We start from the raw sequence: 55765 nt of genomic DNA on the forward strand, positions 1-55765 counted from the left end.
GATGCGCTGCAGCGGGTCACCAAAGAGATCGTGGCGCCGAACCTGCCGGCCTTCAAGGCCGAGCGCACGTACAGCTACGCCCTGTGCGCCACCGATAACGATCAAGCGTCCCAGACCCTGGTCAATGCCCGCGGCATCAGCACCGTGACCCAGCTGGACGGGCTGGCGCGCGGCATACTGGAAACCCGCGACCATATCGATGAGCGCAGCCCCAAGCAGCCCTACACGTTGCAAACCCTGGACTACACCGCCGAGGGCCAGATTGCCAAGCGCGAGCAGTGCGATTATCTCCCTCACGCCAGCACAGGCGCACCTGAACCTTACTCGCTGATCAGTACCTTCGCCTTTGACGATTGGGGCCAGTTGAGCTGCACTACCCGGCCAGACCAGGTGGAAGAACACAGCGTCTTCGACCCGATTGGAGACAGCCTGCACAGGGGCGTCAAATTGAAAACCTGGCGCCAGGCGCAAGGCACCGGCGCAAGCAAGAGCAGGCAACGGGAAACCTGGCTAGACGTCTTCGAACGTACCGTCCGAGTACACAGGCTCGACGCCACAGGGATAATCGAAGGCCAACAGCGTCGCGTCCAGGACGGGTTGGGCAACTGCACCCAATACACCAATGAACGACAAGGCAATACGACCTATGCGTACGATGCCTGGATGCGCCTGAGCAACACCACGCTCCCCAACAACAACGAGATCATACGCTGTTTTGCCCCCCACAGCCGTGACGAACTGGTTGCCGAGGTCAAGATGATCGACACGCCTGGCGCTCCCCCATGGAGCCTCGGCACACAGGACTACGACCATCTGGGCAGGCTCACCAAGGTAAACGTTGCAGGCCGGGTACAAACGCACGTCTACAACGAGGGGCAACGCTTCCCCAGCGAGACGCACACTGCCGCCGGCAAGGCCCTGACCTACGACTATGACCTGGCCCTGTCGGATGCGCCCAAAGGTGTAACCAGCGAAGACCCTCTCGACAGTGCCACGTTCGAGTTCAACCCCAGCAGCGCACGGCTGACCAAAGCCGTCAATCGCCATGGGACTCGAGAGTACGACTACGCCCCTGACAACCAACTCATCCGCGCAACCTGGAGGGATGCCAATGGCAGCGTTGTCGAAACCTCCCAGAAGCACTCGCCAATGGGGCGCCTGATTACCCGCACCCACACCAGCACGCCTGCTGCGGGTACGCCCAAGCAGACCCTGAGCAGCCAATTCTCCTATAACAGTCGCGGACAACTGGTAAAGATTGAACAAGGCAACCTCACCTCGAACTTCACCTATGACACCCACGGCCGCCTCAGGACCCTGACCAGCTTCGATGGCAGCGCAAAGCAGGCAACGGTGATGATCGATTACGACGACCACGACCGGGAGACAATGCGCACGCTGGAGAGCACGGGCCAGTCCAAGCTGACCTTGAGCCAGGATTGGGGCCTGGACGGCCTTCTCATGCAACGGCTATTGAAAAAAGGCACGAGCACAGCGCTGCAGGAAGACTTCACCTATGACGTGAACGGGCGACTCCACACCATTCGCTACAGCGGCAACCAACTGCCGCGCGACGAGCAGAAACGTGCGATCACGAAACAGACGTTCGCATTCGACGAACTGGACAACATGAAGAGTTGCGAATGCGAGTTTTCCGCAGCCGCCAAGGAAACGGCGACGTTCCACTACAACCCGGCCGACCGCTGCCAACTGCTCAATATCAGCTACGAGCCCAAGCGTCAGCTGCAAGCCGCCGATATCCAGTACGACGGCAACGGCTGCCAAGCCACCGACCTGACGGGGCGATTGTACCGCTATGACACCCTAGGCCGGTTGCTGTCGATCACCGACCCCGCCAACACGACCACGACCTATCGCTACGATGCCAACGGCCACCTTGTGGCACGCGCGCACGACCATGATGACGAGACCCTCTTCAGCCATGAAGGCAACCGCCTGAGCCTTGCGGTAAAAGGGGCGGTGATGACCGCTTTGGTCTACCACGGCACGCAGCCGATTGCCCAGCAATCGACCGATTCGAGCCTGCCAGTGCTGCTGCACACCAACGCCAGCCATAGCGTGATCGCCGAATACCGGGGCGGCCAACAACACGAGATCGTCTATGACGCCTATGGTGAGCATGACCGCGATGAGCTGCGCATGAGCCTGCTGGGTTACAACGGCGAATACCTTGACCCGGAGCGTGCCTGTTACCCACTGGGCCGCGGCTTGCGCTTCTATTTCCCCGGTGACCGGCGCTTCCGTCAGGCCGACCCCGTCGGCCTGGCCAATGCCGCCGAATTCGGCCGCTACGGTTATTGCAAGGGCAACCCGGTGATGCTCCTGGACCCTAGCGGGCGAACGGCCACCCCCGTCTATGGCAGCCTCGAACAGGGTCGCATGGCCTATCAGAGCCTGGAGATGACCCCCTACGAGGAAGAAGTGTGGCAGATGGAAATCGAACAGCGCAGGCTTGAGCGAGAACAGAAGAAAAAGATCTCCGGCAGCATGTGGGCGGCCATCGGGATCGGCGCGTTGTTCACCGTGCTGGCCGTCGTTTCTGCCGGGGCGGCGATAGTTGGCGCTGTCGGCGCTGCCGCCGCGGCTGCAGCGGGCACTGGGGCGGCGGCAGCCGCGACTCAGGCGATGATTGTGGCAGGTGTATCAGTGGTGGTCGCAGCAGCATCCGCTGTTTCTTTCGCAGCGGATGTCACCGCGATTGTCACCCAAGAACCATGGGCTATGAAGTTTTCGGAAATCGCAGGCTACGTCAGCGCCGGCGTTTCGCTATTGGATGGGATGGCCGTCAAGTATCTGACCGCCAGGGCGCTGCAGCAGTCCATGCAGCAGTCCTTGCGTCGAGGAGTATTGGCGCTTGTGGACAGCTCCGCCAAGGTCGGCAAAACTGTGGTTTTGAACTACTCGATGCAAGACCCGGAAGTCACGCGGCTCTAAGGAGAAATCCTTGAATTTGCGTAAGACGCACAATGAAACGCCCGGGTCTAACTCCGGGCGTTTCATTGTTAACCTTCGCTACTTGCCTGCGTTGGCAAGGCACTTCGAGCACGCCAGCCACTTGCGATGTTGCAGCTCCAGCTGAGTCTTGTTGACGTCGGCAAATGCGTCATAGGGCAGCAGCAAGAGCAGATGCCCGTACAACATCTGTTCGCCAAACGCCGCCTCAGCCCTGATCAGCACAAATGAACCGGGTGCAGCAGGGTCGATGTGATACAGGCCCGTTTCCCGCTCGATACGGCCAGGCCCCCTCAGCGGCAGCCACCAGGTTACCGGTTCGAAGGGCTCATCCCAGCCTGGGGGCTTGCCGCGCAACTGGAGCTGAGTGTCATCGGCGCTGGCTTCATCCACATAGACGAAAAGCGTCTGATCCTGAAAAAGACTGAGCATCACGCCACTGGCTTCAGCCTTCCCTGAAGGCAACGTGGCGACCAATCTGTCGAGCGAGCAATAAGCGTCAGTGCTGGCTGTGGTGGGGGTATAGATGGCTTTGTTACCCGCCGTGTTGATCGTGCCAGCCAAGCCTCCCTCGACATTCTGCAGCGCCCAGGTCACGTTGCCGGCATCCATCTTAAACGATTCGTACTCGAACGTTCTCTTGTCGGTCGGAAAACGAATGAAAATCTCGGGTGAAACCGCTACCCGCGTGTTCACCACTGTGACCAGCGCGGCATAGCTACGCCCAGCCTGCCGATCGGTAGCGACGATCCTGACCCGGTGAGTGACGCCGTCGTAGCCTTGCATGGCTGGTGCAGTATAGAGCCCATCCTGGTCGATCGTGCCGGGCTCCCAGGGGTGCTCTGGCAGCGCCTCGCATGTCCAGGCAATGCTCGAGCGTGCCTGGCTCAGGGAAAATCGCTGCTGCTCGCCAGCAGCGAGCCTGATGTTTTGTTCTTTGATCCAGGGGGTGGTTTCGCCGACCTGATAGGCGCCGACCATTGCCAGATTACCCTGGATGCTCGCGCTCACATCAGGCCGCAGCGTGGTCTGGTGGTCCAACCTCAAACTGGCCAGCAAAGGCCCCGACAGGCGGGCGTCAAGGTGCTTGAACAGCGCATTGATGAACCCTCGGCGCAGCGTGTAGGCCGCCAGAGGTGCATGCTCCGCCGCCAAGTCGGGCGAAAGGCTGGAGGCCACGTCCCTCCATGCACAGGAGGTGACCTCGAGCGTGCCGGCTTCACTGCTGGCCGGATCAATCGTGTACTGAAACTCCAGGTGTGGCTTGAAGCGGATACTGGCTGCCGTCCACTCTCCCTTGCGATCGGTGCGATAGCGGTAGTCAAGGGTAACCACCGGCGTCCAGGTCTGCGTGACCTGGGCGTCCAGGAACGTGATGCGAAGTGGCTCGGTACTCGGTTGAACCGGCACTTCGCACGCGACGCTTTCGAACTCAAGCGTGCCGTGGGAAATCCGCCCAGCAGGTATTCGCAAGGTACCGGCCTTGGCGACCATGGCGCTCAGTGGCTTGCCCTCTGCGCGCTCATAGCTGAATTCGCCCCCCTCGAGCACCCCCACTATCCCCAGGCCATAGGCCGTGCGCTGCAGCAACTGGCGTGACAAGACCACCGTACTGGAAAAACCATCGCGCGCATCAGGCGCCAGCATCGGCGGCAACGCCTTTTCACCGTTATCATCCGGATCAAAGCCACGCGCACCGTGCCTGTGGGTCATGAACAACAGCAACGCCTGTTGCCCGTCGAGCGCCTGACTGCGGGGAACAATCTCTTCGAGCATGCGCAATTCACTGGACGAACTGGGGACTACTTGCGCCAGGTCGAGCGTAGCCTTCGAGGGCTCTGCAGTCTTCAGCATCATACTGATCAGCTGAGCGCCTTGGCGGCCTAGAAAACCGCTGCCCAGTTCCAGTTCATATTTCCTGGCGCTGGCACTGTCCATGCACAACTTGCCGTCTTTGTAGAGGATGTCCAGTTGCAGCTCCGGATGAAGCATGTTCACCGCGCTGTTGGTCCTGATCGAGGCGAGTTCACCGCCCATGGCATAATCCAACCGTGTCCCCTCTTCCATTGCCATGGTCAGCTTGAATGTGGCCCGTTGATAGGAAGCGTCCAGCAAGGTCAGGGTGGGCGATGAAACGCGGTAGTTGGCCAGCACGTAGGTGATCTGGGTATCTTCATCCGTCACGCTGGCTTTCAGGCCCTTGAGCGACTGGCCGTTGGCCAGGCGCCGAAGGTGGTCCTGATCGACCAGATGCTGCACGAACTCCATGGGCCATGCGACCATGATGTCCCAACCCAGCATGTCAGGTACTCGCCCCAGCCAGGCTGGAAGCTCTTTTGGAATCGTGGCATCTTTCATGGGATCACCTTTTTTCAGTCAGGCAACATCAGTTTCGAATAGATCGTCGGGTATTCGTACAACGGCAACGGCAGCACGATGAATCCCACCCCGGTGGGGGCAGCGTCCGGCGTGGCGACGCTTACCTGGACTACCGCAACGCGCTCGGTGGTAGCCTGACCGACGCGGAACAGCGCCTTGGCCTGATCCTCGTCGAGCGCGCTGACAGTGCCCCCGCCAAACTCAATCTTCCATGTCACGCGCTTGCCGGGCTGCACAGGGATCGTCATGCGCAAACTGACTTCGCCCTTGCCCGCGTCCACCTCATCGATCCGCACTTTCAAAGTGTTCAGCGCCGGCTGCTGCGCCAGGGTGATCACACAGGCTTCCCGCGCCACAGTGCCAACCGAAACTTGCACGCGGGTGAAGGTCGGGTAGCCGCGGTCAGGCTCTGCGGCGGTGAACTGGATTTGCGCAGCCGTCGGGTTGCCTTGCACCGGTTGGCCATCGATCGTCCATTGGAAGGTGGGGGATGCATCGCTGCTTCCCGCGTCCAGCAGCATGCTCCCTCTGGGGCTGAGCACCTGTACAAGCGGCGCGATGCTCAGGGCGTCGTGGGCGATGGTGACCATCGTATAGCCGGGCACTTCACCTTGGGTCGCGCAAACGCGCTCGCGAACGAACCCCGACAACCGTGCATCGGCCGGGACCGTATAACGGCCCGTGGCGTCGATGCTTCCTACTGGCATCTGACCGGCATCCAGCGCTTCGACATGCCAACTGATCGGGCCGCTGGCATTGGCGACCTTGAATTGCGCCTGCCCGCCCACGGGAACATTGGGCCAACGGGGCTGGACATCAGGGATACCGTCAATCTTGCCCAGTGTGTTGAAGGTAATGATTTCATGACGGGAATGGCCCTCACCGCCGATGAGGGTATTACCAAAACGTAACTGTACGATATTGCGTAACAGCCCTCCCCCCCCTTCCAGCACCAGTTTGTTTAAACTATCAGTCATGGAGGCCAGCATAATATCCAACACACCTCGCCATGCGATATCAACAAACTTGGCAATGATCAGCATTATTAGTTCGATCAAGCCTCCCTGCAACCCTGCCGTAATCGGGTCGTATTGGGCATCCGAGCTGACCAGCTTAAACTCCAACTTGTCCTTTTCGAAGACCATGCGATAACGATTGTTCAGCACAAACCCCTGCTTCATAGAAATAGGGTCCGCCGGGATCTCAAAGATGCATTCCCAATCCATTTCTATCTCTGCATCATCCGGCAGATATGTAAGCGTTAAACCTTTGCCTTTGGAAATGAATTCAGCGACTTTGTCATCCTTGAGCACACCTGCTGCGGCTCGCAACTTTTCATACAAATCGCGTACGTCATGGTTTTGTATATCCCCACGCTCGATAGTCATGTGGGCATTCGGGATCGTCCAGGTGCAGCCGTCAACAATCGGTAAATCATACGAATCGAGTAAACTCAATACACTCTGGAAGAATATTGGAAAAGCCACATAGTTGGGCTGGAACAAGACGCTGGCCGAGCACGCTGGCAGATCATTTGGGATCAAGAAGCGGAAATCATGGTTCTCGCCCGGCGGTTTGCCCCCGAAGTTCTTGTCCGTGCTCATAAAGACAAGCACCGCCCCTTCACCCGCCCGGCCTGGGTCGTGGTTGGCTTGTGTTCTCAACCAGAACAGGTGCAGCGGGGTAAAGTACGGATCATTGTTTACAAACTTGCCAAGATTAAATACCTTGTCACTGTCAGGCATTTTTTTGAACAACGCCTCGAATACCTCGCCCCCTAGACGCTGAAGATTGGGTTCGCCGCGGAAGTCGAGTATGAAATTATTGGCATTCTTCAAGTCTAGATTCAGCGAACCGTCGACCTCAATACTGCCCGGCGTGTCATGCAGCGCCACCACCATCCTCAATACAGGCCCCTGCATAGGCTGGATCCACTCCAGGCGGGACACTTCCCACTGCACCCCATGTTGCAACACGATATCGCTACCGCCGACGACGGCCATGCTCAAGTTGGCCCTGGAGTCATTCAGCCCCGTGTCATCAAAGCTCAGACGAGGCGGGCCGAGGATGAAATCCTGCAGGTAACGTTCCGTTAGCTCATAGTCAAGCCTTGCCGTGAACGGCTGACCAAAACTGGTTGCATTGAATTGCTCGATGAAAACCTGTTCAATCAGCCGGTTCAGATCATCGCGAGCCAGCGCAACGATGATGTCCCACTCCCTCATTCGAGGTTCAGCCCCAAACCACTCAAGCAGTGCGTTCTTGGTAGGCATCTCTCGCATCCTCGTTGCCATGGCATGAACCGTGGTTATACCGAGCCGAGAACGGAGCGAAAACTGGCAAAAATATCAGGTAGGCAGTTGAACAGAGGCGCTATCAGCCCCCGCGAACGCAAAAAAAAACGCCACTTCAAACGAAGTGGCGTTTCTGATTTGGAGCGGGAAACGAGACTCGAACTCGCGACCCCGACCTTGGCAAGGTCGTGCTCTACCAACTGAGCTATTCCCGCAATGTGAAGCTTTAACGCTAATCGGCGTGAAGCGCCTTGACGACCTTCACCACCACTGCACCGTGCGAACGCCACAGTATTTAAACTGGAGCGGGAAACGAGACTCGAACTCGCGACCCCGACCTTGGCAAGGTCGTGCTCTACCAACTGAGCTATTCCCGCAAATGGCGTCCCCTAGGGGACTCGAACCCCTGTTACCGCCGTGAAAGGGCGGTGTCCTAGGCCACTAGACGAAGGGGACACACAACACTTTTCAGTGCGCCAGATATTGAACCTCACGATTCAACCTGGACTTTCTTTTCCTGCCCCGCCGTTAAGCAGTGCCGGAGAAACTGGAGCGGGAAACGAGACTCGAACTCGCGACCCCGACCTTGGCAAGGTCGTGCTCTACCAACTGAGCTATTCCCGCAATGTGGCGTCCCCTAGGGGACTCGAACCCCTGTTACCGCCGTGAAAGGGCGGTGTCCTAGGCCACTAGACGAAGGGGACACGCTGCTGGCATTACTGCCTGCTTTCACTCCCTGCCGCGTTTCGCTGTGTGCTTTACGCTGCAAGTGGCGCGCATTCTATGGATGCCTTGCAGGGTCGTCAACCCCTTTGTAGAAATTTATTTAAATCAATGACTTCGGTCCATCTTGCGGGCCTACCCGATGGGCGTCCGAGGATTGGCGTTGATTTTCTGACAGCACCTCGGCAAGCTCGGCTACTGATGTGCCAGCATGCAGCCGTACTGTAGTTATAGAGCAGGTTGCCGATATAAAAAGAGATTTGCCTGCAAGGGCCACTCGCAGGCAAGCCCGCTCCTACACTGATACAGAACCTATTCAATGAGGCGTTAACGGTGACACCACTTCTGATCACACTGCTCATCGTGGCGGGTATCGCGTTGCTGATCGTGATCGGCTACCTCAACAACGTGGTCGAGAACAGCAAGCTGGAACGCGCACGGCTTAAAGTCGAGCTGGCCGACCGCGTGCGCCGCTGCGGGGAAATCACCGAAACCTTCCCCGGCCAGTTCATGACCCCGGCCCTCAAGCTGTTGCTGACGCGCCTGGAGCTCAACCTCAACCAGCGCCGACTGGCACTGGACAAGAACAACGCCGAACTCAAGGCGCGCATCGCCGAGCTCGAAGGGCTGATCGCCCTGGGCGAAAAAATCCCGGTGAATAATCCGCCCAGCCCGATCCAGACCGAAGTCAAGGCCAAGGATGTGCGCTTCCTGCTGGAGGCGCTGCATACCCAGATCGTCAAGGCCACCCAGGAAAACGTCCTGCAGACCACCGAAGGCAAACACTGGGTCAAGGAGATCCGCCACCTGCTGGTGCTGCTGCACATCGAGTTCTTCAACAACCTTGGCCAGCAGGCGTTGCAGCAGGAACAACCGGGGCAGGCCCGCCTGGCCTTCGAGCGCGGTGTGCAGTACCTGCGCAAGCAGCCTGAGCCAAAAGTGTATGAAGAGCAGCTGACGTATCTTGAGAAACTGCTGGCACGGGCCAATGCCCAGGTGCTGGACCAGATGGAGCCGGCCGAGAACGATGAGAACGCACTGACCCAGGGGCTCAAGACCGATGAGGACGAGACCTGGAAAAAACGCGTGATCTACGACTGATCCGCAAAAAGAAAGGGGCCAATCATTGGCCCCTTTCTTTATTCAGCAGTCAGTCAATTCGAGGAAGACCGCCGCCAGGCGCTCAAGCCCACGCTGGTCCGCCTCACTGAAGCGCGCCAGCTTCGGGCTGTCCAGATCGAGCACACCGATCAGCCTGCCCTCCTTCACCAGCGGAATCACCAGTTCGCTGTTGGACGCGCTGTCACAGGCGATGTGCCCTGGGAACGCATGCACGTCCTCGACCCGCTGTGTCTGCCGGGTGGCCGCCGCCGCGCCGCACACCCCGCGGCTGAACGGAATGCGCACACAGGCCACCTGTCCCTGGAACGGGCCCAGCACCAACGCTTCGTTACGGTTGAGGTAGAACCCCGCCCAGTTCAGGTCGTCCACCTGGTTGTACAGGAACGCCGAGAACTGCGCGGCATTGGCGATGAAGTCACGCTCGTCGGCAAACAGCGCCTGCACTTGCGCAGCCAGCAGGTCATAGCCGTCGAGGCCGGCGCCACTGGCATTGAGGTCGATCATTTATTTCTGCTCCAGCAATTGCAGCCCGACCCAGTAGCGGGCGAACTGATAGGCACAACGGCCATTACGGTTACCGCGGCCGGTGGCCCAGCGCACGGCGAGGATGTCCAGCGCTTCATCACGCTGCCAGGCCAGCCCGGCAGGCTGCGCCAGCTGGCCGATCCAGTGTTCGACCACGCTGAGGAAGTGCTCCTGGGTGAAGGGGTAGAACGACAGCCACAGGCCAAAACGGTCAGACAAGGCGATCTTGTCTTCCACCGCTTCGCTGGGGTGCAGCTCGCCATCGACCCGCTTCCAGTTCTCGTTGTCGCTCTCCTTCTCCGGCACCAGGTGGCGGCGGTTGGAGGTGGCGTACAGCAGCACATTGTCCGGCGCCTGCTCCAACGAACCGTCGAGTACGCTCTTGAGCACGCGGTAGTCGCCCTCCCCCGCTTCGAACGACAAGTCGTCGCAGAACAGGATGAAGCGCTGCGGCAACTTTTGCAGTTGCTCGACGACACGTGGCAGGTCGGCCAGGTGATCGCGCTCGATTTCGATCAGGCGCAGCCCGGCATCTGCGTGCTCGGCCAGCAAGGCGCGCACCAGTGACGACTTGCCGGTGCCGCGCGAGCCCCACAGCAAGGCGTGGTTGGCCGGCAGGCCCTTGATGAACTGGTCGGTGTTGCGGCCCAGCTGCTCACGCTGTTTGTCGACCCCGATCAGGTCGGTCAGGCGGATGTCCAGGCTGACCTGCAGTGGCATCAGGTAACCGGTGCGGCCATCGCGCTGCCAGCGCGCGGCCAGGGTAGTGCCCCAGTCGATGTCCGGGCGTGGCGCCGGCAACAACGGTTCGAGACGCGCCAGCACAGACTCGGCGCGTTCCAGGAAAGTATTCAAGCGAGCGTCCATGACGACTCCTAGCAAGACAGGTGAGATTTACTGCTGAATGTGTGACAGGCTGCCAGCAGCCGGGGCTGATCGGCTATGCTTGCGCAGCGCAAGGGACGTGAAACCGGCTCGGGACTCATGGATATCAAGTTCACCAATCGCCTGTCATACAAGCAAGCCCGGTTGACAGTCCTGGTCGGCTTCATCCTGGGAACATTGCTCAGTCTCATCCAGATCGGCATCGATTATGCCAGCGAAGACGCATCCATCAACCGCGAAGTGCAGGCATTGCTGCAAATCAGCCACAATCCGGCCTCGCGCATTGCCTACAACATCGACTCGGAGTTGGCGCTGGAACTCACCCGCGGCCTGCTGCAGTCGCCGGCGATCATCCGCGCGCGGCTGATCGACAACAATGAAACCGTGCTGGCCGACGTCGAGCGCGCCCGCCTGGAAGACCGCTACCGGCCACTGAGCGACTTCCTGTTCGGCGAACAGCGCCAGTTCAAGGAGCGGCTGTTCCTCACCCACATGCCCGAGGAGTACCTAGGCACCCTGTACCTGGACGTCGATACGTACGCCTTCGGCAGCCGCTTCCTCGACCGCGCCGGGGTCACCCTGCTCAACGGCTTTGCCCGCAGCCTGGTGCTGACCGGCATTCTCCTGGCGCTGTTCTATATGATGCTGACCAAGCCGCTGGTCAATGTGATCGGCGCGCTCAGCGGCCGCGACCCGCGCCAGCCGGGGCAAACCCGCCTGGATTGCCCCCACGGCCACGAACTGGACGAGATCGGCGTGCTTGTCAAGGTCGCCAACCAGCAGTTCGTCAGCATGGCCACCGAGATCCAGCAGCGGCGCACCGCCGAGAACCGCTTGACGCAATACCTCAACGAGCTGGAAGACATCGTTTCGGCCCGCACCGAAGAGCTCAAGGCCAGCAACAGCCGCCTCAGCCAGTCCAACCAGGAGCTGGTCGAAGCGCGCCAGCGCGCCTTGGACATGGCCCAGGCGCGAGCGGCCTTCCTGGCCAACATGAGCCACGAGATCCGCACACCGCTCAACGGCATGCTTGGCATGATCGCCCTGGCCCTGGACAGCCCGCTGGCCAGCGAACAACGCCAGCAACTTTCGATCGCCCACGACTCGGGCAAGGTGCTGGTGGAGTTGCTCAACGATATCCTCGACCTGTCCAAGTTCGACGCCGGCCAGCTCGAACTGGAACGCATCCCCTTCGACATGGGTGCGATGGTCGAGGACACCGCCAACCTGCTGTCACAGAACGCCGCGCAAAGCGTCGAACTGACCTGCCTGATCGCCAGCGACTTCCCAAGCTCGGTGCTGGGCGACCCGACCCGGGTGCGCCAGGTGGTCAGCAACCTGCTGTCCAATGCGCTGAAATTCACCCGCTTCGGCCGCGTCGATATACGCCTGGTGCGCATCGTCGGCGGCGTGCGCCTGGAAGTGCGCGACACCGGCATCGGCATCCCCGAGGAAGCCCAGGCGCGGATCTTCCAGCCGTTCACCCAGGCCGGCGCCGGCATCACCCGCCAGTATGGCGGCACCGGCCTGGGCCTGGCCCTGACCCGCAACCTGTGCAAGGCGATGCAAGGGCACCTGCACATTCGGTCCGAACCCGGGTTTGGCAGCTGCTTCAGCGCCGAATTGCCGCTGACCACCCACACCGAGGCCATTCCACCCGCACCTTTGCAAGGGCGAATCGTGGCGCTGAGCAACGCAGGCAGCGGCCTGTGCGAGCTGCTGCAAAGTGTGCTGCCAGGCTGGGGGTTGGCGTACCAGCGGCATGACAATGCCGCGGCGCTGGGCAACGCGATCGACCTGCTGATCACCGACGACCTGGAGCACCTGTTCCAGCTGCGCCCCGCCCTGAAGGTGCCGATCCTGCTGGTGACGGCCTACGGCAACTTCCTGCCGGCCGAACAGTCGGCGCAACTGGCACCGCTGCACCAACTGGCCCGCCCATTGGCACGCAACGCCCTGTACCAGACCCTGCGCCGCACCTTGCAGGGCCAAGCCCCCGAGCACCCGCTGGCCACCCCGGCGCTGTCCGCCGCCAGCGGCCGCGCGCGTATTCTACTGGTGGAGGACAACCCGGTGAACCAATTGGTGGCCAAGGGCATGCTGGCCAAGCTCGGCTGCCAGGTGCAGTTGGCCACCCAGGGCGTCGAGGCACTGGAGTGCCTGGAGCAAGAGGATTTCGACCTGGTGCTGATGGACTGCAACATGCCGGTGATGGACGGCTACGAAGCCAGCCGGCGCATCCGCCAGAGCGGCCGCTGGCCCGAGCTGCCGATCGTCGCACTGACCGCCAATGCCATGCCCGAGGAGCGCGAGCGCTGCCGCGCGGCGGGCATGAACGACTACCTGGCCAAGCCGTTCCGCCGCGAAGAGCTGTTGGCGCTGATCGACCATTGGGTGCCGCTCAGCGGCTGAGCAGGCGCTCGATATCGGCTTCCAGCGCCTGGGGCTTGGTGGTCGGCGCATAGCGCACTACCTTGCCGCTGGCCGGGTCGACGAGAAACTTGGTGAAGTTCCACTTGATCTTCTGCGACCCCAGCAGGCCCGGCGCGCGCTGCTTAAGCTCGACGAACAGCGGGTGGGCACCGGGGCCGTTGACCTCGACCTTGCGAAACAGCGGGAAGCTCACGCCGAAATTGCGTTCGCAGAACTGCGCGATCTCGCGCGCCTCACCCGGCTCCTGCTTGCCGAACTGGTTGCAAGGGAAGCCCAGCACCACCAGGCCACGCTCGCGGTACAGCTGCCACAGTTGCTCCAGGCCCTTGTACTGCGGGGTGAAGCCGCACTGGCTGGCGGTGTTGACCACCAGCAGCGCCTTGCCGGCGAAATCGCCGAGCACCTTGTGCTCGCCACCCAGGGTCACGCAGGGGATGTCCAGCATCGATCCAGCCATGGTCAGGCTCCGTCACGCGGTTTGAAGTCCAGGCACACCGAGTTGATGCAGTAGCGCAAGCCGGTCGGGGGTGGGCCGTCAGGGAATACATGGCCCAGGTGGGCATCGCACTGAGCGCAGGTCACCTCGGTGCGGATCATGCCGTGGGAGGTGTCGCGAATCTCGATCATCGCGCGTTCTTCGAGCGGCGCGTAGAAGCTCGGCCAGCCGCAACCGGAATCGAACTTGGTGGTCGAGTCGAACAGCGGCAAACCGCAGCAGATGCACGTGTAGATACCCGCGCGCTTTTCACTGTTGTACTTACCGGTGAACGGCCGCTCGGTACCCTTGAGGCGGCACACCTGGTACTGCGCCGGGTCGAGCATTGCGCGCCATTCTTCAAGGGTTTTGTCGATCTTTTGCATGTGGGGACCTCGGCAAGCTGAATTTCACCTCGCGCCGTCTTTTCCGTAACGCGGGTGGCACGTATATTAGTTGGCTTCGTGTGCACGGGCTCCAAGTCTGGCACCCGCGCCCCGCCCTTTCAAACCTTTCGACGGCGGCGCACCGCGTATTCTCAATCGGGATCACATCATGCAGTTCAGCAAATCGAACAAGCTCGCCAATGTCTGCTACGACATTCGCGGCCCGGTGCTCAAGCACGCCAAACGCCTGGAAGAGGAAGGCCACCGCATCCTCAAGCTGAACATCGGCAACCCGGCGCCGTTTGGCTTCGAAGCGCCGGACGAAATCCTCCAGGATGTGATCCGCAACCTGCCCACCGCACAGGGCTACAGCGACTCCAAGGGCCTGTTCAGCGCGCGCAAGGCGGTGATGCAGTATTGCCAGCAGAAAGAAATCGAAGGCGTCACCATCGAGGACATCTACCTCGGCAACGGTGTCTCCGAGCTGATCGTCATGTCGATGCAGGCGCTGCTCAACAATGGCGACGAAGTGCTGATCCCGGCCCCCGACTACCCACTGTGGACCGCCGCAGTGAGCCTGGCCGGCGGCAAGCCGGTGCACTACCTGTGCGACGAGCAGGCCGACTGGTTCCCCGACCTTGAGGACATCAAGGCCAAGATCACCCCGAACACCAAGGCCCTGGTGATCATCAACCCGAACAACCCGACCGGCGCCGTGTACTCCAAGGAGCTGTTGCTGGGTATGCTGGAGCTGGCGCGCCAGCACAACCTGGTGGTGTTCTCCGACGAGATCTACGACAAGATCCTCTACGACGAGGCCGTGCACATCAGCACCGCGTCGCTGGCCCCGGACCTGCTGTGCCTGACCTTCAACGGCCTGTCTAAGTCTTACCGGGTGGCGGGCTTCCGCTCCGGCTGGCTGATCATCTCCGGGCCCAAGCACCACGCCCAGAGCTACATCGAAGGCATCGACATGCTGGCCAACATGCGCCTGTGCGCCAACGTGCCGGCCCAGCACGCCATCCAGACCGCCCTGGGCGGCTACCAGAGCATCAATGACCTGGTGCTGCCGCCGGGCCGCCTGCTGGAGCAGCGCAACCGTACCTACGAACTGCTCAACGCCATCCCCGGTGTGAGCTGCGTCAAGCCGATGGGCGCGCTGTACGCGTTCCCGCGGATCGACCCGAAGGTCTGCCCGATCCTCAACGACGAGAAGTTCGCGCTGGACCTGCTGCTGTCGGAAAAACTGCTGATCGTCCAGGGCACGGCGTTCAACTGGCCGTGGCCGGACCACTTCCGCGTGGTGACCTTGCCACGGGTGGATGACCTGGAGCAGGCGATCGGGCGCATCGGGAATTTCCTGAAAGGTTATTCGCAGTAATTCAGCGCCCTTGGGGGCGCTTTGCGCCCCCTACACCCCCCATCGAATGTTTCTTACATCCTGCAACGCTCTAGCTCACAGCCCCCGCTGTATCCTCTGCCATACTCCGCCGTACACAGTTTGAAATAGTCGCCCGATTGAATCCGAGCGACCGGCCCCTTATATACCCCGCATACGCAACACACTCATCCGTCAGGAGAACGTAACAACCATGATGCGCATTCTGTTGTTTGTAGCCACCAACCTTGCGGTGGTGCTGGTTGCAAGCATTACCCTGAGCCTGTTCGGCTTCAATGGGTTCATGGCCGCCAACGGGGTTGACCTCAACCTCAGCAGCTTGCTGGTGTTCTGTGCCGTGTTCGGCTTTGCCGGCTCCCTGGTCTCGCTGTTCATCTCCAAGTGGATGGCGAAGATGACCACCGGCACCCAGATCATCTCGCAGCCGCGCACCCGCCACGAACAGTGGCTGCTGCAGACGGTCGAAGAGCTGTCGCGCGAAGCCGGCATCAAGATGCCCGAGGTCGGCATCTTCCCGGCCTACGAGGCCAATGCCTTCGCCACCGGCTGGAACCGCAACGATGCACTGGTAGCGGTATCCCAGGGCCTGCTGGAGCGCTTCTCGCCCGATGAAGTGCGTGCCGTGCTGGCCCACGAGATCGGCCACGTGGCCAACGGCGACATGGTCACCCTGGCACTGGTGCAGGGTGTGGTGAACACCTTCGTGATGTTCTTCGCCCGTATCATCGGCAACTTCGTCGACAAGGTCATCTTCAAGAACGAAGAAGGCCAGGGCATTGCCTACTACGTGGCAACCATCGTCGCCGAACTGGTCCTCGGTATCCTCGCCAGCATGATCGTCATGTGGTTCTCGCGCCGCCGCGAGTACCGCGCCGACGAAGCCGGCGCGCAACTGGCCGGCACTGCCGCCATGATCGGCGCCCTGCAGCGCCTGCGTGTTGAGCAAGGCCTGCCGGTGCACATGCCCGACACCATGAAGGCCTTCGGCATCAATGGCGGCCTCAAGCACGGCCTGGCTGGCCTGCTGATGAGCCACCCGCCGCTGGAAGACCGCATCGAGGCACTGCGCCGCCGCGGTTGATCCATCACGCATGAAAAAGGGCGACCTCGGTCGCCCTTTTTTTCGTTCATCGGTCAGAACTGTACGATGTACAGCCGTTCCACCACACTGTTGACGCCCGCCTGAAGGAATTTCGGGCTCTCCTCGATCACCTCTCGCTCGTCCAGCACCTGGGCTTTGCCGCCTGCATACCCTGTGTGCACCTCGCCATCGGTTACCGCAAAAGGTGGCCCGGCCAGCAGCTGCTGGTCGTAATCCATCGTCAACAATAGCCCCTTGCAGCCCTTTGGCAGCGTCCTCGAAAGCTGCGCCATGTAGCGTGCGCGCATGTCGGCCGGCAGGGCAATCAATGCCGCGCGGTCGTAGAGCCCCAGGCAATCAGCCACATCCTGTGCCTGCAAGGCGAAGAAGTCGCCGCACCAGATTTCAACATCGCCATGGCGCCAGACCTCGAACTCGCCCTGTTGCGATATTTGCGCCTGCAGCCCCTGCTCGCGGAAAAAGTCCTCCACCGCCCGCCGCGACAGCTCTACCCCCAACACCCGGTAATTGCACTGCGCCAACCAGGCCATATCCACGCTCTTGCCACACAAGGGCACCAACACCCGGCTACCCTCGGGCAATGCCACCTTGCGCCAGTGCGCCTGCAGGAATGGGTTGACGACTGCACGGTGAAAGCCGATCTGATTATCGGCCCATCGCTTTTGCCAAAACGCTGGCTCCATGATCACTCCCGTTTTTTAGATGGATTGAGGGTAAAACTTGGTTTGGATTTCGATCTGTAGTTGATCGAAGATGATGACATCTTAATCCTCTGGACCCCTATCATGCTGCCCAGCCTGTTCATCTCCCACGGTTCCCCCATGCTCGCCCTGCAACCCGGCGCCAGCGGCCCGGCGCTGGCCAAGCTGGCCAATGCCCTGCCGCGACCGAAGGCAATCGTGGTGGTGTCGGCGCACTGGGAAAGCCGTGAACTGCGGGTAACGGGCGCTGCGCAGCCGCAGACCTGGCATGACTTCCACGGCTTCCCCGCCGCACTGTACGCGGTACAGTACCCGGCGCCGGGTGAGCCTGCGCTGGCCCTCAAGGTCAGTGAATGGTTGAACGCTGCCGGCCTGCCGGCGCGCCTGGATGCACAGCGGCCATTCGACCATGGCGCCTGGGTACCGCTGTCGCTGATGTACCCGGACGCGAGCATCCCGGTCATCCAGGTTTCGCTGCCCAGCCACCAGGGGCCGGGGCTGCAGCTCAAGGTCGGCCAGGCATTGGCGGGGCTGCGTGATCAGGGCATCCTGCTGGTGGGCTCCGGCAGCATCACCCACAACCTGGGCGAGCTCGACTGGCACGCCGGGCCCGATGTGGTCGAGCCGTGGGCGTTGGCGTTTCGCGATTGGGTGGTGGAAAAGCTGGGCGAGGATGACCAGGTGGCACTGCTGGACTTCCAGCGGCAGGCGCCGTTCGCTGCACGCAACCACCCCAGTGACGAACACTTCCTGCCGTTGTTCTTTGCCCTGGGAGCCGGCAAGACATTCGGGACAGTGCACCAAGGCTTTACCCTGGGAGCCCTGGGCATGGACATTTATCGGTTCGACTGAAGCCCCGAGAAAGGACCAGAACAGGCAAAAAAAATCCCCGACCTAGGCCGGGGATTTTTTCGTCACGCCAGGATCAATCCTCGCGGTAGCGACGCAGCTTCAGCTGCTTGCCAGCCACGCGGGTGTCCTTGAGCTTGGTCAGCAGACGCTCGAGGCCATCTTCCGGCAGCTCGATCAGGCTGAAGCTGTCACGCACCTGGATGCGACCGATCGCATCACGGGCCAGGCCACCTTCGTTGAGGATCGCGCCCAGCAGGTTCTTGGCAGCGATGCCATCACGGGCACCCAGGGCGGTACGGCAACGCACGCGGCCTTCGGCCAGCGGCATTGGCGCGCGACGCTCGCGGTCAGCACCACGGTCGCCACGGTCACTGCGCTCGCCACGGTCAGCACGCTCGGTGCGCTCACCACGCGGCGCAAAGCCCGGAACCAGCGGCTGCTCACGCTCGACGGCGGCCAGGTCCAGCGCTTGGCCATTGGTGGCCTTGCGCAGCAGGGCCGAGGCCAGGGCGCGCGGGCTGCAGCCCAGGTCGGCGGTCAGGCGGTCGAGCAGTTCGCCGTGGCTGGCTTCGGCATCGGCAACCAGCGGCGCCAGGCTGTTGGTCAGCTTCTTGATGCGGGCATCCAGTACAGCCTGGGCATTCGGCAGACGCGCTTCGGCAACTTTCTGCCCAGTGACGCGCTCGATGACCTGCAGCATGCGGCGCTCACGCGGGGTGACCAGCAGCAGCGCACGGCCTTCGCGACCGGCACGGCCAGTACGGCCGATACGGTGCACGTAGGATTCCGGGTCGTACGGCATGTCGACGTTGAACACGTGAGTGATGCGCGGTACGTCCAGACCACGGGCAGCGACGTCGGTGGCGACGACGATGTCCAGGCGACCATCCTTGAGCGAGTCGATCACGCGCTCACGCTGGTTCTGGGCGATGTCGCCGTTCAGCGCGGCAGCCTTGTAGCCCTTGGCTTCCAGCGCGGCGGCCAGGTCCAGGGTAGCTTGCTTGGTGCGCACGAAGGCGATCAGCGCATCAAACTCTTCCACTTCCAGCAGGCGCAGAACAGCCGGGATCTTCTGGTCGGCGTGGACCATCAGGTGGGCCTGCTCGATCGCGGTGACAGTCTGGGTCTTGCTCTGGATCTTGACGTGCTTGGGCTCACGCAGGTGGCGTTCGGCAATCGAGCGGATCGACGACGGCAGGGTTGCGGAGAACAGTACGGTCTGGCGGGTAGCCGGGATGGCATCGAAGATCACTTCGAGGTCGTCCATGAAGCCCAGCTTGAGCATTTCGTCAGCTTCGTCCAGTACCAGGTACTGCACGGTGGACAGGACCTTCTCGTCACGACGCAGGTGGTCGCACAGACGGCCTGGGGTAGCCACGACGATTTGCGCACCGTTGCGGATGGCACGCAGTTGTGGGCCCATAGGGGCACCACCGTAAACAGCTACCACGTTAACGCCCGGCATCTGCTTGGCGTAGGTTTCGAAAGCGGTAGCGACTTGCAGCGCCAACTCACGGGTTGGCGCCAGGATCAGGGCTTGCGGTTCGCGCTTGCTCACATCGATCTTGTTGAGGATCGGCAGGGCGAAGGCAGCGGTTTTACCGGTGCCAGTCTGCGCCTGGCCGATCATGTCGTGACCGGCGAGGATGATCGGAATCGATTGATGCTGAATGGCGGACGGCTCTTCATAGCCGGTAGCCAGAACAGCAGCAACGATATTCGGATTAAGATCGAGAGCGGCGAAGCCGCCGGTTTCCTGGGTCATGGGTCTGCCTCTAGGTGCATCCGCAAAGACCCATGCTCCAAAGCTGCACATGCCTTGAAAGACCAGAAGGTCACCCAGGCAGCTTTGGCGGCGGGGATTTGCGAAAACGATTGAAAAAGAAAACTTGGGAAGGTCCGCCTAGCGGACGTGCAGCCGAAGCTGGACTCGGAGGATTTGCACCACCTGATTTTGAGGTCCGCTAAAAGACCGGCGCGTACTATACCCGAATTAACAGCGGGAAGTGAGGAATATTTTTACGGTTCAAGGCCAGTATCGGGCCATCAGGAAACGCTGGCTGAAACGATTCCCTCTGCTACACCGCGTCGCCCTTTTTCGTGGGTAAACCCGCAAACAGAACGATGCGGTTTCAGGTAGCAGGCCGAATCACCCGAATCAACCCCTCAAGGCTGTACCCCAACCGCGGCGCCAGCGCCTCGGCCCGTGCCCGTACTGCGTCCAGGTCCAGCACCTGCTCCAGGTCCGCTGGCACCAGCAGGATCACATTGCCCTCCTTCACCGGCAGCTCCCAGTAATGGCGGTGGTACAAGCCGCGCAACAGCGCCGCGCCCAGCGGCCTGCCGTCGTCGCCGGCCCACTGGTTGATCACCAGCCAGCCGCCCGGGTTGAGCTGCTTCTGGCAATTTTCCAGGAAGGTCCAGGCCAGGTGGCCGACGCCCGGGCCATGGTCGGTGTACAGGTCGACGAACAACAGGTCGGTCTTCTCCGCCGTGGGCAGCAGTTCCAGGGCATCACCGACTCGCACGTACAGCCGCGGGTCATCGTCCAGCCCCAGGTACTCCATGGCCAGGCGCGGGACGTCCGGGCGCAGCTCGATGGCCTCGATGTCTTCCAACGGCAGGAACTTCATGCAAGCCTGGGTCAAGGTGCCGGCGCCCAGCCCCAGAAACAGCGCACTTTCGGGCTGTTCATGGCACAGTGCACCGACCAGCATGGCGCGTGTGTAGTCGTACTCCAGCCAGCTGGGGTCGGCGGTGAACACGCAGCTCTGCTCGATGGCATCGCCGAACTCGAGGAAGCGGTAATCCTCCACCTCATACACGCTGATGACGCCGAAGGCATCTTCGACCCGGGCCAACAGCCGCTCTTCCCGCTCCGTCGCCATGTACCTGCCACCCGCCCGCGCAAAAACGCGCATTGTCCGTCAACACCCGCGATGCAACAAGCTCAGCGCCAACTGTTACCATGGCAGACAGCCTATAACCGACAATACCGAGCCTGTGATGAACCGACCGTGGAGCCCTGACAGCTGGCGTGCCCTGCCGATCCAGCAGCAACCGACCTACCCCGATGCCGCGCATCTGCTCAAGGTCGAGCAGACCCTGGCCAGCTACCCGCCGCTGGTGTTCGCCGGGGAAGCGCGCGAGTTGCGCCGGCAGTTCGCCGAAGTCACCGAAGGCCGTGCCTTCCTGCTGCAGGGCGGTGACTGCGCCGAGAGCTTCGCCGAGTTTTCCGCAGCGAAGATCCGCGACACCTTCAAGGTGCTGTTGCAGATGGCCATTGTCATGACCTTTGCCGCCGGCTGTCCGGTGGTCAAGGTCGGGCGCATGGCCGGGCAGTTCGCCAAGCCACGCTCCTCGGGCGACGAAACCATCGGCAACGTGACCTTGCCGGCTTACCGCGGCGACATCGTCAACGGCATCGGCTTTGACGAAAAAAGCCGCATCCCCGACCCGGACCGTCTGCTGCAGGCCTACCACCAGGCCACCGCCAGCCTCAACCTGCTGCGCGCCTTTGCCCAGGGCGGCTTTGCCGACTTGCACCAGGTACACAAGTGGAACCTCGATTTCATCGCCAACTCGGCGCTGGCCGACAAGTACCACCAGTTGGCCAACCGCATCGACGAAACCCTGGCTTTCATGCGTGCCTGCGGCCTGGACAGCGCCCCGCAACTGCGCGAAACCAGTTTCTTCACCGCCCACGAGGCGCTGCTGCTCAACTATGAAGAAGCCTTCGTCCGCCAGGACAGCCTGACTGGCGACTACTACGACTGCTCGGCGCACATGCTGTGGATTGGCGACCGCACCCGCCAGCTTGATGGCGCCCATGTGGAGTTCCTGCGCGGCGTGCACAACCCCATCGGGGTCAAGGTGGGGCCGAGCATGAACCCCGAAGAGTTGATCCGCCTGATCGACACCCTCAACCCTGACAATGACCCCGGCCGCCTCAACCTGATCGTGCGCATGGGCGCCAACAAGGTTGGCGAACACCTGCCAGGGCTGATCCGCAACGTCGAGCGCGAGGGGCGCAAGGTGTTGTGGAGCTCGGACCCGATGCACGGCAACACCATCAAGGCCAGCAGCGGCTACAAGACCCGCGACTTCGCGCAGATCCTCGACGAGGTGAAGCAGTTCTTCCAGGTGCACCAGGCCGAGGGCAGCCATGCGGGCGGTATCCATATCGAGATGACCGGGCAGAACGTCACCGAATGCATCGGCGGCGCCCGGCCGATCACCGAGGACGCGTTGTCCGACCGCTACCACACGCACTGCGACCCACGCATGAACGCCGATCAGTCGCTGGAGCTGGCCTTCCTGATCGCCGAAACCCTCAAGCAGGTGCGCCGCTGAGCAACGCCTGAGGCAGTGGGCTGCCCGCCTGGCGCGGGCAGTTCAGTTGCACCCTTTCAAGGCCCAGCCAGCTGGCCAGGCGCCGCAGGTTCACGGCCAAGGCGTGATAACCCGCCTCGTCCAGCGGTATTGATTCGATGTGCACCGCGTGCACCGCAAGCTGCCCTTGAGCGCGTTCGGCACGCAGGTCAAGGCGCGCGGCGATGCGTTCCTTGTACAGAAATGGCAGCACATAATAGCCGTACACCCGCTTGTGCGCGGGTGTGTAGATTTCCAGGCGATAGCGGAAGTCGAACAGGCGTTCGGTGCGGTTGCGCTCCCAGACCAGCGAATCGAACGGTGACAGCAGTGCGCTTGCGTCTATGCGGCGGGGAATACGCGGCGTGCCGGCGCAATAGGCGCGGTGCTTCCAGCCCTGCACCTCGACGGCCTGCAAACGCCCATCGGCGACCAGCTCAGCCACTGCCGCCCTGCCCTGCGCGGGCTCCAGGCGAAAATAATCGCGCAGGTCGCGTTCGGTAGCCACGCCCAGGGCGATGGCGGCGTGCAGCACCAGGCCTTGATGGGCTTCAGCTTCATTGGGGGGTGGCTGGTCGAGGATCGCCCGCGGCAAGACCCTGTCCGGGACATCATAGAGCCGCTCGAAGCCGCGCCGGCTGGCCACAGTTACCTCACCTGCGGCGAACAGCCACTCGAGCGCGTGTTTCTCCTCGCTCCAGTCCCACCAGGGGCCGGCGCGTTCCTGCCGCGTCGACAGGCTGCCGGCACCCAACGCGCCCTGCTCGCGGACTGCCGCCAGTACCCGGGCGATCACCTCCTGGCGCTCGCGGCCAAATTGCGCGAGCTGGCGGTAGATACCGCGACCATCGGCCGCGTGGGCCATGCGCCAGCGCAACAGTGGGTAGAGGCTCATGGGCAACAGAGAGGCTTCATGGCCCCAGTATTCGAACAGCTGGCGCTGGCGGCCACGGCCCCAGGCGAGCTGGTCGAGGCTGGCGGGCGAGTAGTCGCCCAAGCGCGAGAACAGCGGCAGGTAATGAGAGCGGACCAGCGCATTGACCGAGTCGATCTGGACAACGCCCAGGCGTTGCAACATGCGCGTGATGGCGGGCAGGGTCGGGGCAGCTTCAGGCTGCTTGCCGAAGCCCTGGGCAGCCAGGGCTAGGCGGCGGGCCTGCTGGGTGGACAGCTCAAGGGGCAATGGAAGTACTCCCTGCGGGTCTGTTGTCCCTCTAGTGTCGTCACTGGCCCTATCGCCGGCAAGCCGGCTCCCACGAATGCTTCACCCATTTCAGGCCGGTCAAGTACCTGTGGGAGCCGGCTTGCCGGCGATAGGGCCAAGGGACACGACACAGCATTACTTGCGCAGCGGGTCATCCCAGAAGTGCCGCTCGGCCTCTTGCTGGATATCCGCCCGGCTCAAGCCAAGGTCGTGCAAGGTAGCATCACTGAGGCTGGCCAGTTCCCGCCGTTGGCGATACAGCTCGTACCAGCGCAGCGGGCGGGCGGTCGCCGCATGCCACAGCTGGTTCAGGGTGAAGACAGGTTGCTGGATGCTGCTGACATGACCTTTCATCGTGAAGCCCTCCGTGTTGATGGCTCCAGTCTCACGCCGGGCTTAAGATCAATCCAACGAATGTTTCTGATGCGATGCATCTCGGAGATTGATGCAATGTCCCAGTATCAAAGCCTTGACGCCGACGTGCTGCGCACCTTCGTCGCCATCGCCGAGCAAGGCGGCTTCACGCGCGCCGGCGAAGTGGTCAACCGCACCCAGTCAGCGGTGAGCATGCAGATGAAACGCCTGGAAGAAGACATCCTGCAGCGCCAACTGTTCGAACGCGACGGCCGCCAGGTGCGCCTGACCGCCGAGGGCCAGGTGCTGCTGGGCTATGCCCGGCGCATCCTCAAGCTGCATGGCGAAGTATTCAATACCCTGCGCATGCCACACATGGTCGGGATGGTCCGCATTGGCACGCCGGACGACTACGCCATGCGGTTTCTGCCGACCATCCTGTCGAGCTTTGCCCAGGCCTACCCACTGATTCAGGTGGAAGTGCATTGTGACTCGTCGAAACAGCTGATGCTGCGTCAAGATCTGGACCTGACGATCGTCACCCGCGAACCGGGCAACGAAGTCGGCCAGTTGCTGCGCCAGGAACGCCTGGTATGGGCCGCCGCCGAAAGCTTCTGCCCGCAGGAGCAACGCCCGATGCCGCTGGCGCTGTTCAATACCGATTGCTTCTGTCGCGCCTGGACCTGCAATGCCCTGGAGGCCCAGGGCATCGACTACCGCATCGCCTACACCAGCCCCAGCCTGGCGGCGATCTTCGCCATCGTCACCGCGGGCCTTGCGGTGACAGCGCAATTGCAGAGCTTGATTGGCGGCAATATCCGCATCCTTGGCGAACAGGATGGCTTGCCGCAGTTGCCGATGGCCAATGTGATGCTGCTGCGCAACAGCCAGAGCCAGTCACCCATCACCGACTGCATGGCGGATTACATCGTGCAAGGGTTCCAGTAATGCCTTACAGCTCGAACCCCAGCATCACCGCACAGACCACCAGGAATACGCAGAACATTGCCCGCAAGACCTTTTCCGGCAGCGCATGGGCCAGCCGTACGCCCCAGCTGATGCTCAGCAGCCCACCGACCGCCAACGGAATGCCCACACTCCAGTCGACGCTGTGGTGCACGCCGTAGGTCAGCAAGGTGACCATGGTGCTCGGCGCTGCCAGCGCCAGCGACAGCCCTTGCGCCACCACTTGGGTGGTGCCGAACACGCTGGTCAGGATCGGCGTGGCAACGACCGCCCCGCCCACACCAAACAAACCGCCCATGGTCCCGGAGAAGCAGCCCAGTGCGCCCAGCCACGGCCAGGGATAACGCAGCTCGGCGCTGGCCGGCGCGGCCTTGAGGAACATCCGTGCCACGTTCCAGATGGCCAGCGCCACCAGAAACCCGACAAAGCCCAGGCGCATGGCGTGCGCATCAATCCCCACCGCCCAGATCGAACCCAGCCAGGCAAACAGAAAGCTGCACGCCGACAACGGCAAGGCATGGCGCAACTCGATCCGGTTGCGCTGGTGATAACGCCATAGCGCCAGCAGCACGTTCGGCACCACCATCACCAGCGCCGTACCTTGGGCCAACTGCTGATCGAGGCCAAACAGCACCCCCAGCGCCGGGATGGCGATCAGGCCACCCCCAATGCCGAACAGCCCACCCACAGTGCCCAGGCCCGCGCCCAGCACGATATACAACAACCACTCGATCATCAGGGCCTCATCCGCCGCTATGCACAATGCGAGCATGCTAACGATTGCGCGCTGGCGGGGAAACGCATAGCAACGCACAATGGCTATGCGTTTTATGCAAAAGCAAAGCAGCCATGAGCCCCGACACCCTTACCGATCAGTTGAGCCTGTTTCTCGATGTGCTGGAAACCGGCAGCTTTTCCGCCGCCGCCCGGCGCCATCCGCTGACCCCCTCAGCCGTGGCACGGCGCATCGACAACCTCGAAAGCGCCATCGGCAGCCGCCTGTTCACCCGCAGTACCCATGCCGTGCGCGCCACACCGGCTGGCAACGCCTTTGCCGAGCGCGCTCGGCGTATCATCGAGGAGTTGCGCCTGGCCCGCGCCGAGGCGGTATCGCTGAGCAATGCCCCGGAGGGCTTGATCCGCATCGATGCGCCTGCCGCCTTCGGCCGCCGTCACCTGGCCCCGGCCATTGCCGACTTCCTCGTCGCTTACCCTGGCCTGGACGTGCACCTACGGCTGATCGACAGCTTCGTCGACCTGCATGGCAGCCACCTGGGTGAAGTCGACCTGGTACTGCGCGCAGGGCCGCTGGCCGATACCCGCCTAGTCGCCACGCCGCTGGCCTATATGGTGCGCATTGCCTGCGCCAGCCCCGCCTACCTGGCCAACCGCGGCGTGCCCGCCTGCCCAAGCGAGCTGCCAGGGCACGACGGGCTGGACTGGGACGGCCTGGCGCCGCCCTTCGCCTGGCGCTTCAACGTCGACGGGCAATTGCGCCTGTACCGCCCCTCACGCATGCGCATGGCCGCCAACAACGCCGAGACCCTGCTGTTCGGCGCCCTTGCAGGCCTGGGTATCGCGCACCTGCCGACCTGGCTGATCAGCGACTACCTGCTGCGTGGCGAGTTGGTACCGCTGTTTTGCGACGACGGCCTGCCCGCGGCGGAGAGCAGCGGTATTTATGCGCTCCGCCTGGCACATGAAACGAACTCTCGCAGCCGCTTGCTGCTCGAATTCCTCAAGAGCCGCTTCACCCCGATCCCGCCGTGGGACCTGGCGCTGAAAAGCGAGCTGCGCTGGTAATGAGTACGCCAACCTTCAGCGTGCTAGATTTCATCATCGATCATATTCAAGGACCTGCATGAACGCCGACACCCAAGCCTCTTGTGACGAGCTTTTGCTGGACAATCAGGTCTGCTTTGCCCTGCACTCCACCTCGTTGCTGATGACCAAGGTCTACAAGCCGCTGCTCCAGGCACTGGGCCTGACCTACCCGCAATACCTGGCCATGCTGGTGCTGTGGCAACAGGACGGCCTGACCGTGGGCGAGATCAGCCAGCACTTGCTCACCGACCCCGGCTCGCTCACTCCCTTGCTCAAGCGCCTGGAAAGCGAAGGCCTGCTCAAGCGAACCCGCAGCCGCGAGGACGAACGGGTGGTGCTGGTGCAACTAACCGACAAGGGCCGCGCCTTGCAGCAACAGGCCAAAGAGGTGCCGCCGTGCATTCTCAAAGCCAGTGGCCGCAGCCTTGAAAGCCTGCAAAAACTGCAGGCCGACCTGCTCGAATTGCGCGACAACCTGCAAAAAAACCTCTGAAGTCTATGCTGTGCAATGCCCGTTCGGTCGAGCGGTGAATATTTATCTTGCGCACAAACTAATTGCGCGCTAATTTAAATCCCGTACCCACCCGGCGCTACCGACTCACGCGCAGCGCACAGCACACTAGCGAGGCTCAAGATGCAAAAGGTCACTCCGCTGTACATCGCAGAAGCCACCTCCACCGGCGGTCGCGACGGCAAATCCCGATCCAGCGACGGCAAGCTGGAAGTCAAGCTGAGCACCCCCAAGGAACTGGGCGGCGCGGGCGGTGACGGCACCAACCCTGAGCAGATGTTCGCCGCCGGTTACTCGGCCTGCTTCATCGGCGCACTGAAATTCGTTGCCGGCCAGGAGAAGAAGCAACTGCCTGGCGACGCTTCGATCACCGCCAAGGTGGGGATCGGCCAGATCCCGGGGGGCTTCGGCCTGGATATCGACCTGCACATCAACCTGCCGGGCCTGGCCCAGGCCGATGCCGAAGGGCTGGTAGAGAAGGCGCACCAGGTCTGCCCTTACTCCAATGCCACCCGCGGCAATGTGGATGTGCGGTTGCATGTGACGGTGTAAACACCAGGCATAAAAAAACCCGGCCGAGGCCGGGTTTTTTTGTGCTCGTCACAAGAAGGATTACTTCTTGGAACGGCCTTTGTAGACGCCACCTTCGCGAGTGTCGATGTCGATCCACTCGTCGATGTTGATGAAGTCGGCAACCTGCAGTTCGGTACCGTTCTTCAGCTTGGCAGGCTTCATGACCTTGCCCGAGGTGTCGCCGCGAGCAGCGTTTTCGGTGTAGACAACCTGACGGCTGATGGTGGTCGGCAGTTCAACCGATACCAGACGGCCTTCGAAGAACACGGCTTCGCAGACGTCTTCCATGCCTTCTTCGATGAACGGCAGAACGGCTTCGATGTCTTCGGCGTTCAGCTCGTACATGGTGTAGTCGCTGGTGTCCATGAAGGTGTAGGAGTCACCGCTGATGAACGACAGGGTCGCTTCTTTGCGATCCAGGATCACGTCGTCCAGCTTGTCGTCCGCACCGTAGACGGTTTCGGTCTTGTAGCCGGTCAGCAGGTTCTTCAGCTTGGTCTTCATGATCGCGCTGTTGCGACCCGATTTGGTGAACTCGGCTTTCTGGACCAGCCACGGGTCATTGTCGATCCGCAGTACGGTACCGGGTTTCAGTTCTTTACCAGTTTTCATTACGAAGTATCCGAATCTGGATGGATTTATAAAAATCGAGGCCGCATATCATAGCCAATTTCGGTAAAACTGTACCAGCGCCTTGGCGAGGTCCGGCCGAGCGGCTTGGCCGGCCGCCCAGTCACGGGCGTGCTGGCGCAGTTCCGGCCAGTGTTTACGGGCCCCTTGCCACGCCTGGCGCATGTCGTGGTCCATGTTCCAGGCGCGCCACAATGCCACCATCGCCTCGCTGGCGGCGTCCGACAGGCCCTGTCGGTAAAGGCTGAGGAATGCTTCGAGCTTTTCCCAGTGGGCGTTTTCCTCTTGCACGTAGATGTGCCACAGCATTGGCCGGCCGGCCCATTGCGCGCGCACGAACGAGTCCTCGCCACGCACGGCGTTGAAATCGCAACTCCACAGCAGGCGGTCGTAATCATCCTGGCTGACGAACGGCAAAATCTGCACGGTGAGCGTGCCACGCTGGTGCACATCGCCGACCTGCAACGCCTGCTCGCCCAACCAGTTGCCCAGATCGCCCAGAATACGGCCTTGCGGCACCAGCAGGTGTGTGGCGCAGGCGTCCGCTGCCAACGCATCGAGCCAGGCACCGAGTTGCGGGTTTTCGTAGGCGAACAGCGAAATCAGCTGCGCATCCGGATGCGCTTGCACACCCAGGCGCTGCAGGAACGCATCGCGCGCTTGGCCAGACTGCTCAAAGCCCTGCCGTTGTGGCAGCAGCGAGGCCTCGCGCAGCAGCCCCCCGGTCTTGTCGGTGAAGCCGGGGAAGAAGAACACCTTGCGCAGGCCATTGGCCTGCGGCGACGGCAGGCCGTGGCATCCCTCCACCCACGCTTCGGCACTGAGGTAGTCAAGGTTCAGCCACAGTATCGGCTGGGCACGGGCGCGCATCGCGTCGATGTACGGCGCGGGTAATTGGCAGGCAAAGGCGCCGATCACCACATCGGCCGGCTCAGACGGCTGCCACTCAGCAGGCCAGGCGCGCACATCGACACCCTGTTGCCATTGCTGCGTGGCGCTAGCGTCTGCGCCCGGGCACAGGGGTACGAAGGCGCCCAGGTCGTCCACCCACAGGCGCACAGCCAGTTCGTGCTCGGCCACCAGCTGCCGGGCCAAGCGCCAGGTCACGCCAATATCGCCGTAGTTGTCGACGACGCTGCAGAAAATATCCCAGGTGACTTTCATTTTCCCTGCCATGTGCCCTGCCCTCGCCCTGCGCAAATCGGCGAATTCTGCGGTTAAATGGGCGCCGACAAAAGCACCGACGCTGAAAAGTCGCCCGATGCCATGCGACAATGGTGCCTCGTCCCGCCTGCCAGGAGGCCGCCATGCCCCGCCACCGTGAACTGAAGATCACCCTCAAGCCACTGCAGTTGATCCTGTGCGTGGCGTTCGGCCTGTGGCTCGGCGCCGTGGCCATCGCCTTGAGCCTGTGGCTGGCGTGGCACTGGTGGCCTGAGCAATTGAGTCCACTGGCCCAGGCCGTCGCCCCAACCATTGCCCGCCCGGCAGTTACGCCCGCGCAACCGTTGGATGCCCAAACAGAAATGTTCGAGCGCTACAAGGACATCCTGCACAAGCAGGAGCTGCAGCAAGCGGCCGAAGCGGCCCAAGGCAACCCGCGCAACCTCAACAGCCCCAAGTGCCAGTTCTGGCTGTCGCAGAACCGCACGGCGCCGACCGACAAAAGCCAGGCCAACGTGCTGGAGTTCTGTTACTGATCATGGACAAGGCTACCCTGCTGACGCGCATCGTTGCAGCCCTGGAAACCGACATGGAGGTGTTGCGCCGCGCCGCCCAGACCGCCTACGAAACCGCCACCGCCGAAGAGAACATCGCCGAGAACAAGTACGACACCCTGGGCCTCGAGGCTTCGTACCTGGCCACCGGCCAAGCCCGGCGCACGGCCGAGATTCGCCAGGCACTGCTGATCTACCAACAGCTGGCACTGCGCGATTATGACCCGGCGCAGGGGATACAGATCACCGCCCTGGTGACGCTGGAGGACGAAGACAGTGGGCAGCGCCTGCTGTTCCTGGGGCCGGAGGCGGCCGGTTTGAAGATTGGCGAGGGGGACGGGCTGGTGACTGTGATCACCCCGCGCTCACCGTTGGGCCAACAGTTGATGGGCAAGAAGGTCGATGACGAGGTTAACCTGGGAACGCAGGTATTCTTCGTCACCCAGGTTGTTTAAGCACCTGCTAACGCATCGAACTTCGCCGCCAACCCGCGCTCGGCGAACTGCGCCTGTACAAATTCGATGAACGCCCGGGTCTTGCCCGGCAACAGCTTGTGCTCGGCGTAGTACAGGCTGATATGCCCATCATCCACATACCAGTCCGGCAACACCCGTTGCAATTGCCCTGCCTCCAGATAAGGCACGGCAAACGGCAGGCTGACCAGGGCGATGCCCAACCCTTGCTGGGCCACCGCGCAGGCCGCGTCCGAGTCGCTCATGGTCATCGCCTGGCCCAACTGCAACGGCTGCTGCTCCTGCCAGCGGCTGGTCAACGGCCAGGAACGCACCCGGCCGGTCTGCGGTGAGCGAATAAGAATACCGGCATGGCGCTGCAGCACTTGCGGGTCTTCGATCGCCTCGTGCTGGCCAAGGTATGCTGGCGCCGCCACCAGCACCCGATGCGCCGGCGTCAGCTTGCGCGCCACCACCCCCAACGGCAGTTCGAACCCGCCGCCAATGGCCGCATCGAAGCCTTGCCCGATCAGGTCGACCTGGCGGTTGTCGAAGTGCCAGTCCGGGGTGATCGCCGGGTAGCGATGCAAAAACTCGCCCAGCAGTGGCAACACGTACAACCTGCCGAACACCGTCCCCATGCTCACCCGCAACAGCCCGGCGGGCTGGCCCTCGGCACTGGCCAGGTTGGCCACGGCGTACTGGATGGTGCGAAAGCTGTCGCTGACCTCGCCCAGAAAACGCTGCCCGGCTTCGGTCAGGGTCAGCTTGCGCGTACTACGCTGGAACAGCCGCACACCGAGGCGCGCTTCCAGCTGGGCGACATGCTTGCCCACTGCCGCCGGGGTCAGGCTCAGGCGGCGGGCCGCCTCGGCAAAGCTGCCCACCTCGGCGCTGCGGATGAAACATTCGAGGGCGTTGAAGGATTCCATGGCCATGATTACCAACCAAAGGTTTACTCTGCCGATAGCGATTGCCATCTTATCAGCAGGTAATCATCGGCCGATACTGCGCCCATCCAAGGCATTCGGCCTTGCTTCCAGCAGGAGATCAGCATGTCCAAGCAACTTACGCTCGAAGGCAAAGTGGCCCTGATCCAGGGCGGTTCGCGCGGTATCGGCGCGGCCATCGTGCGCCGCCTGGCGCGCGAAGGCGCACAGGTTGCCTTCACCTATGCAAGCTCCGAAGGCCCGGCCAACGAACTGGTCGAGGCTGTCAAAACAGCCGGCGGCCAGGCCCTGGCCCTGCGCGCCGACAGCGCTGACGCCGCCGCCGTGCAACTGGCGGTGGACGACACCGTGAAAGCCTTCGGCCGCCTCGACATCCTTGTCAACAACGCAGGCGTGCTGGCCGTGGCACCGCTGGCCGATTTCGACCTCGCCGACTTCGACCGCACCTTGGCCATCAACGTGCGCAGCGTGTTCGTCGCCAGCCAGGCCGCCGCCCGCTACATGGGCCAGGGTGGGCGGATCATCAACATCGGCAGCACCAATGCCGAGCGCATGCCGTTTGCCGGCGGCGCGCCGTATGCCATGAGCAAGTCGGCATTGGTTGGCCTGACCAAAGGCATGGCGCGTGACCTAGGGCCGCAGGGCATCACCGTGAATAATGTGCAACCAGGGCCGGTGGACACCGACATGAACCCGGCCAGCGGCGAATTTGCCGAAAGCCTCATTCCGTTGATGGCCATCGGGCGCTATGGCCAGGTGGATGAAATTGCCAGCTTCGTGGCCTACCTGGCGGGGCCCGAGGCCGGCTATATCACCGGCGCCAGCCTGACGGCCGATGGTGGTTTTGCCGCCTGATAGACTGGGGGCCTTGCGCCCCCGCTTTTTCCTGAACACGAGAACACCATGACATCCCCGACACTCAGCCGCGCGCTGATCCTGCTGATGGCCACCGCCACCGGCCTGGCCGTGGCCAGCAACTACTACGCACAGCCGCTGCTGCACAGCATTGCCGAGCAGTTCGGCCTGAGCACCGCCAGCGCCGGCAGCATCGTTATTGCCGCGCAGCTCAGCTACGGTGCCGGCCTGCTGTTGCTGGCGCCGCTGGGGGACCTGTTCGAGCAGCGCCGGCTGATCGTGATCATGTCGGCGATTTCCATACTCGGCCTGGTGATCAGCGCCTGCGCCCCCAGCCTGCCGTGGCTGATCCTCGGTACCGCGCTCACCGGCCTGTTCTCGGTAGTGGCGCAGATCCTCGTGCCCATGGCTGCCACCTTGAGCGAGCCGCACCAGCGCGGTCGCGCGGTGGGCACGTTGATGAGCGGCCTGCTGCTGGGTATCCTGCTGGCGCGCACCGCCGCCGGTTTCATGGCCGAGCTGGGGGGCTGGCGCAGCATTTATGTGCTGGCCGCCGTGCTGATGGCCATCACCGCCTTCGCCTTGTATCGCAGCCTGCCGCAACACCACAGCCATGCCGGGCTGAAATACCCGGCACTGATCGGCTCGGTGTTCCGACTGTTCATCGAAGAACCGGTGCTGCGCCTGCGCTCGCTGTTGGGGTTGCTGGCGTTCAGCTTGTTCGCGTTGTTCTGGACGCCGCTGGCGTTCCTGTTGGCGCGTGAGCCTTACCATTACTCGGACGCGGTAATCGGCCTGTTCGGCCTGGCGGGTGCGGCGGGTGCACTGTCGGCCAACTGGGCCGGGCGCCTGGCAGACCGCGGCAAAGGCTCGCTGGGCACCACCGTGGGCCTGGTGGCGCTGCTGCTGTCCTGGGTACCCCTGGGCTTTGCCGAAAGTTCGCTGCCAGCCCTGCTGCTCGGCGTGCTGCTGCTGGACCTTGCCGTGCAGCTGGTGCATGTGAGCAACCAGAATGCGGTGATCGCGCTGCGGCCCGAAGCCCGTACCCGGCTCAATGCCGGCTATATCACCTGTTATTTCATCGGCGGCGCGCTAGGCTCCTTGCTGGGCACGCAGCTGTTCCAGCATTCGGGCTGGAAGGGCATCGTGGTGGCGGGGTTGCTGATCGGCGCGTTGGCGCTGCTGGTGTGGGGTTGGGCAGAGCGCAAGCGCAAGCGCGCTGTACAGGCCTGTGCGGCATGACACCACACGACCCTCCGTCGCCTGCCCGTTGACTTGCCCGTCGCGCCAGCGCTTCAGTAGGTGTTGGTCAAAGACCCTTTCACTGACAGGACGACTCAATGACAAGACTCACGGTGCAATCCGGCGATTTCTTGCAAGGTGAAGGCGAGTATCGCAATGGATCGCTCACACTCAAGACCCCGCGCAGCCCCTCGCCTGGCGAGCGGATTTCCCTCACCCGAATCACCGACTTGCAGCTTGCCAGCCTGGAGACCAGCCGCAGCCTGGGCACCGCACTCGGCTGGGGTGTGGCCGGTGCCCTGGTTGCCGGCCCGGTGGGCCTGCTGGCCGGGCTTTGGCTCGGTGGCAAGGAGGAAGAAGCCACCTTCCTGGCCACGTTCAAGGACGGCCGCAAGTTGATGGCCAGCACCGATGGCAAGACCTGGTCGAAGATCGACGACAGCTGGCGCCAGCATCGACGCCCGGCTGCTGGGGAATAAGTAGCTTCGGGCGCACTTGGGCAACTTGCGCCTGATAACATGGCGGCCATTTTGTCTGTATCGGCCTCTTCGCGGGCTTACCGCGAAGAGGCCGGTGTTCTTTGCCGCTTAAGGACCCCAGCATGCCCCTGCCCCGCCCCCGCCTGCCCCTGAGCCTGCTCAGCCTGGGCCTGGCCCTGCACAGCCCGCATGGTTTCGCTGAAGACAGTGTGACGCTCGCGCCTGTGCAGGTAACCGACACCTACGGCAGTGACGGGTATCAGGTGCGTGAAGCCGCCGTCGGCGGGTTTCAGGCCGCGCCGCTGCTTGACACCCCGGCATCGGTCAGCGTGTTCAGCCAGCAACTGATCGAAGACCGCCAGGTGCGCAAACTCAGCGAAGTGCTGCAAAATGACGCTTCGGTCGGCGAGAGCTATGCGCCTATCGGCTACTACGAAAACTTCAACGTACGCGGTTTCGAACTGAATGCCGCCAGCAGCTACCGCATCAATGGCCAGACCATCGCCGGCGAGCAGAGCGTGGCGCTGGAGAACAAGCAGCAGGTCGAACTGCTCAAGGGCTTGTCCGGCCTGCAGAGCGGCGTGTCGGAGCCCGGCGGGCTGATCAACTACGTGACCAAGCGCGCCGAGGACGTGCGCAGCGTCACGGTCGCCACCAACGAACAGGGCGAGCACTACCTGGCTACCGACCTGGGCGGTTGGTTTGGCAGCGAGCGGCAGTTCGGGCTGCGCGCCAACCTTGCCCACGAGGACATCCGCTCCTATGTCGACCACGCCGACGGCAAACGCGACTTCGCCTCGCTGGCGTTCGATTGGCAGATCAGCCCCGATGCCACCCTGCAGCTGGATGCCGAGTACCAACACCGCGAACAGCGCTCAGTGCCCGGCTACCAACTGCTCGACGGCAATGAAGTACCCCACGGCATCGACCCGGACAACCGCCTGGCCTATCAGCACTGGGCCAAGCCGGTACAGACCGATTCGCTGTACCTCGGCGGGCGCTTCCAGTACCGCTTCAACGACGCCTGGAGCGGCACGCTCAGCGCCTCGCGCAGCAACGTGGTGATCGACGACTACAGCGCATTTGCCTGGGGCAGCGAAGGCGGCTGGCAGTCGCATTTCAGCCCGGACGGCGACTACGACATCTACGACTTCCGCAGCCCCGACGACACCCGCCGCACCGACGAAGCCCAGGCCATGCTCAATGGCCGTTTCGACGGCCTCGGCGTAGGCCATGAACTGACCGTGGGCACCAGCGCGCAACGCCGCACACTGGATCAGCGCCCCTATTACAACGAGCTGGTCGGCGGCGGCAACATCTACACCGGCGCGCCTGCCGCGCAGCCCTCGGACAAGCCGGTCGGTGCCAGCGAACGGCGCCTGGACAGCCGCCAGTACGGCCTGTTCGTCAGTGACCGCATCAGCTTCAACGAGCAATGGCAGACCGTGCTCGGCGCCCGCGAAGTACGCCTGGACGAAAAAACCTGGGACGAAAACGGCGTGGCCGGGCGCCATACCCGGCAGTACCAGTTGCTGCCCAATGCTGCGCTGATCTACAAGCCGCGCCCGGACACCACGCTGTATGCCAGCTACGCGAAAGGCCTGTCGTCCGGGGGCACCGCGCCGTGGTACGCCAGTAATGCTGCCGAGATCCTCGCCCCAACCCTCTCTCACCAGCTGGAGCTCGGCATCAAGCGCGACTGGCAAGGCATGAGTTTCAGCGCCGCGCTGTTCCAGATCCGCCAGGCCTATCAGTACGCCCGCCCGCAAGAGGATGGCAGCTTCAACTACGTGCAGCAGGGTCAGCAGAAGAACATCGGCCTGGAGCTGGGCGCCAGCGGCTGGGTGACCTCGAACCTGCAGGTGCAGGCCAGCGCCGCGGCGATCCGCGCGCGGGTCGAAAACAGCGGCACCGATGCTTACGAGGGGCATCAGGCCATCAACGTGCCACGCCTGCGTGCGGCCTTGCAGGCCGACTACAGCCTGCCAGTCCCAGGCCTGGCGCTGCTCGGCGGGGTGCGCTACAGCGCCAGCAAATATGCGAGCCAGGCCGGCAACGTCGAAGTCGGCGGTTACACCGTGTTCGACATCGGCAGCCGCTACCGCACGCGCATCGGCGGCTATGACACGGTGCTGAGGCTGACCGTGGATAACCTGTTCGACAAGCGCTACTGGCGGGATGTGGGCGATTACCTGGGCGATAACTACCTGTTCCAGGGGGCACCGCGCACGGCACGGTTGTCGGCATCGGTGAGCTTCTGAGGGGTTGAGTGGGTGTTGCCCGCAAAGCAGGCATAAAAAAGCCCGGCCATCGCGGCCGGGCAGGTACACCCAAAGGAGCAAAACAAGGTGTCAGGGTTGGGAATGTGTTGAAGCTCAGGCTACCGCCGCCAGCTTGGCCTTGGCCTGGTTGATGCCTTTTTCGTGGAAGTCACCGCTCATGTTCAGGCCTTCGGCGTGGATGAAGTTCACATCGTGAATGCCGACGAACGCCATCACCTGGCGCAGGTACGGTTCCTGGTGGTCGCTGGTGGCGCCGGCATGGATACCGCCGCGGGCGGTCAAGACGATCGCGCGCTTGCCGGTCAGCAGGCCTTGCGGGCCGGTCGGCGTGTACTTGAAGGTGATGCCGGCACGCAGCACGTGGTCCAGCCAGGCCTTGAGGGTGCTGGGGATGGTGAAGTTGTACATGGGCGCAGCCATCACCAGCACATCGGCGGCCAGCAATTCATCGGTCAGTTCGTTGGAACGGGCCAGCGCGTCCAGTTCAGCGGCGCTGCGCTGTTCTTCGGGCTTCATCCAGCCACCGAGCAGGTTGGCATCCAGGTGCGGCACCTGGGTCACGGCCAGGTCACGCACGGTGATTTCGTCAGCCGGGTGCGCCGCTTGCCATTGCTCGATGAAGTCACGGGTCAGTTGACGGGAAACGGAATCCTGCTGGCGGGCGCTGCTTTCGATAATCAGTACGCGGGACATGGGGTGCCTCCATCGGCAAAAGGGGTGCGATTCGATGGAGGTGAGATTAAGGCTTGACCTATCGATAAAAAAGCGTAAAAAGTGGGTTCAATCTATCGATTAATCCGTTTTATTGCGCTTTGCAGTCCAGCGCAATGCGCAGCTTGATGATCTGCCGATTGAACTTGGCCGTCACATCCACGCTCTTGCCGGCCGGTACATTGACGCGGCGTACCCGTGGCGCCTCGGGGCCATTGCGAAAGGTCACCTTGCAGGCCGCCGGCACTTGCCCATAGTTGTTCAGGGTAATGGCACCAATATCGTAGGCGGTGTCGTAGGCGTTGTAGTCCAGCTTGACCCCGGTCAGTTCCTTCTCCACGTCGATGGGGTAAGCCATGGCCCCCAGGGGCAGGCACATCAGTATTGCCGCACAACATTTCTTCATGGGGCGTTCTCCTTGAAAGAGCGCAGCTTAGGACAACAGGAGCCAAAGATGAAAGCGCCGCGCGTAACCCTGGATCAGTGGCGGACCCTGCAGGCAGTGGTCGATCACGGCGGGTTTGCCCAGGCCGCCGAAGCCCTGCACCGGTCGCAGTCCTCGGTCAGCTACACCGTGGCGCGCATGCAGGAGCAACTGGGCGTGCCACTGCTGCGCATCGACGGCCGCAAGGCCGTGCTGACCGACGCCGGCAACGTGCTGCTGCGCCGCTCGCGGCACCTGGTGAAGCAGGCCAGCCAGCTCGAAGACCTGGCCCACCACATGGAGCAAGGCTGGGAAGCCGAGGTGCGCCTGGTGGTCGATGCCGCCTACCCCAGCGCCCGCCTGGTGCGCGCCCTGGCCGCGTTCATGCCGCAGAGCCGCGGTTGCCGAGTACGCCTGCGTGAAGAGGTACTGTCCGGCGTCGAGGAGGTGATGCACGAAGGCATCGCCGACCTCGCCATCAGCAGCTACAGCATCGGCGGCTACCTGGGCACCGAACTGAGCGCGGTGGAGTTCGTGGCCGTTGCCCACCCCGAGCACAGCCTGCACCGGCTGGGCCGGGAAATCACCTTCCAGGACCTGGAAAGCCAACTGCAGGTGGTGATCCGCGACTCCGGTCGCGCCCAGCCACGCGATGTCGGCTGGCTGGGCGCCGAACAGCGCTGGACCGTTGGCAGCCTGGGCACCGCCACCACGTTCGTCAGCAGCGGCCTGGGCTTCGCCTGGTTGCCGCGGCACATGATCGATCGCGAGCTGCGCGATGGCGTGCTCAAGCCATTGCCGCTGGATCAGGGTGGCAGCCGCCACCCACTGTTCTACCTTTATTCGAGCAAAGAGAAGACCCTGGGCCCGGCCACGCAGATTCTCATCGACCTGCTGCGCAATTTCGACACCGCGCCGCTGGACGTGCCCTTCGCAGCCCCCCCACAAGCCTGAGAGGACCGCGCCCATGGCCTATTTCGAACATGAAGGATGTTCGCTGCATTATCAGCAATACGGCCAGGGCGAACCCCTGGTGCTGCTGCACGGGCTGGGTTCGAGCAGCCAGGACTGGGAGCTGCAGGTACCCGAACTGAGCCGCCACTACCGGGTGATCCTCATGGACATCCGCGGCCATGGCCGCTCCGACAAGCCGCGCGACGGCTACCAGATCGCCACGTTCAGCGCCGACCTGCTGGCGTTGCTGGAGCACCTGCAGACCGGCCCCGTGCATTTCGTCGGGCTGTCCATGGGCGGCATGGTCGGCTTTCAGTTCGCCGTCGACCACCCGCAGTGGCTGCGTAGCCTGTGCATCGTCAACAGCGCCCCCGAGGTCAAGCGCCGTACCCGCAGCGACTGGGTGTGGTGGGCCAAACGCTGGGGCCTGGCGCGCCTGCTGAGTGTCGAGACGGTCGGCAAGGGCCTGGCCGAGCGGCTGTTCCCCAAGCCGGGCCAGGCCGACCTGCGCCAGAAGATGGCCCAGCGCTGGGCGCGCAACGACAAACGCGCCTACCTCAAGAGCTTCGACGCCATCGTCGACTGGGGCGTACAGGAACGCATCGGGCAGATTCACTGTCCCACGCTGGTGATCGCCGCCGACCACGATTACACCCCGGTACAACTTAAAGAGCGCTATGTGGCCTTGATGCCCCAGGCGAAGCTGGTAGTCATCGATGATTCCCGGCACGCTACACCCCTCGATCAACCCGAGGTCTTCAACCAGACCCTGCTGCAGTTCCTTGCAGCCGCTTCCACCTCTCAAGGATCTTTGAGCCCATGCTGAAAAAACTCCTGCTCACCGCCTGCTCGGTCGCCTTCGCCACCAGCGTCATGGCCTCTGACAAGACCCCTCACGTGTTGCTGGATACCAGCTTCGGTCAGGTCGAAATCGAGCTCAATGCCGACAAGGCGCCGATCAGTACCAAGAACTTCCTCGAGTACGTCGACAGCGGCTTCTACAACAACACCATCTTCCACCGCGTGATCCCGGGCTTCATGGTCCAGGGCGGTGGTTTTACCGAGCAGATGAACCAGAAGCCGACCCGTGACCCGATCCGCAACGAAGCCGGCAACGGCCTGCTGAATACCCGCGGCACGCTGTCGATGGCCCGCACCTCGGACCCGAACTCGGCCACCAGCCAGTTCTTCATCAACGTGGCCGACAACGACTTCCTCAACCCCGGCCGTGACCGTGGCTACGCGGTGTTCGGCAAAGTGACCAAGGGCATGGAAGTGGTCGACCAGATCGTCAATTCGCCCACCACCGTCAAGAAAGGCATGCGCGATGTGCCGGCCGACCCGGTGTTCATCAAGTCCGCCAAACGCATCGACTGACCGCAGGCTTCACAGGGACGTGAAACCGCCTGAGGGTCGGGTTGAACAGGAGTGTTGTCACCCATGCTGTACCGCCGTTTCGAGCAACTGATCGATATCTTCCGCGACGCGCCCAGCGAGTCGCCGCCCACCCAGGTGTGGCCCTTCTACCTCTATTACCTGCGGCAGGTGTGGCCAAGTTTTCTCGCCCTGCTGGTGGTCGGCCTGTTCGCCTCGCTGATCGAGGTGGCGATGTTCAGCTACCTCAGCCGCATCATCGACCTGGCCCAGGGCACGCCCAACGCCAATTTCTTCAGCGAGCACAGCGGCGAACTGATCTGGATGCTGGTGGTGATCCTGCTGCTACGGCCGATCTTCTTCGGCCTGCACGACCTGCTGGTGCACCAGACCATCAACCCCGGCATGACCAGCCTGATCCGCTGGCAAAACCACACCTATGTGCTCAAGCAGAGCCTGAACTTCTTCCAGAGCGATTTCGCCGGGCGTATCGCCCAGCGCATCATGCAGACCGGCAACTCGCTGCGCGATTCGGCGGTGCAGGCGGTGGACGCGCTGTGGCATGTGCTGATCTACGCGATCACCTCGCTGGTGCTGTTCGCCGAGGCCGACTGGCGCCTGATGCTGCCGCTGCTGGCATGGATCGGGGCCTATGTGGCCGCACTGTTGTACTTCGTGCCACGGGTCAAGGAGCGCTCGGTGATTTCCTCCGATGCCCGCTCCAAACTGATGGGGCGCATCGTCGACGGCTACACCAACATCGCCACCCTCAAGCTGTTCGCCCACACCGACTACGAGCAGCAGTACGCCCGCGAGGCGATCCGTGAGCAGACCGAAAAAACCCAGCTGGCGTCGCGGGTCATCACCAGCATGGATGTGGTCATCACCACCCTCAACGGCTTGCTGGTGGTGACCACCACAGGCCTTGCACTGTGGCTGTGGAGCCAGTCGCTGATCACCGTCGGCGCCATTGCCCTGGCCACCGGCCTGGTGATCCGCATCGTCAACATGTCGGGCTGGATCATGTGGGTGGTCAACGGCATCTTCGAGAACATCGGCATGGTCCAGGACGGCCTGCAGACCATCGCCCAGCCGGTCACCGTCACCGACCAGCCCCAGGCGGCGCCGCTGAAAGTGACCCGGGGCGCGGTGCGTTTCGACGATGTCGACTTCCACTACGGCAAGGCGCGCAACGTGATCGAAGCGCTGAACCTGGACATCCGCCCGGGCGAGAAAATCGGCCTGATCGGCCCGTCCGGCGCCGGCAAGTCGACCCTGGTCAACCTGCTGCTGCGGCTTTACGACGTGCAGGGCGGGCGCATCCTGATCGACGGCCAGGACATCGCCAACGTGACCCAGGCCAGCCTGCGCGCGCAGATCGGCATGATCACCCAGGACACGTCGCTGCTGCACCGCTCGATCCGCGACAACCTGCTGTACGGCCGCCCCGATGCCAGCGAAGCGGAAATGCGTGAGGCGGTGCGCCGGGCGCGTGCCGACGAGTTCATCCCGCAGTTGTCGGATGCCCAGGGCCGAACCGGCTTCGATGCGCATGTGGGTGAGCGCGGGGTCAAGCTGTCCGGTGGCCAGCGCCAGCGCATCGCGATTGCCCGGGTGCTGCTGAAGAACGCGCCCATCCTGATCATGGACGAGGCGACTTCGGCGCTGGATTCGGAAGTCGAAGCGGCGATTCAGGAAAGCCTGGAAACCCTGATGCAAGGCAAGACCGTGATCGCCATCGCCCACCGCCTCTCGACCATCGCGCGGATGGACCGCCTGGTGGTGCTGGAACAGGGGCATATCGTAGAAAGTGGCAGCCACAGCGAACTGCTGGAGCAACAAGGCTTGTACGCCAGGCTGTGGCATCACCAGACCGGTGGTTTCGTCGGCGTGGATTGAGCCTGCGGCCATGCTTACAACCTGAAGTGGCCCACCATGCCCTTCAGGTCTTTGCCCAGTTGTGCCAGTTCGATACTGGAACGGGCGTTATCCTGCATCGCCAGCGCCGCCTGGTCGGCGCTGGTGCGGATCTGCGTGACACTGCGGCTGATCTCCTCGGCCACCGAGCTCTGTTGCTCGGCCGCTGCGGCGATCTGCTGGTTCATCTGCTGGATCAATGACACGGCTGCAGCAATGCTGCCCAGGGCGCCCTCGGTCTGCAGCGCATCGGCCACTGCCAGGCGCACCAGCTCGGTACTGCCACGGATCTGCGCCACCGACTGCTGGGCATTGCCACGCAGGCTGGCGACCAGCCGCTCGATCTCCTCGGTGGATTGCCGGGTACGCCGAGCCAACGCCCGCACCTCGTCAGCCACCACGGCAAAGCCGCGCCCCTGCTCGCCGGCCCGCGCCGCCTCGATGGCGGCATTGAGCGCCAGCAGGTTGGTTTGCTCGGCAACGCTCTTGATCACTGCCAGCACATCGCCGATGGTGTGAACCTCGGCGCTGAGGCTGTCGATACCGGCACTGGCGGTTTCCGCCGCCGCCGCCAGTTGCTCGATACGCTGCATGCTCTGGCGTACCACCTGCTGGCCGCTGTCGACCTTGTCGTCGGCAGCCTGGGCGGCCCGGGCCGCCTCTTCGGCATTGCGCGCCACATCGTGCACGGTGGCGGTCATCTGCTGCATCGCGGTGGCCACCTGCTCGGTCTCTTCCTTCTGGCTGCCCACTTCGCGGTTGGTCTGCTCGGTCACCGCCGACAACGCCTGGGCACTGCCGGCCAGTTGCTCGATGCCTTGCTGCAGGCCACTGACGATGCCCGACAACCCGCCGGCCATCTGCTGCATGGCCTGCATCAACTGGCCCACTTCATCGGTGCGATGAGCGTGCGCGTCCAGGCTCAGCTCCCCCGCCGCGATGCGCTGGGCACGGCCAATCACATGCTTGAGCGGGCCGACCACGGCGCGGGTGATCAGCCAGGCGGCCAGCACACCCACCAGCAGCGCCAAGCCGGTGGCCAGGGCGATGGCCACCGCATTGCGCGTCAGTTCGCCCTGCATCGCCCGCTCGTCATCGGCATAGGCCTGGTCAACGCGGCCGGTGGCCTGTTCGGCACGCGCCTGCAACTGTGCCTTGATGCCTTGCTCCTTGGCCAGCAGGTCGGTGTATTCGTTGAGTTTCTCGGTGAAGCTGGCGATATGCCCGGCCACTTCACCCAGCACACTCTGATAGCCGGCATCGCTTACCGCCGCCTGCAGCTGCGCGACCAGCCCCGCCGCTTCGACTGTCTGGGCGATGCGCCCTTCGCCGGCGCCTTCCTCGCCCTTACGGCCCTTGTCCAGGCGCACGCGCGCCTCGTCCATGGCCTGCAGCATCAAGCGCGAGACCTGCGCCACCTGCGCGGCCTGCTCAAGGAATTCCCCGCCCTGCTGACCTTGCGACTGCTTGAGCGTGTAGGTGCCGTCATCGGCTAGCCCGGCCTGCAGCACATCGAGGTTGTTGGCCACGCTCGACACCGACCAGCTGGCCATGTCCAGCGCCAGCTCCTTGGCCTGCACCCGCTCCACGAACGCTTCAAAGGCCTGGCCATAGGCCGCCAGGTCGGCCTCGGCTGCCGCCAGTGCCGGCAAGCTTCGGGCACGTTCGCCGAGGTTCTGCAGGCCACTGCGCAAGGCTTCGGCCTCCTTGATATCCGATCGCAGGGCAAACGCCTGTTCGTGCTGGCGCAGCTTGAGCAGGTCGGTATTGAACTGGCCCAGCTGTCGCAGGCCGTCGAAGCGTTGGCCGACGCTGTGCAGCGCGGCGATGCCGATGGCCGCCACCGCCAGGGTCAGCAACAACACCAGGGCAAAGCCCAGGCCCAGCTTGCGGGCCATGCCCAGGTTGGCCAGAACACCGTACCTGCTCGCACCCATCGCCGATCCCCCTTCACCGTGTCAGGCCATGCCGAGGGCCAAGCGTGGCAACGTTCCCGCCCCAGTCACAAGGGCCTGACGTCAGAATGGTGTCAAATGGCTATGCCGGTGTCGCTATCAGCGTGCTGGAGGTCGCCCTGCGTGTCGGAGGAAGGCCTGGGCACGGGAGTCCTGCCCGTAGGCGACATTGATGCGCAGCCAGTCGCTGCCAGCGCCCTCGAAGTCGAAAGCGCTGCCTGGGGTAAGCAGTACATCCTGCTGCAAGGCCAACTGTTCGAGCCTGGCGAAGTCGCGCCCCGGCACCCGCGCCCAGACGAACATCCCGCCATAGGGCTCGCAGAAGACTTGCCAACCGTACTGTTCGAGTTGCCCGAGCAGTTTGGCCATGTGCTGGGCCAGCCGCACCCTCAGCCGCTGCGTGCTTTTGCGGTAGCTGCCGCTGGCGAGCATCTGCCCGACCACCTGCTCGGCGAAGCGCGAGGTGCCGATGCCGCTGACCATCTTCAACTCGGCCAGGCGCGCCAGCAGCGGCGGGTCGGCCACCAGGTAGCCGACCCGCAGCGAACTGCTCAGGGTCTTGGAGAAGCTGGCCATGTAGATCACCCGCTGCTCGCTGTCGAGGGTGGCCAGGCGTGTTGCCGGCCCGTCCTGGAAGTCAGCGTAGATATCGTCCTCGACGATGCGCAGGTCATGCTCACGGGCCAGCTCCAGCAAGCGATAGGCAACCTTCGGCGTCAGGCTGGTGCCGGTCGGGTTCTGGTACAGGCTGTTGATGAACAGGCAACGCGGCCGGTGTTCGGCCAGCAGCCGTTCGAGCACGGCGATGTCCGGCCCGGCCACCGTGCGCGGTACTGGCAGCAGGCGCACCTGATGCTGGCGCAGCAGGTTGTAGAGGTTGTAGTAGCCGGGGTTTTCCACCAGCACCGTATCGCCAGGGCGAAGGAGCGTGCGCACCAGCAGGTCGAGGGCATGGCTGGCGCCTTGGGTGGTGAGGATGCGCTCGGGGCCGGCGGCGATGTCCAGCCGCGCCAGGCGTTTGTGCAATTGCAGGCGCAGGCTGGCCAGGCCCAGGGGTGGGCTGTAATCGAACAAGTCCTGCGGGTTACCGCGGCTGACTTGGCGGATCGCCTGGGCCAGCTCCACGTCCGCACGCCACGCAGTGGGCAGCCAGCCGCAGCCAAGCTTGAGCAGTTGATCATGGCCTTCGCGAAACTGCCGCCAGCTGCCGTCACCGGCCTCACCCCACACGGGCTGGTCGTCCAATGCCAGGCCGGGTTTGCGTTCGGCGACGAAGAAGCCGGTGCCGTGGCGCGCCTCAAGCCAGCCGCTGGCGACCAAGCGGTCGTAGGCCTCGATCACGCAGGAGGCGCTGATGGCCTGGGTGCGGGCCAGGGTGCGGATCGACGGCAAGCGTGCGCCGGGGCGCAGGCGTTGCTGCTCGATCCAGGCTTGCAGATGGTCGGTGAGTTGCTGCACCAGTGGGGTTGGGCTTTGGCGATCGAGTTGAAGGTGCATGGGTTTAGTGTTTGGTAGTTTTGAGCAAACAGTTAAGCATAAATGAGGCGGTGGTGTGCCTTGCTGGGGGAACAGGCTGAAAGCACTGCAGGCAGCACCGTGCCCGCAAAAGGGCCGGTACTGACAAACCCAGAATCCAGGACCCCACCATGCCCCCGCGCGCCAACCCTGCCATGCTGGCTTTCGCCCTCTGCCTGATCACCCTGGCGGTCAACCTGCAAGCTCCGCTGTACATCACCTACGCCGACCTCTCCGGCCAAGGCGCCGCCGCCACTGCGGTGGCCTTTTCCGGGTATGTACTGGGCGTGCTGCCTGTGCTGCTGGCCCTTGGCGGCCTGGCTGACCGGGTCGGGCGCCGGCCGCTGATCATCGCCGCGCTGCTGCTGTCGATGCTCGCCACCCTGTTCATGCTGCTGGCACCCAGCCTTGAGACCCTGGCCCTGGCGCGCCTGCTGCTGGGCCTTGGCACAGGCCTGGCCTCGGCCACGGCGACCGCCTACATGGGCGAGCTGATGAGTGCCGACAGCAGCGCACGCGCGGCCAATTGGGTGACCGCCAGCACGTCATTGGGCTTCGGCCTGGGGGCAGCACTGACCAGCCTGTTCCTGCTGCGTGGGCCGAGCCTGACACCCGGCAGTTTCCACTTGCAACTGCTGCTCGCCGGCATCGCCCTGGTGCTGGCCTGGCGCCTGCCTGACCCTCGCCCGGCACAACGCGGGGCCATGTTGCGCCTGCCCTTCTACCCCACCGGCAGCGTCGTGTATGGCCTGGCGATTCTGCTGGCGTGGGCCTGTGTCGGTCTGGTGATCGCCTTGTTACCGGGTATTTTGCGCCAGCATGGCCTCAGTGCCTGGTCAGGCTTTTCGACCTTTTGCGTGATCAGCTGCGGCCTGCTGTTCCAGCCACTGGCGCGGCGCCTGGCCAGTGCGAAGGCCACGTTGCTGGGCTTGGCGATCCTGCCGTGCAGCTACGCGCTGCTGGCCTGGGGCGCCGACCGTGGCCAACTGGGCGCCGTGCTGCTGGGTGCAGTGGCGGCCAGCAGTGCCTGTTATGGGTTCATCTACCTGGGCGGCCTGGCGGCAGTGAACCAATTGGCGGGCAGCGAGAAGACCCGGGCCAGTGCCGGGTTCTTTCTGCTGGCGTACCTGGGGTTCAGCTTGCCGGTGATCTTCACCGGCGTGCTGAGTGACCGTTTGGGGTCGGGGTTGGCCCTGCTGGTGTTTGGTGGGGTGCTGGCGCTGGGGTGTGCAGCGGTTGCGCTGACCCTGATGCTGTCCGCCCGTGACAGCACCCTCAGTGAGCCCGTCAGATTGCAGTAGCCCCGCCATCCACCGTCAAGCTGTGGCCAGTGGTGAACGCTGCGCCATCGCTGCACAGGTACAGCACCGCACTGGCGATTTCCTCAACCTTGCCGATGCGCCCGACCGGGTGCATCGCTGCGGCGAACTCGGCTTTGCGCGGGTCAGCCTGATAGGCCCGGCGGAACATGTCGGTGTCGATCACCGCTGGGCATATTGCATTCACCCGGATGCCCTTCTTGGCGTACTCGATGGCCGCCGACTTGGTCAGGCCGATCACCGCATGCTTGGAGGCGCTGTAGATACTCATCTTCGGCGCCGCACCCAACCCGGCGACGGACGCGGTATTGACGATCGCCCCGCCACCCTGGGCCAGCAGCAGCGGCAGCTGGTACTTCATGCACAGCCAGACACCTTTGACGTTGACCCCCATGATGGCGTCGAACTCCGCCTCGCTGCCCTCGGCCAGGCGCCCCTGCTCGATTTCGATGCCGGCATTGTTATAGGCGTAGTCCAGGCGGCCGTAGGCTTCAATGGCCCGTTCGTGCAAGTGGCGCACATCGGCGTCCTTGGTCACGTCACAGGCCACGAACAGTGCTTCGCCACCGGCCTCTTGAATGAGCGCCACCGTGGCCTCGCCCCCCACCGGGTCAAGGTCGGCCACCACCACCTTCAGGCCCTCACGGGCAAATGCCAGTGCCGTCGCCCGGCCGATGCCTGCCGCGCCACCAGTGACCAGGGCTACCTGGCCGGAAAAGGTCATGCTCATTGTTAGCTCCTGAAGGTGATGGGCTGTCAGTACCGACCTCTTCGCGGGCAAGCCCGCTCCCACTGGGGTCAGTGCAATGCTCGAAGCGGAGTCTAGTCAGCCCACCGCCCACCTGGGCAGCATCATCAGGCCAGCGGTTGGGCTAATATGCTTGCCAGTGATTTTGCAGACCAACCGGCATCACCGCGTTAAATTGCCTGCTTATGCCTTATGCCTAAAAGGACCCCGCCATGACCCAGACCAACCGCCGTTTCCTGCTCGCCAAACGCCCGGTCGGCGCCGTACGCCGCGACGACTTCACCTTCGAGACCGTCCCCGCACAAGCGCCCGCTGATGGCCAGATCCAGGTGCGCAACCTGTACCTGTCGCTGGACCCGGCCATGCGCGGCTGGATGAACGAAGGCAAGTCGTACATTCCGCCCGTGGGCCTTGGCCAGGTGATGCGCGCCCTGGGCGTTGGCGAAGTGGTGGCCTCCAACCACCCGGACTACCAACCCGGCGACCACGTCAGCGGCGCCCTCGGCGTGCAGGACTACTACACCGGCGAACCCCAGGGCCTGCACAAGATCGACCCCAAACTAGCGCCGCTGCCCCGCTACCTCTCGGCGTTGGGCATGACCGGCATGACCGCCTACTTTGCCCTGCTCGACGTCGGCCAGCCCAAGGCCGGTGACACCGTGGTCATCTCCGGCGCCGCCGGTGCGGTGGGCAGCATCGTCGGCCAGATCGCCAAGCTCAAGGGCTGCCGCGTGGTCGGCATTGCCGGTGGCGCGCAGAAATGCCAGTACCTCAAGGACGAATTGGGCTTCGACGGCGTCATCGACTACAAGGCCGAAGACGTGCTCGCCGGCCTCAAGCGCGAATGCCCGCAGGGCGTTGACGTGTACTTCGACAACGTCGGCGGCGAGATCCTCGATGCCGTGCTCACCCGCATCAACTTCAAGGCACGCATCGTCATCTGCGGCGCGATCAGCCAGTACAACAACAAGGAGGCGGTCAAAGGCCCGGCCAACTACCTGGCGCTGCTGGTCAACCGGGCGCGGATGGAAGGCTTCGTGGTGATGGACCACGCCAAGGAATACGGCAAGGCCGCGCAGGAGATGGCCGGTTGGCTGGCCAGCGGCAAGGTCAAGAGCAAGGAAGATGTGGTCGAGGGCCTGGAGACCTTCCCGGAAGCGTTGCTCAAGCTGTTCAGCGGAGAGAATTTTGGCAAATTGGTGTTGAAGGTTTAAACCAGCGGCAAAACGGGGCGCTTAGCGCCCCATTCGCCCCGTGCTATCACACACCCGCCCCTATGAAATGTCGAAATTGTAGGAAAAGTGTGAAAAAACTGTAATATTGGATCCATTGCAAAGTGGCTTTTTGATATTACAAGGGATTGGATGTGGTCGGCGGCACTCAGAATTGGCAGCATGAATACCCTCATACCTTGCGGTATCGCGACACCACCCTTTACCTGCGCAGCCCCATTGCCTCTCACACCCGGCAGGCTTTCGAGCGACTGATAGAGCAAAACCTTTCTGCCAAACGGGTCAGCGCCCCGCTGGACTGCGACAGGAGTCAATTGTTCACCAAGCGTGAAAAGCTCGACTCGCTGAAAAAGAAATGGCGAATCCAACGCGGCATCCCCAAGCGCAACGGGATGTATGACTGGTCGATTGAGGAACTGATCAATACCCACGAGGCGGCTCGCCGCGGAGCGCGGGTCCCTGAGCTCAAGGGCTACGGTTACAGCCGTTCAAAACTGGGCCTCGTTCAGGACGTCTTTCTCATCACCGACCTGTTGGCCGGGCATGTGGATGGACTGACTCGCGTTCGTCAGGCGCCGGATGCAATACACGCGGTCCTGCGGGCAACCTTCGAACTTCTACACGCCTTGCACTGCCAGGGCATCACCCACATGGACCTGTGGGCTGGTAACGTCATGCTCCCCGAACAAGGCCTTGCCCAGGCCATCGATCTGGAAAACAGCTTTTCCGGGACTACGGCTTATGCGGCAGAAACCCTGGGCTTCCAGTTTGGCTTTTTCTACTATCGAGAAATCTACCGCTACATTACCGAAGCGGACTATGATGCTGCGGTAGAATGCGCACTTGCCGAGTACTTCCCCGACGTGCAACGCACTGCCTTCGACCGGGTCTATGCGCTAGCCAAACATCAGGACATCGGGCGCTTGGAGCGCCGAGAGATCTTCACCCGCGGTGTCCTCGAAAGTCGTTGGTAGAGCGCCATGGCTACCCCATGACTTTACAGAGTAGAAAATGATCAAGATTACCCAGACCATCGAGTGCTCCAACACCGCCCCCTTCGTTCTGTTCGGCGGCATCAACGTCCTTGAATCCGAAGCGCTGGCCCTGACCGCCTGCGCCGAGTACGTTCGCGTCACCGAGAAACTGGGCATTCCTTACGTGTTCAAGGCCAGCTTCGACAAGGCCAACCGCTCCTCGATCCACTCCTATCGCGGCCCGGGCATGGAAGAAGGCCTACGCATCTTCGAGAAGGTGAAAGCCGAGTTCGGCGTTCCGATCATCACCGACGTTCATGAAATCCACCAGTGCGCGCCCGTCGCCGAAGTGGTCGATGTGCTGCAGTTGCCCGCCTTCCTGGCGCGCCAGACCGACCTGGTGGTCGCCCTGGCCAAGACCGGCAAGCCGGTCAACATCAAGAAGCCGCAGTTCCTCAGCCCTTCGCAAATGCAGAACATCGTGCAGAAGTTCAAGGAAGCCGGTAACGACCAGTTGATCCTGTGCGACCGCGGTACCTGCATGGGCTACGACAACCTGGTGGTCGACATGCTCGGCTTCGGCGTGATGAAGCGCACCTGCAATAACCTGCCGATCATCTTCGACGTGACCCATGCCCTGCAGAACCGCGACCCGTCGGGCGCAGCGTCGGGCGGGCGTCGCGAACAGGTCGTCGACCTGGCACGTGCCGGCATGGGCGTTGGCCTGGCGGGCTTGTTCCTGGAGGCACACCCGAACCCGGACCAGGCCAAGTGCGACGGGCCGAGCGCCCTGCCGCTGGACAAGCTGGAGCCGTTCCTGGCGCAGATCAAAGCGCTGGATGACCTGGTGAAGTCGTTCCCGCCGCTGGTGATTGCGTAATCCCGCAGCAACTGATGAATAAGGGCCGGCATGCACACGCATGCCGGCCCTTATTCTATGGCGATCGGTCTGCATGGCCCACATGCGTACCAACTTCTAGCCCTAGCGCTTTTCATTGGCTATACCAGTGAATGAGGGTGCGAGGCTATCGCTGAAGGTGCAGGCACGGTCGCGCTTCAAGGGCGCGTCAAGTCAATTCCCTGCAAAATGCAGCATGGATTTTGTTTAGAGGCTTTTTTATGCACGCCCAACGTCACGATGCTACTGACACACCCTTGGTGACAGTGATCATCGCGTCCTATAACCACGCGCGTTACATCGAACAAAGCATTCTCAGTGTCATCAACCAGACCTACAAAAACATCGAACTGCTGGTAATCGACGACGGCTCCAAAGACGAAAGCCCTGCCCTGCTCACGCGGCTTCAGGCACAACATGGCTTTGACCTGAAGCTGCAAGCCAACCAGGGGCTGGCACGTACACTCAACGAAGCGATCGCAAGGGCCGAGGGTGATTTGATCGTGCCGTTCGGCTCCGATGACATCATGTTCCCGCACCGTATCGCCACGCAGGTGGCCTACATGCAGGGCAAACCCGAGGTAGGCATCTGCTCGGCCAACATCGAGACCATCGACCAGGACGGCAAGGTCATGGGCGCACGCGAACAGCGCAACCGCAACCTGCCCTTCCGCCGCCTGAACTTCGACGACCTGTTCCTGGATCGCAAACCAGGCCCCATGGCGGCCACCTTGATGTTACGGCGTGAAGCGCTGGAGAAGGTCGGCGGCTTCCACGACAAGATTCGCCTCGAAGATGTTTACATCGAGCTGTCGATTGCCCATGCCGGTTACTACATCGACGTGCTGGGCGAGCCGCTGGCCCAGTACCGCGACCACCCTACCAACACCTTCAAGAACGGCCGCTTCATGGTCGACAATGTGCTGAGCACCTACGCGGTGTTCAAAGACCACCCACAGTACGAACAGGTGTGCATGAAGTTTCGCAACTCCATGGTGCTCAAGTACGCCAACCGGGACAAGCAGCTGACCCGGGAAATCCTTGCAGAGATCCCGGTCAGGTTCTGGACCCGCAAAACCTTGCGTGGCCTATGGCGATTGGTCTGGTCTTAAGCTGCCCGATTGCGCGTCCAGTGGATCAACGACTGGCCGTAAACCATGGCCATCGGCATCCAGATCAGGAACCAATGCTCTTTGGGGCGTGACATGAAGGCACTGCCTTCGGTCAGGCCCGAAGCAAAGCCGAAGATCAGCCAAGTCGCCGCAAGCGTGACCCCGGGGTGCTTGCGGTACACCCAGCAGAAGTAGAAGGCCAGGCCGTAGAAGGCCATCCACAAGACCAGGCCCACAACGCCTCCGGCGTACAACACACCCAGTTCGATATTGTGCGGGTCGGCAAGTTTCTGCGCCAAACCTGGAAGAATCACGCTCATCGGTGCGTCGTAACCATGGCCCAGCCAAGGGTGTTCGCCGATCTGGCGCAACGACTCCATCCAGATGGCGGGACGATGGGAAACGCCACGTTGGGTAATGGCTTCTGGATAAATCAGCGCAACGCCGATCAAGGTCAGAACAACTGCTGCGCCTGCCAGCAATGCACGGCGCCGGTCACCTACCAGCATCAGCCAGCCCAGAGCAGCCGCCAGGCCGATCAGGGGCGTTCGCGAGCCGGTTGCAAGAATCGCCACGCCCAATATCGCCAGGCAAGCAAGCGACAGAGGGTCCAACGCACGTCGCGCCTGAAACCAGGCTACCAGCCAGATGGCGGCGAACGCGCCGAACACGTGGGCAGTCAGCAGTGGGTTGTACAGCGCGCCATACCCCGCCAAGCGCCCATCCCCTTCAGGTGGCTGGACGAAGAAGTAGATCAAAGAGATCAGCGCTGCCAACGCCACGAACATTGCGGCCATGCGCACGCATTGCTGCAACTGGGAGGGAGACTGCAAGGTGATGAGCCCCGCAGACAGCAACAGCATGGCGATGTACAACGGCCGCTTCAACAAGCTGCCTACGGAGTTTTCGGTGTCGGACCAGCCAATACTGATCATGGTGTAGAGACAGAACACCAGGAACGCGATGAACAGAGGGTTGTTGGCCAAAGGCTTGAGGATGCGCGGGTTCAGCAGCAATGCCACCAGCGTCGGCACCGCCAGGAAGATGTAGAAGAGCTTGTGGTACAGCGCCCGGTCCCACACCCAGAACATGCCGGTAAGAATGATCAACCAGCCCAACGGCAGCACATAGCTGTTAATGGTGTTTCTGCAGCGTTGTACGGGGGACTCGATCGATAAATCGACTGACATCAAGCGTCCTCTTGCAGATGAAAAGGCTCATCGAAGGCCCCGCGCCGCAACAAGAAGCGCGAAGCCTGATGGATAGCGTTCATTTCCTGGTGGTGCTGCACGGGCAGCCCTGGGTACTGCTTCAACCGAGGATTTCGGCCACTACGGCCGCCAGTGCTTGCGCGGGGTCCTGTGCCTGGCTGATCGGGCGGCCGATTACCAGGTAATCGGAACCTGCATCCAACGCCTGGCGCGGGGTCAGAATGCGGCGCTGGTCATCCTGGGCACTGCCTGCAGGGCGAATACCGGGCGTTACCAGCTGCAGCGAAGGGTGCGCAGCCTTGAGCGCCGGCGCTTCGAGTGCCGAGCATACCAGCCCGTCCATGCCCGCTTTTTCGGCCAGCGCCGCCAGACGCAATACCTGCTCCTGCGGGTCGACATCCAGGCCGATACCGGCCAGGTCCTCACGCTCCATGCTGGTCAGCACGGTCACGCCAATCAGCAAAGGCTGCGGGCCGCTGCGCTTGGTCAGCTCTTCACGGCAGGCCGACATCATGCGCAGGCCACCGGAGCAATGCACGTTGACCATCCACACGCCCATCTCGGCCGCAGCCTTGACCGCCATCGCGGTGGTGTTGGGAATGTCGTGGAACTTGAGGTCGAGGAACACCTCGAAGCCCTTGGCGCACAAGGTCTCGACGATTCCCGAAGCGCTGCTGGTGAACAGCTCCTTGCCCACCTTTACCCGGCACAGGGCAGGGTCGAGTTGGTCGGCCAACTTGAGGGCGGCTTCGCGGGTTGGGAAATCCAGGGCGACGATCAGGGGCGTCTGGCAGGCGGACATGGTCGGGGTCTCTTGGCAAGTCGTAAACGGCGCGCATTGTAAACGAAGTGGGGCAGGCTTTGGGGGCCGTGGGTCATGAGAATTGGCCCGGCCGTGTACGGCTCCTATAATTGAACCAACGGTCAAGGCAATCGCTCAACATTCATACAAGCGAAGCCCCAATGCTCATAGGAGAACGACAATGCCCTGGTATGCCTGGCTGATACTCATCATAGCCCTCGGCTCGATCATTGGCGGGCTGATGATGCTGCGCGATACGGCGAAGAAACTGCCGCTGACGGAGGAACAACTGAGGAAAGTGCATGAGCGCAATGCCGAGGCGGATGCCAAGGATGCGCAGGATCGTTGAACCGGCAGTTCATTTCACTGAATTCAAACCGGCTGGCGCAGTGCCAACCGGTTGACCTGCAAGGTTACTCCACTACCAGCTTGTCCCGGTTGCGCTCCAGCAGCGCTTTACCGATGCCCTTGATTTCCAGCAACTCATCCACCGACTCGAACGGGCCGTTGGCTTCACGGTAGGCGACGATCGCCTCGGCCTTGGCTTTGCCGATGCCAGCAAGGTTTTTTTGAAGCGTGAGAGCATCGGCGTCGTTGAGGCTGACTTTGCTCGATTTTTCAGACGGTACAACCTGAATAGAATCTGCAACCACAGGGGTTTGCAGCGCAGCTGACACATTGGAAGAAAGGCACGCGAACAGTGGGAGAAAAAGGTAGGAAAGCACTGTATTTCTCATCATCGACTCCTTGAAGGTACTGGTAATCTGCAGCTTCATGCTGCATGAACAACCTTAGGTGTCCATTTTGCCCAAGGCAATCATTCACAGGATTCAATATATTTCGCGCACCGCTGCGTATTCAATCCGCGCGCACAGGCAATAAGACTTTTCGTATCTGCCGCGAAAAAAGCACTCACGTGATACAGGATAAATCGCCACTCTGAAGGTTGGCGATTTAAGCCGAGGCAAACTCCATATGAGTTCGCGACACCCAGTCACGCAGTGCAAGTATTACAGCAGGTCTGACAAGCGAGTACGAACCGCCAACCCCCGCTCATTACAGTATTCCTGCCAACCCTCGAACTCTGTCCAGCCAGATAAAAATACGAAGCCCAGGCCATAAGCTGAGGAGGCTACATGGTCATACCGGCTATCGCCGATAAACAACGTTTCACCTTCGATGGCACCCTCGCTGATTTGCCGTTCAAGAATCTCCTCTTTGGTGTCCGGGCTTCCGAAAATGCCCCCGTCAAAGAATTCAGCAAGACCGCGCTGCTCGAATATCTCCCTCAGTTCTGACTGCGCCCCTCCCGAGACAACAAGCCAACGACTATCAGGGGTGCTGGCCCTGAGTTCGGGCAAGCCTGTGGCAATGGCACATTGCATCAGGCCCGAGCTCACTTCACGCGCATAAGCAGCAAGTAATTGATCCATGACTGCTGCAGTTGCTTCCCGCTGCAAGATAGCCTGCAAAAAGTATTCAAACTTCTTGAACCTGGAAATGCCACCATGACTCGTGTGGTAGGCAACCAGTTGATGGGCTGCGGCTTGCCCATAAGGCAAGGCCGTCTTGAAAAACGCTGACGTCTTGACTCGATTCGAGTCCAAAATGACACCGTCACAGTCAAAAACAACAGTCTTGTAGTCACTGAGGCGCATTGATCAAACCTTTTTTCAGTACCGCCTCAACAATGGCAACGTCTTCTGGAACATCAACGGCGAGGCTTCCACCCGAGGTTTCTACCATCTTGACTGGGACGGAAAGCTCCAGGAAACGCAAAATCTCAATATCTTCACTGCGCTCAACCTCCCCCTTCCTGCCGAAGTCAACATAAGCGCCCAGCTGTTGCGCGGTGAATGCGTAAATACATACCTGCTTTTTGTACCGTAATGGCGCGACCGCTGAGTCCTTGAAACCCGGCACCGCCAAGCGCGACATATACATGAGATCGTTCTTCTC

General features: G+C 62.4%; 51 protein-coding genes, 5 tRNA genes and 2 pseudogenes (1 of these 58 cut by a window edge). 27 read left to right on the plus strand and 31 right to left on the minus strand.

Annotated elements, in window-relative coordinates:
* Positions 1 to 2955, plus strand: a 2955-nt coding sequence (locus ACIPIJ_RS23850; protein ID WP_401081355.1) for an RHS repeat domain-containing protein, incomplete at its 5' end; no start/stop codon positions are given.
* A 78-nt stretch (positions 2956 to 3033) separates the two neighbouring features.
* Here ACIPIJ_RS23850 and ACIPIJ_RS23855 read toward each other — a convergent pair.
* The 7 genes from ACIPIJ_RS23855 to ACIPIJ_RS23885 form a co-directional block, all read right to left on the minus strand.
* A complete protein-coding gene (locus tag ACIPIJ_RS23855; protein ID WP_401081358.1) occupies positions 3034 to 5331 on the minus strand; it encodes a hypothetical protein in 2298 nt (765 codons plus the stop codon).
* Positions 5332 to 5345: 14 nt separating this feature from the next.
* A complete protein-coding gene (locus tag ACIPIJ_RS23860) occupies positions 5346 to 7625 on the minus strand; it encodes a hypothetical protein (protein ID WP_401081361.1) in 2280 nt (759 codons plus the stop codon).
* Positions 7626 to 7785: 160 nt separating this feature from the next.
* A tRNA-Gly gene (locus ACIPIJ_RS23865) sits at positions 7786 to 7861 on the minus strand.
* An 86-nt stretch (positions 7862 to 7947) separates the two neighbouring features.
* A tRNA-Gly gene (locus ACIPIJ_RS23870) sits at positions 7948 to 8023 on the minus strand.
* Between the two features lie 3 nt (positions 8024 to 8026).
* A tRNA-Glu gene (locus ACIPIJ_RS23875) sits at positions 8027 to 8102 on the minus strand.
* Between the two features lie 92 nt (positions 8103 to 8194).
* Positions 8195 to 8270: transfer RNA gene (locus ACIPIJ_RS23880), tRNA-Gly, on the minus strand.
* A gap of 4 nt (positions 8271 to 8274) precedes the next feature.
* Positions 8275 to 8350, minus strand: a tRNA-Glu gene (locus tag ACIPIJ_RS23885).
* A gap of 352 nt (positions 8351 to 8702) precedes the next feature.
* Here ACIPIJ_RS23885 and ACIPIJ_RS23890 point away from each other — a divergent pair.
* A complete protein-coding gene (locus ACIPIJ_RS23890; protein ID WP_401081364.1) occupies positions 8703 to 9470 on the plus strand; it encodes a hypothetical protein in 768 nt (255 codons plus the stop codon).
* A gap of 42 nt (positions 9471 to 9512) precedes the next feature.
* On the opposite strand, the gene ACIPIJ_RS23895 is transcribed toward ACIPIJ_RS23890, so the two are convergent.
* Together ACIPIJ_RS23895 and ACIPIJ_RS23900 are read right to left on the minus strand one after the other, a co-directional pair.
* Positions 9513 to 9995, minus strand: coding sequence for a GAF domain-containing protein (locus ACIPIJ_RS23895; protein WP_401081367.1), 483 nt, complete (start codon positions 9993 to 9995; stop codon positions 9513 to 9515).
* Entirely contained in the window at positions 9996 to 10883 is an 888-nt protein-coding gene (locus ACIPIJ_RS23900) for an ATP-binding protein (protein WP_401081369.1), read from the minus strand.
* Between the two features lie 75 nt (positions 10884 to 10958).
* On the opposite strand from ACIPIJ_RS23900, the gene ACIPIJ_RS23905 reads away from it, so the two are divergent.
* A complete protein-coding gene (locus ACIPIJ_RS23905; RefSeq protein ID WP_401081372.1) occupies positions 10959 to 13313 on the plus strand; it encodes a response regulator in 2355 nt (784 codons plus the stop codon).
* On the opposite strand, the gene ACIPIJ_RS23910 is transcribed toward ACIPIJ_RS23905, so the two are convergent.
* Positions 13303 to 13791, minus strand: a complete 489-nt coding sequence (locus ACIPIJ_RS23910; RefSeq protein WP_401081375.1) for a glutathione peroxidase — start codon at positions 13789 to 13791, stop codon at positions 13303 to 13305. The genes ACIPIJ_RS23905 and ACIPIJ_RS23910 overlap by 11 nt on opposite strands.
* A 2-nt stretch (positions 13792 to 13793) precedes the next feature.
* Positions 13794 to 14195 (minus strand): peptide-methionine (R)-S-oxide reductase MsrB, encoded by a 402-nt coding sequence (gene msrB / locus ACIPIJ_RS23915; RefSeq protein ID WP_401081377.1) that lies wholly within the window; start codon positions 14193 to 14195, stop codon positions 13794 to 13796.
* A gap of 169 nt (positions 14196 to 14364) precedes the next feature.
* Here msrB and ACIPIJ_RS23920 point away from each other — a divergent pair, with 169 nt between their 5' ends.
* Both ACIPIJ_RS23920 and htpX read left to right on the plus strand, forming a co-directional pair.
* Complete coding sequence (locus tag ACIPIJ_RS23920; RefSeq protein WP_401081380.1) at positions 14365 to 15576, plus strand: pyridoxal phosphate-dependent aminotransferase; 1212 nt, start codon at positions 14365 to 14367, stop codon at positions 15574 to 15576.
* Between the two features lie 211 nt (positions 15577 to 15787).
* On the plus strand, positions 15788 to 16675 hold the full coding sequence (gene htpX / locus ACIPIJ_RS23925) for a protease HtpX (RefSeq protein ID WP_401081383.1): 888 nt from the start codon (positions 15788 to 15790) through the stop codon (positions 16673 to 16675).
* A 53-nt stretch (positions 16676 to 16728) separates the two neighbouring features.
* Here htpX and ACIPIJ_RS23930 read toward each other — a convergent pair whose 3' ends face one another.
* Entirely contained in the window at positions 16729 to 17379 is a 651-nt protein-coding gene (locus ACIPIJ_RS23930; RefSeq protein ID WP_401081386.1) for a thiopurine S-methyltransferase, read from the minus strand.
* A gap of 102 nt (positions 17380 to 17481) precedes the next feature.
* Here ACIPIJ_RS23930 and ACIPIJ_RS23935 point away from each other — a divergent pair, with 102 nt between their 5' ends.
* On the plus strand, positions 17482 to 18249 hold the full coding sequence (locus ACIPIJ_RS23935; RefSeq protein ID WP_401081389.1) for a DODA-type extradiol aromatic ring-opening family dioxygenase: 768 nt from the start codon (positions 17482 to 17484) through the stop codon (positions 18247 to 18249).
* Between the two features lie 73 nt (positions 18250 to 18322).
* On the opposite strand, the pseudogene ACIPIJ_RS23940 reads toward ACIPIJ_RS23935, so the two are convergent.
* A pseudogene (locus tag ACIPIJ_RS23940) lies at positions 18323 to 20048 on the minus strand (DEAD/DEAH box helicase).
* A 333-nt stretch (positions 20049 to 20381) separates the two neighbouring features.
* Positions 20382 to 21137, minus strand: a complete 756-nt coding sequence (locus tag ACIPIJ_RS23945) for a spermidine synthase (RefSeq protein WP_401081391.1) — start codon at positions 21135 to 21137, stop codon at positions 20382 to 20384.
* Between the two features lie 118 nt (positions 21138 to 21255).
* On the opposite strand from ACIPIJ_RS23945, the gene ACIPIJ_RS23950 reads away from it, so the two are divergent.
* Complete coding sequence (locus ACIPIJ_RS23950) at positions 21256 to 22602, plus strand: class II 3-deoxy-7-phosphoheptulonate synthase (RefSeq protein WP_401081393.1); 1347 nt, start codon at positions 21256 to 21258, stop codon at positions 22600 to 22602.
* Here the strand turns inward: ACIPIJ_RS23950 and ACIPIJ_RS23955 are convergent.
* Positions 22583 to 23803 carry a winged helix-turn-helix domain-containing protein gene (locus ACIPIJ_RS23955; protein WP_401081394.1) on the minus strand — a complete coding sequence of 407 codons (1221 nt, stop codon included), beginning with the start codon at positions 23801 to 23803 and terminating at the stop codon, positions 22583 to 22585. The two genes, ACIPIJ_RS23950 and ACIPIJ_RS23955, sit on opposite strands and share 20 nt — an antisense overlap.
* A gap of 156 nt (positions 23804 to 23959) precedes the next feature.
* Entirely contained in the window at positions 23960 to 24178 is a 219-nt protein-coding gene (locus tag ACIPIJ_RS23960; protein WP_401081396.1) for a DUF1127 domain-containing protein, read from the minus strand.
* Positions 24179 to 24274: 96 nt separating this feature from the next.
* Between ACIPIJ_RS23960 and ACIPIJ_RS23965 the strand changes: the two genes are divergently transcribed.
* A complete protein-coding gene (locus tag ACIPIJ_RS23965; protein WP_401081398.1) occupies positions 24275 to 25126 on the plus strand; it encodes a LysR substrate-binding domain-containing protein in 852 nt (283 codons plus the stop codon).
* A gap of 4 nt (positions 25127 to 25130) precedes the next feature.
* Here ACIPIJ_RS23965 and ACIPIJ_RS23970 read toward each other — a convergent pair whose 3' ends face one another.
* Positions 25131 to 25880 (minus strand): sulfite exporter TauE/SafE family protein, encoded by a 750-nt coding sequence (locus ACIPIJ_RS23970; RefSeq protein WP_401081400.1) that lies wholly within the window; start codon positions 25878 to 25880, stop codon positions 25131 to 25133.
* Between the two features lie 113 nt (positions 25881 to 25993).
* Between ACIPIJ_RS23970 and ACIPIJ_RS23975 the strand changes: the two genes are divergently transcribed.
* The 3 genes from ACIPIJ_RS23975 to ACIPIJ_RS23985 all read left to right on the plus strand — a co-directional run bounded on the left by ACIPIJ_RS23975 (position 25994) and on the right by ACIPIJ_RS23985 (position 28031).
* Entirely contained in the window at positions 25994 to 26947 is a 954-nt protein-coding gene (locus tag ACIPIJ_RS23975; RefSeq protein ID WP_401081402.1) for a LysR family transcriptional regulator, read from the plus strand.
* A 58-nt stretch (positions 26948 to 27005) separates the two neighbouring features.
* Positions 27006 to 27461, plus strand: coding sequence for a MarR family winged helix-turn-helix transcriptional regulator (locus ACIPIJ_RS23980; RefSeq protein WP_401081404.1), 456 nt, complete (start codon positions 27006 to 27008; stop codon positions 27459 to 27461).
* Positions 27462 to 27602: 141 nt separating this feature from the next.
* A complete protein-coding gene (locus ACIPIJ_RS23985; protein ID WP_401081406.1) occupies positions 27603 to 28031 on the plus strand; it encodes an organic hydroperoxide resistance protein in 429 nt (142 codons plus the stop codon).
* A gap of 60 nt (positions 28032 to 28091) precedes the next feature.
* Here the strand turns inward: ACIPIJ_RS23985 and ACIPIJ_RS23990 are convergent, their stop codons facing one another.
* Both ACIPIJ_RS23990 and earP read right to left on the minus strand, forming a co-directional pair.
* Complete coding sequence (locus ACIPIJ_RS23990; protein WP_043203751.1) at positions 28092 to 28664, minus strand: elongation factor P; 573 nt, start codon at positions 28662 to 28664, stop codon at positions 28092 to 28094.
* A gap of 48 nt (positions 28665 to 28712) precedes the next feature.
* A complete protein-coding gene (gene earP / locus ACIPIJ_RS23995; protein ID WP_401081408.1) occupies positions 28713 to 29846 on the minus strand; it encodes an elongation factor P maturation arginine rhamnosyltransferase EarP in 1134 nt (377 codons plus the stop codon).
* A 143-nt stretch (positions 29847 to 29989) separates the two neighbouring features.
* Between earP and ACIPIJ_RS24000 the strand changes: the two genes are divergently transcribed.
* Positions 29990 to 30382 carry a hypothetical protein gene (locus tag ACIPIJ_RS24000; protein WP_401081410.1) on the plus strand — a complete coding sequence of 131 codons (393 nt, stop codon included), beginning with the start codon at positions 29990 to 29992 and terminating at the stop codon, positions 30380 to 30382.
* A 2-nt stretch (positions 30383 to 30384) separates the two neighbouring features.
* Positions 30385 to 30855: a GreA/GreB family elongation factor gene (locus tag ACIPIJ_RS24005; RefSeq protein ID WP_401081412.1), complete on the plus strand. Its 471-nt coding sequence runs from the start codon at positions 30385 to 30387 to the stop codon at positions 30853 to 30855.
* Here the strand turns inward: ACIPIJ_RS24005 and ACIPIJ_RS24010 are convergent.
* Complete coding sequence (locus tag ACIPIJ_RS24010; RefSeq protein ID WP_401081414.1) at positions 30852 to 31790, minus strand: LysR family transcriptional regulator; 939 nt, start codon at positions 31788 to 31790, stop codon at positions 30852 to 30854. The genes ACIPIJ_RS24005 and ACIPIJ_RS24010 overlap by 4 nt on opposite strands.
* Positions 31791 to 31907: 117 nt before the next feature.
* Here ACIPIJ_RS24010 and ACIPIJ_RS24015 point away from each other — a divergent pair, with 117 nt between their 5' ends.
* The 4 genes from ACIPIJ_RS24015 to ACIPIJ_RS24030 all read left to right on the plus strand — a co-directional run bounded on the left by ACIPIJ_RS24015 (position 31908) and on the right by ACIPIJ_RS24030 (position 36639).
* Positions 31908 to 32657, plus strand: a complete 750-nt coding sequence (locus tag ACIPIJ_RS24015; protein WP_401081417.1) for a 3-oxoacyl-ACP reductase family protein — start codon at positions 31908 to 31910, stop codon at positions 32655 to 32657.
* Between the two features lie 48 nt (positions 32658 to 32705).
* Positions 32706 to 33899: an MFS transporter gene (locus ACIPIJ_RS24020; RefSeq protein ID WP_401081420.1), complete on the plus strand. Its 1194-nt coding sequence runs from the start codon at positions 32706 to 32708 to the stop codon at positions 33897 to 33899.
* Positions 33900 to 33997: 98 nt separating this feature from the next.
* On the plus strand, positions 33998 to 34378 hold the full coding sequence (locus ACIPIJ_RS24025; protein WP_401081423.1) for a hypothetical protein: 381 nt from the start codon (positions 33998 to 34000) through the stop codon (positions 34376 to 34378).
* A 122-nt stretch (positions 34379 to 34500) separates the two neighbouring features.
* Positions 34501 to 36639: a TonB-dependent siderophore receptor gene (locus ACIPIJ_RS24030; protein WP_401081425.1), complete on the plus strand. Its 2139-nt coding sequence runs from the start codon at positions 34501 to 34503 to the stop codon at positions 36637 to 36639.
* A gap of 114 nt (positions 36640 to 36753) precedes the next feature.
* Here the strand turns inward: ACIPIJ_RS24030 and ACIPIJ_RS24035 are convergent, their stop codons facing one another.
* Positions 36754 to 37353 (minus strand): FMN-dependent NADH-azoreductase, encoded by a 600-nt coding sequence (locus ACIPIJ_RS24035; RefSeq protein WP_401081428.1) that lies wholly within the window; start codon positions 37351 to 37353, stop codon positions 36754 to 36756.
* A 109-nt stretch (positions 37354 to 37462) separates the two neighbouring features.
* On the minus strand, positions 37463 to 37777 hold the full coding sequence (locus ACIPIJ_RS24040; RefSeq protein WP_401081431.1) for a 3-phosphoglycerate kinase: 315 nt from the start codon (positions 37775 to 37777) through the stop codon (positions 37463 to 37465).
* Positions 37778 to 37825: 48 nt separating this feature from the next.
* Between ACIPIJ_RS24040 and ACIPIJ_RS24045 the strand changes: the two genes are divergently transcribed.
* From ACIPIJ_RS24045 to ACIPIJ_RS24060, 4 genes are all read left to right on the plus strand, one after another.
* A complete protein-coding gene (locus tag ACIPIJ_RS24045; RefSeq protein WP_401081434.1) occupies positions 37826 to 38749 on the plus strand; it encodes a LysR family transcriptional regulator in 924 nt (307 codons plus the stop codon).
* 13 nt (positions 38750 to 38762) lie between these two features.
* Positions 38763 to 39575 (plus strand): alpha/beta fold hydrolase, encoded by an 813-nt coding sequence (locus tag ACIPIJ_RS24050; RefSeq protein WP_401081437.1) that lies wholly within the window; start codon positions 38763 to 38765, stop codon positions 39573 to 39575.
* Positions 39569 to 40126 (plus strand): peptidylprolyl isomerase, encoded by a 558-nt coding sequence (locus ACIPIJ_RS24055; protein WP_401081440.1) that lies wholly within the window; start codon positions 39569 to 39571, stop codon positions 40124 to 40126. Before ACIPIJ_RS24050 ends, ACIPIJ_RS24055 begins: the two co-directional genes overlap by 7 nt.
* Positions 40127 to 40189: 63 nt before the next feature.
* Entirely contained in the window at positions 40190 to 42022 is a 1833-nt protein-coding gene (locus tag ACIPIJ_RS24060; protein ID WP_401081442.1) for an ABC transporter ATP-binding protein, read from the plus strand.
* 14 nt (positions 42023 to 42036) lie between these two features.
* Here ACIPIJ_RS24060 and ACIPIJ_RS24065 read toward each other — a convergent pair whose 3' ends face one another.
* The 3 genes and pseudogenes from ACIPIJ_RS24065 to ACIPIJ_RS24075 form a co-directional block, all read right to left on the minus strand.
* Positions 42037 to 42918, minus strand: a complete 882-nt coding sequence (locus ACIPIJ_RS24065) for a methyl-accepting chemotaxis protein (RefSeq protein ID WP_401082008.1) — start codon at positions 42916 to 42918, stop codon at positions 42037 to 42039.
* Positions 42898 to 43977: pseudogene (locus tag ACIPIJ_RS24070) on the minus strand (HAMP domain-containing protein); the annotation flags it as partial. The gene ACIPIJ_RS24065 and the pseudogene ACIPIJ_RS24070, both read right to left, overlap by 21 nt.
* Before the next feature lie 117 nt (positions 43978 to 44094).
* A complete protein-coding gene (locus ACIPIJ_RS24075; protein ID WP_401081445.1) occupies positions 44095 to 45492 on the minus strand; it encodes a PLP-dependent aminotransferase family protein in 1398 nt (465 codons plus the stop codon).
* Positions 45493 to 45641: 149 nt separating this feature from the next.
* Here ACIPIJ_RS24075 and ACIPIJ_RS24080 point away from each other — a divergent pair, with 149 nt between their 5' ends.
* Positions 45642 to 46811, plus strand: coding sequence for an MFS transporter (locus ACIPIJ_RS24080; RefSeq protein WP_401081448.1), 1170 nt, complete (start codon positions 45642 to 45644; stop codon positions 46809 to 46811).
* On the opposite strand, the gene ACIPIJ_RS24085 is transcribed toward ACIPIJ_RS24080, so the two are convergent.
* Complete coding sequence (locus ACIPIJ_RS24085; protein WP_401081451.1) at positions 46798 to 47559, minus strand: SDR family oxidoreductase; 762 nt, start codon at positions 47557 to 47559, stop codon at positions 46798 to 46800. The two genes, ACIPIJ_RS24080 and ACIPIJ_RS24085, sit on opposite strands and share 14 nt — an antisense overlap.
* 230 nt (positions 47560 to 47789) lie before the next feature.
* On the opposite strand from ACIPIJ_RS24085, the gene ACIPIJ_RS24090 reads away from it, so the two are divergent.
* The 4 genes from ACIPIJ_RS24090 (at position 47790) to ACIPIJ_RS24105 (ending at position 51793) form a co-directional block, all read left to right on the plus strand.
* Complete coding sequence (locus ACIPIJ_RS24090) at positions 47790 to 48791, plus strand: NADP-dependent oxidoreductase (RefSeq protein ID WP_401081454.1); 1002 nt, start codon at positions 47790 to 47792, stop codon at positions 48789 to 48791.
* A 332-nt stretch (positions 48792 to 49123) separates the two neighbouring features.
* Entirely contained in the window at positions 49124 to 49783 is a 660-nt protein-coding gene (locus ACIPIJ_RS24095) for a lipopolysaccharide kinase InaA family protein (RefSeq protein WP_401081457.1), read from the plus strand.
* 37 nt (positions 49784 to 49820) lie between these two features.
* Positions 49821 to 50663, plus strand: a complete 843-nt coding sequence (gene kdsA, locus ACIPIJ_RS24100) for a 3-deoxy-8-phosphooctulonate synthase (protein WP_401081460.1) — start codon at positions 49821 to 49823, stop codon at positions 50661 to 50663.
* 239 nt (positions 50664 to 50902) lie between these two features.
* Entirely contained in the window at positions 50903 to 51793 is an 891-nt protein-coding gene (locus ACIPIJ_RS24105; RefSeq protein ID WP_401081463.1) for a glycosyltransferase, read from the plus strand.
* Here ACIPIJ_RS24105 and ACIPIJ_RS24110 read toward each other — a convergent pair.
* Entirely contained in the window at positions 51790 to 52983 is a 1194-nt protein-coding gene (locus tag ACIPIJ_RS24110; protein WP_401081465.1) for an O-antigen ligase family protein, read from the minus strand. The two genes, ACIPIJ_RS24105 and ACIPIJ_RS24110, sit on opposite strands and share 4 nt — an antisense overlap.
* Positions 52984 to 53104: 121 nt before the next feature.
* Positions 53105 to 53806, minus strand: coding sequence for an orotidine-5'-phosphate decarboxylase (gene pyrF, locus ACIPIJ_RS24115; protein WP_401081468.1), 702 nt, complete (start codon positions 53804 to 53806; stop codon positions 53105 to 53107).
* A 181-nt stretch (positions 53807 to 53987) separates the two neighbouring features.
* Between pyrF and ACIPIJ_RS24120 the strand changes: the two genes are divergently transcribed.
* Positions 53988 to 54155, plus strand: coding sequence for a DUF2897 family protein (locus ACIPIJ_RS24120; protein ID WP_103449638.1), 168 nt, complete (start codon positions 53988 to 53990; stop codon positions 54153 to 54155).
* Positions 54156 to 54219: 64 nt separating this feature from the next.
* On the opposite strand, the gene ACIPIJ_RS24125 is transcribed toward ACIPIJ_RS24120, so the two are convergent.
* From ACIPIJ_RS24125 to ACIPIJ_RS24135, 3 genes are all read right to left on the minus strand, one after another.
* A complete protein-coding gene (locus ACIPIJ_RS24125) occupies positions 54220 to 54582 on the minus strand; it encodes a ComEA family DNA-binding protein (protein ID WP_401081471.1) in 363 nt (120 codons plus the stop codon).
* Positions 54583 to 54816: 234 nt separating this feature from the next.
* Positions 54817 to 55464, minus strand: a complete 648-nt coding sequence (locus ACIPIJ_RS24130; protein ID WP_401081474.1) for an HAD family hydrolase — start codon at positions 55462 to 55464, stop codon at positions 54817 to 54819.
* Positions 55451 to 55765 carry the 3' portion of a 3-deoxy-manno-octulosonate cytidylyltransferase gene (locus ACIPIJ_RS24135; RefSeq protein ID WP_401081477.1) on the minus strand. It continues 453 nt past the right edge of the window, so 315 of the gene's 768 nt are visible here — the last part of the coding sequence; the start codon falls outside the window, past its right edge; its stop codon occupies positions 55451 to 55453. The genes ACIPIJ_RS24130 and ACIPIJ_RS24135 overlap by 14 nt, the downstream gene beginning before the upstream one ends.

Source organism: Pseudomonas sp. NPDC087185 (assembly GCF_044744955.1).
Taxonomy (GTDB): domain Bacteria; phylum Pseudomonadota; class Gammaproteobacteria; order Pseudomonadales; family Pseudomonadaceae; genus Aquipseudomonas.

Coding starts and splice junctions, on each gene's coding strand:
- ACIPIJ_RS23855 (WP_401081358.1), bottom strand. CDS start 5,331: ATGAAAGATGCCACGATTCCAAAAGAGCTTCCAGCCTGGCTGGGGCGA.
- ACIPIJ_RS23860 (WP_401081361.1), bottom strand. CDS start 7,625: ATGCCTACCAAGAACGCACTGCTTGAGTGGTTTGGGGCTGAACCTCGA.
- ACIPIJ_RS23895 (WP_401081367.1), bottom strand. CDS start 9,995: ATGATCGACCTCAATGCCAGTGGCGCCGGCCTCGACGGCTATGACCTG.
- ACIPIJ_RS23900 (WP_401081369.1), bottom strand. CDS start 10,883: ATGGACGCTCGCTTGAATACTTTCCTGGAACGCGCCGAGTCTGTGCTG.
- ACIPIJ_RS23905 (WP_401081372.1), top strand. CDS start 10,959: ATGCTTGCGCAGCGCAAGGGACGTGAAACCGGCTCGGGACTCATGGAT.
- ACIPIJ_RS23910 (WP_401081375.1), bottom strand. CDS start 13,791: ATGGCTGGATCGATGCTGGACATCCCCTGCGTGACCCTGGGTGGCGAG.
- msrB (WP_401081377.1), bottom strand. CDS start 14,195: ATGCAAAAGATCGACAAAACCCTTGAAGAATGGCGCGCAATGCTCGAC.
- ACIPIJ_RS23920 (WP_401081380.1), top strand. CDS start 14,365: ATGCAGTTCAGCAAATCGAACAAGCTCGCCAATGTCTGCTACGACATT.
- htpX (WP_401081383.1), top strand. CDS start 15,788: ATGATGCGCATTCTGTTGTTTGTAGCCACCAACCTTGCGGTGGTGCTG.
- ACIPIJ_RS23930 (WP_401081386.1), bottom strand. CDS start 17,379: ATGGAGCCAGCGTTTTGGCAAAAGCGATGGGCCGATAATCAGATCGGC.
- ACIPIJ_RS23935 (WP_401081389.1), top strand. CDS start 17,482: ATGCTGCCCAGCCTGTTCATCTCCCACGGTTCCCCCATGCTCGCCCTG.
- ACIPIJ_RS23945 (WP_401081391.1), bottom strand. CDS start 21,137: ATGGCGACGGAGCGGGAAGAGCGGCTGTTGGCCCGGGTCGAAGATGCC.
- ACIPIJ_RS23950 (WP_401081393.1), top strand. CDS start 21,256: ATGAACCGACCGTGGAGCCCTGACAGCTGGCGTGCCCTGCCGATCCAG.
- ACIPIJ_RS23960 (WP_401081396.1), bottom strand. CDS start 24,178: ATGAAAGGTCATGTCAGCAGCATCCAGCAACCTGTCTTCACCCTGAAC.
- ACIPIJ_RS23965 (WP_401081398.1), top strand. CDS start 24,275: ATGTCCCAGTATCAAAGCCTTGACGCCGACGTGCTGCGCACCTTCGTC.
- ACIPIJ_RS23970 (WP_401081400.1), bottom strand. CDS start 25,880: ATGATCGAGTGGTTGTTGTATATCGTGCTGGGCGCGGGCCTGGGCACT.
- ACIPIJ_RS23975 (WP_401081402.1), top strand. CDS start 25,994: ATGAGCCCCGACACCCTTACCGATCAGTTGAGCCTGTTTCTCGATGTG.
- ACIPIJ_RS23980 (WP_401081404.1), top strand. CDS start 27,006: ATGAACGCCGACACCCAAGCCTCTTGTGACGAGCTTTTGCTGGACAAT.
- ACIPIJ_RS23985 (WP_401081406.1), top strand. CDS start 27,603: ATGCAAAAGGTCACTCCGCTGTACATCGCAGAAGCCACCTCCACCGGC.
- ACIPIJ_RS23990 (WP_043203751.1), bottom strand. CDS start 28,664: ATGAAAACTGGTAAAGAACTGAAACCCGGTACCGTACTGCGGATCGAC.
- earP (WP_401081408.1), bottom strand. CDS start 29,846: ATGAAAGTCACCTGGGATATTTTCTGCAGCGTCGTCGACAACTACGGC.
- ACIPIJ_RS24000 (WP_401081410.1), top strand. CDS start 29,990: ATGCCCCGCCACCGTGAACTGAAGATCACCCTCAAGCCACTGCAGTTG.
- ACIPIJ_RS24005 (WP_401081412.1), top strand. CDS start 30,385: ATGGACAAGGCTACCCTGCTGACGCGCATCGTTGCAGCCCTGGAAACC.
- ACIPIJ_RS24010 (WP_401081414.1), bottom strand. CDS start 31,790: ATGGCCATGGAATCCTTCAACGCCCTCGAATGTTTCATCCGCAGCGCC.
- ACIPIJ_RS24015 (WP_401081417.1), top strand. CDS start 31,908: ATGTCCAAGCAACTTACGCTCGAAGGCAAAGTGGCCCTGATCCAGGGC.
- ACIPIJ_RS24020 (WP_401081420.1), top strand. CDS start 32,706: ATGACATCCCCGACACTCAGCCGCGCGCTGATCCTGCTGATGGCCACC.
- ACIPIJ_RS24025 (WP_401081423.1), top strand. CDS start 33,998: ATGACAAGACTCACGGTGCAATCCGGCGATTTCTTGCAAGGTGAAGGC.
- ACIPIJ_RS24030 (WP_401081425.1), top strand. CDS start 34,501: ATGCCCCTGCCCCGCCCCCGCCTGCCCCTGAGCCTGCTCAGCCTGGGC.
- ACIPIJ_RS24035 (WP_401081428.1), bottom strand. CDS start 37,353: ATGTCCCGCGTACTGATTATCGAAAGCAGCGCCCGCCAGCAGGATTCC.
- ACIPIJ_RS24040 (WP_401081431.1), bottom strand. CDS start 37,777: ATGAAGAAATGTTGTGCGGCAATACTGATGTGCCTGCCCCTGGGGGCC.
- ACIPIJ_RS24045 (WP_401081434.1), top strand. CDS start 37,826: ATGAAAGCGCCGCGCGTAACCCTGGATCAGTGGCGGACCCTGCAGGCA.
- ACIPIJ_RS24050 (WP_401081437.1), top strand. CDS start 38,763: ATGGCCTATTTCGAACATGAAGGATGTTCGCTGCATTATCAGCAATAC.
- ACIPIJ_RS24055 (WP_401081440.1), top strand. CDS start 39,569: ATGCTGAAAAAACTCCTGCTCACCGCCTGCTCGGTCGCCTTCGCCACC.
- ACIPIJ_RS24060 (WP_401081442.1), top strand. CDS start 40,190: ATGCTGTACCGCCGTTTCGAGCAACTGATCGATATCTTCCGCGACGCG.
- ACIPIJ_RS24065 (WP_401082008.1), bottom strand. CDS start 42,918: ATGCAGGCCATGCAGCAGATGGCCGGCGGGTTGTCGGGCATCGTCAGT.
- ACIPIJ_RS24075 (WP_401081445.1), bottom strand. CDS start 45,492: ATGCACCTTCAACTCGATCGCCAAAGCCCAACCCCACTGGTGCAGCAA.
- ACIPIJ_RS24080 (WP_401081448.1), top strand. CDS start 45,642: ATGCCCCCGCGCGCCAACCCTGCCATGCTGGCTTTCGCCCTCTGCCTG.
- ACIPIJ_RS24085 (WP_401081451.1), bottom strand. CDS start 47,559: ATGAGCATGACCTTTTCCGGCCAGGTAGCCCTGGTCACTGGTGGCGCG.
- ACIPIJ_RS24090 (WP_401081454.1), top strand. CDS start 47,790: ATGACCCAGACCAACCGCCGTTTCCTGCTCGCCAAACGCCCGGTCGGC.
- kdsA (WP_401081460.1), top strand. CDS start 49,821: ATGATCAAGATTACCCAGACCATCGAGTGCTCCAACACCGCCCCCTTC.
- ACIPIJ_RS24105 (WP_401081463.1), top strand. CDS start 50,903: ATGCACGCCCAACGTCACGATGCTACTGACACACCCTTGGTGACAGTG.
- ACIPIJ_RS24110 (WP_401081465.1), bottom strand. CDS start 52,983: ATGTCAGTCGATTTATCGATCGAGTCCCCCGTACAACGCTGCAGAAAC.
- pyrF (WP_401081468.1), bottom strand. CDS start 53,806: ATGTCCGCCTGCCAGACGCCCCTGATCGTCGCCCTGGATTTCCCAACC.
- ACIPIJ_RS24120 (WP_103449638.1), top strand. CDS start 53,988: ATGCCCTGGTATGCCTGGCTGATACTCATCATAGCCCTCGGCTCGATC.
- ACIPIJ_RS24125 (WP_401081471.1), bottom strand. CDS start 54,582: ATGAAGCTGCAGATTACCAGTACCTTCAAGGAGTCGATGATGAGAAAT.
- ACIPIJ_RS24130 (WP_401081474.1), bottom strand. CDS start 55,464: ATGCGCCTCAGTGACTACAAGACTGTTGTTTTTGACTGTGACGGTGTC.